The 55580-nt window shown below is 65.4% G+C and carries 60 protein-coding genes (2 of these 60 only partly in view); 31 read left to right on the plus strand and 29 right to left on the minus strand.

Going from position 1 to position 55580, the window contains the following annotated elements; all coding sequences use genetic code 11:
• A protein-coding gene (locus AB0362_RS17665) for a MarR family transcriptional regulator (protein WP_094669507.1) crosses the window boundary here: on the minus strand, nt 1–291 show its 5' portion. It extends 162 nt beyond the left edge of the window; 291 of the gene's 453 nt are visible here — the first part of the coding sequence; it begins with the start codon at nt 289–291; the stop codon falls past the left edge of the window.
• Nucleotides 292–377: 86 nt separating this feature from the next.
• Here AB0362_RS17665 and AB0362_RS17670 point away from each other — a divergent pair, with 86 nt between their 5' ends.
• Entirely contained in the window at nt 378–869 is a 492-nt protein-coding gene (locus tag AB0362_RS17670; RefSeq protein WP_366236005.1) for a VOC family protein, read from the plus strand.
• A gap of 31 nt (nt 870–900) precedes the next feature.
• A complete protein-coding gene (locus AB0362_RS17675) occupies nt 901–1683 on the plus strand; it encodes a pirin family protein (protein WP_366236006.1) in 783 nt (260 codons plus the stop codon).
• Here the strand turns inward: AB0362_RS17675 and AB0362_RS17680 are convergent.
• Together AB0362_RS17680 and AB0362_RS17685 are read right to left on the minus strand one after the other, a co-directional pair.
• On the minus strand, nt 1680–3245 hold the full coding sequence (locus tag AB0362_RS17680) for a Na+/H+ antiporter (protein WP_366236007.1): 1566 nt from the start codon (nt 3243–3245) through the stop codon (nt 1680–1682). The two genes, AB0362_RS17675 and AB0362_RS17680, sit on opposite strands and share 4 nt — an antisense overlap.
• A 58-nt stretch (nt 3246–3303) precedes the next feature.
• On the minus strand, nt 3304–4107 hold the full coding sequence (locus AB0362_RS17685; RefSeq protein WP_366236008.1) for an SDR family oxidoreductase: 804 nt from the start codon (nt 4105–4107) through the stop codon (nt 3304–3306).
• 113 nt (nt 4108–4220) lie between these two features.
• On the opposite strand from AB0362_RS17685, the gene AB0362_RS17690 reads away from it, so the two are divergent.
• Nucleotides 4221–4943 carry an ABC transporter ATP-binding protein gene (locus tag AB0362_RS17690; RefSeq protein WP_052049937.1) on the plus strand — a complete coding sequence of 241 codons (723 nt, stop codon included), beginning with the start codon at nt 4221–4223 and terminating at the stop codon, nt 4941–4943.
• A 26-nt stretch (nt 4944–4969) separates the two neighbouring features.
• The gene (locus AB0362_RS17695; protein WP_366236009.1) at nt 4970–6523 is read left to right on the plus strand and encodes an ABC transporter permease; all 1554 of its coding nucleotides are present in this window, start codon (nt 4970–4972) and stop codon (nt 6521–6523) included.
• Here the strand turns inward: AB0362_RS17695 and AB0362_RS17700 are convergent.
• Both AB0362_RS17700 and AB0362_RS17705 read right to left on the minus strand, forming a co-directional pair.
• Nucleotides 6515–7075, minus strand: coding sequence for a sugar O-acetyltransferase (locus AB0362_RS17700; RefSeq protein ID WP_366236010.1), 561 nt, complete (start codon nt 7073–7075; stop codon nt 6515–6517). The genes AB0362_RS17695 and AB0362_RS17700 overlap by 9 nt on opposite strands.
• A 10-nt stretch (nt 7076–7085) precedes the next feature.
• Nucleotides 7086–7592, minus strand: coding sequence for a GNAT family N-acetyltransferase (locus AB0362_RS17705; RefSeq protein ID WP_269596164.1), 507 nt, complete (start codon nt 7590–7592; stop codon nt 7086–7088).
• An 80-nt stretch (nt 7593–7672) separates the two neighbouring features.
• Between AB0362_RS17705 and AB0362_RS17710 the strand changes: the two genes are divergently transcribed.
• Together AB0362_RS17710 and AB0362_RS17715 are read left to right on the plus strand one after the other, a co-directional pair.
• Nucleotides 7673–8575, plus strand: a complete 903-nt coding sequence (locus AB0362_RS17710; protein ID WP_366236011.1) for a D-2-hydroxyacid dehydrogenase — start codon at nt 7673–7675, stop codon at nt 8573–8575.
• 53 nt (nt 8576–8628) lie between these two features.
• The gene (locus AB0362_RS17715) at nt 8629–9072 is read left to right on the plus strand and encodes an SRPBCC family protein (protein ID WP_366236012.1); all 444 of its coding nucleotides are present in this window, start codon (nt 8629–8631) and stop codon (nt 9070–9072) included.
• Here the strand turns inward: AB0362_RS17715 and AB0362_RS17720 are convergent.
• Nucleotides 9069–10319, minus strand: coding sequence for an Nramp family divalent metal transporter (locus AB0362_RS17720; RefSeq protein WP_300514765.1), 1251 nt, complete (start codon nt 10317–10319; stop codon nt 9069–9071). The genes AB0362_RS17715 and AB0362_RS17720 overlap by 4 nt on opposite strands.
• Nucleotides 10320–10416: 97 nt before the next feature.
• Here AB0362_RS17720 and AB0362_RS17725 point away from each other — a divergent pair, with 97 nt between their 5' ends.
• The gene (locus AB0362_RS17725) at nt 10417–11178 is read left to right on the plus strand and encodes a class I SAM-dependent methyltransferase (protein WP_366236013.1); all 762 of its coding nucleotides are present in this window, start codon (nt 10417–10419) and stop codon (nt 11176–11178) included.
• On the opposite strand, the gene AB0362_RS17730 is transcribed toward AB0362_RS17725, so the two are convergent.
• Nucleotides 11175–11801: a hypothetical protein gene (locus AB0362_RS17730; protein ID WP_317809061.1), complete on the minus strand. Its 627-nt coding sequence runs from the start codon at nt 11799–11801 to the stop codon at nt 11175–11177. The two genes, AB0362_RS17725 and AB0362_RS17730, sit on opposite strands and share 4 nt — an antisense overlap.
• A 61-nt stretch (nt 11802–11862) precedes the next feature.
• On the minus strand, nt 11863–13107 hold the full coding sequence (locus tag AB0362_RS17735) for a molybdopterin-dependent oxidoreductase (protein ID WP_317809298.1): 1245 nt from the start codon (nt 13105–13107) through the stop codon (nt 11863–11865).
• A gap of 236 nt (nt 13108–13343) precedes the next feature.
• Between AB0362_RS17735 and AB0362_RS17740 the strand changes: the two genes are divergently transcribed.
• From AB0362_RS17740 to AB0362_RS17750, 3 genes are read left to right on the plus strand one after another with little or no spacing between them, the layout of a single operon-like run.
• Nucleotides 13344–14627 carry an HNH endonuclease gene (locus AB0362_RS17740; protein ID WP_317809060.1) on the plus strand — a complete coding sequence of 428 codons (1284 nt, stop codon included), beginning with the start codon at nt 13344–13346 and terminating at the stop codon, nt 14625–14627.
• Between the two features lie 60 nt (nt 14628–14687).
• The gene (locus tag AB0362_RS17745; RefSeq protein WP_149406775.1) at nt 14688–15986 is read left to right on the plus strand and encodes a lipase family protein; all 1299 of its coding nucleotides are present in this window, start codon (nt 14688–14690) and stop codon (nt 15984–15986) included.
• Between the two features lie 14 nt (nt 15987–16000).
• Nucleotides 16001–16972, plus strand: a complete 972-nt coding sequence (locus AB0362_RS17750; protein ID WP_317809058.1) for an endonuclease/exonuclease/phosphatase family protein — start codon at nt 16001–16003, stop codon at nt 16970–16972.
• Nucleotides 16973–16987: 15 nt separating this feature from the next.
• Here AB0362_RS17750 and AB0362_RS17755 read toward each other — a convergent pair whose 3' ends face one another.
• From AB0362_RS17755 to AB0362_RS17785, 7 genes are read right to left on the minus strand one after another with little or no spacing between them, the layout of a single operon-like run.
• A complete protein-coding gene (locus tag AB0362_RS17755; protein ID WP_094638315.1) occupies nt 16988–17566 on the minus strand; it encodes a hypothetical protein in 579 nt (192 codons plus the stop codon).
• Nucleotides 17563–18105, minus strand: a complete 543-nt coding sequence (locus tag AB0362_RS17760) for a DUF6286 domain-containing protein (RefSeq protein WP_366236014.1) — start codon at nt 18103–18105, stop codon at nt 17563–17565. The genes AB0362_RS17755 and AB0362_RS17760 overlap by 4 nt, the downstream gene beginning before the upstream one ends.
• Nucleotides 18102–18482, minus strand: coding sequence for an Asp23/Gls24 family envelope stress response protein (locus AB0362_RS17765; protein ID WP_317533048.1), 381 nt, complete (start codon nt 18480–18482; stop codon nt 18102–18104). The genes AB0362_RS17760 and AB0362_RS17765 overlap by 4 nt, the downstream gene beginning before the upstream one ends.
• Nucleotides 18475–18654, minus strand: a complete 180-nt coding sequence (locus AB0362_RS17770) for a hypothetical protein (protein WP_027495126.1) — start codon at nt 18652–18654, stop codon at nt 18475–18477. Before AB0362_RS17770 ends, AB0362_RS17765 begins: the two co-directional genes overlap by 8 nt.
• Before the next feature lie 15 nt (nt 18655–18669).
• Entirely contained in the window at nt 18670–18954 is a 285-nt protein-coding gene (locus AB0362_RS17775; RefSeq protein WP_068049442.1) for a hypothetical protein, read from the minus strand.
• Nucleotides 18955–18958: 4 nt separating this feature from the next.
• Nucleotides 18959–19234 carry an Asp23/Gls24 family envelope stress response protein gene (locus tag AB0362_RS17780; RefSeq protein WP_068049455.1) on the minus strand — a complete coding sequence of 92 codons (276 nt, stop codon included), beginning with the start codon at nt 19232–19234 and terminating at the stop codon, nt 18959–18961.
• An 11-nt stretch (nt 19235–19245) separates the two neighbouring features.
• A complete protein-coding gene (locus AB0362_RS17785) occupies nt 19246–19737 on the minus strand; it encodes an Asp23/Gls24 family envelope stress response protein (protein WP_068049443.1) in 492 nt (163 codons plus the stop codon).
• Nucleotides 19738–19886: 149 nt separating this feature from the next.
• On the opposite strand from AB0362_RS17785, the gene AB0362_RS17790 reads away from it, so the two are divergent.
• From AB0362_RS17790 to AB0362_RS17825, 8 genes are all read left to right on the plus strand, one after another.
• Entirely contained in the window at nt 19887–20474 is a 588-nt protein-coding gene (locus tag AB0362_RS17790; RefSeq protein ID WP_082898669.1) for a sigma-70 family RNA polymerase sigma factor, read from the plus strand.
• Nucleotides 20459–20917, plus strand: a complete 459-nt coding sequence (locus tag AB0362_RS17795; protein ID WP_149406779.1) for a hypothetical protein — start codon at nt 20459–20461, stop codon at nt 20915–20917. The genes AB0362_RS17790 and AB0362_RS17795 overlap by 16 nt, the downstream gene beginning before the upstream one ends.
• 89 nt (nt 20918–21006) lie before the next feature.
• Nucleotides 21007–21090, plus strand: coding sequence for a potassium-transporting ATPase subunit F (locus AB0362_RS17800; protein WP_082898670.1), 84 nt, complete (start codon nt 21007–21009; stop codon nt 21088–21090).
• Between the two features lie 7 nt (nt 21091–21097).
• The gene (gene kdpA / locus AB0362_RS17805; RefSeq protein WP_317809055.1) at nt 21098–22762 is read left to right on the plus strand and encodes a potassium-transporting ATPase subunit KdpA; all 1665 of its coding nucleotides are present in this window, start codon (nt 21098–21100) and stop codon (nt 22760–22762) included.
• Complete coding sequence (gene kdpB, locus AB0362_RS17810) at nt 22759–24759, plus strand: potassium-transporting ATPase subunit KdpB (RefSeq protein WP_094670695.1); 2001 nt, start codon at nt 22759–22761, stop codon at nt 24757–24759. Before kdpA ends, kdpB begins: the two co-directional genes overlap by 4 nt.
• Nucleotides 24760–24761: 2 nt before the next feature.
• Nucleotides 24762–25418: a potassium-transporting ATPase subunit C gene (locus AB0362_RS17815; protein WP_149406782.1), complete on the plus strand. Its 657-nt coding sequence runs from the start codon at nt 24762–24764 to the stop codon at nt 25416–25418.
• On the plus strand, nt 25402–27855 hold the full coding sequence (locus AB0362_RS17820) for a sensor histidine kinase KdpD (protein WP_317809054.1): 2454 nt from the start codon (nt 25402–25404) through the stop codon (nt 27853–27855). Before AB0362_RS17815 ends, AB0362_RS17820 begins: the two co-directional genes overlap by 17 nt.
• Nucleotides 27852–28529, plus strand: a complete 678-nt coding sequence (locus AB0362_RS17825) for a response regulator (protein ID WP_094638309.1) — start codon at nt 27852–27854, stop codon at nt 28527–28529. The genes AB0362_RS17820 and AB0362_RS17825 overlap by 4 nt, the downstream gene beginning before the upstream one ends.
• Here AB0362_RS17825 and ggt read toward each other — a convergent pair.
• From ggt to AB0362_RS17840, 3 genes are all read right to left on the minus strand, one after another.
• Nucleotides 28526–30457: a gamma-glutamyltransferase gene (ggt, locus tag AB0362_RS17830; protein ID WP_317809053.1), complete on the minus strand. Its 1932-nt coding sequence runs from the start codon at nt 30455–30457 to the stop codon at nt 28526–28528. The genes AB0362_RS17825 and ggt overlap by 4 nt on opposite strands.
• A 21-nt stretch (nt 30458–30478) precedes the next feature.
• Nucleotides 30479–32710, minus strand: a complete 2232-nt coding sequence (locus tag AB0362_RS17835) for an EAL domain-containing protein (RefSeq protein WP_317809051.1) — start codon at nt 32708–32710, stop codon at nt 30479–30481.
• Nucleotides 32711–32876: 166 nt separating this feature from the next.
• Nucleotides 32877–33851 (minus strand): NAD(P)/FAD-dependent oxidoreductase, encoded by a 975-nt coding sequence (locus AB0362_RS17840; protein WP_317809050.1) that lies wholly within the window; start codon nt 33849–33851, stop codon nt 32877–32879.
• Nucleotides 33852–34088: 237 nt separating this feature from the next.
• On the opposite strand from AB0362_RS17840, the gene AB0362_RS17845 reads away from it, so the two are divergent.
• Complete coding sequence (locus tag AB0362_RS17845; protein ID WP_255183204.1) at nt 34089–34331, plus strand: hypothetical protein; 243 nt, start codon at nt 34089–34091, stop codon at nt 34329–34331.
• On the opposite strand, the gene AB0362_RS17850 is transcribed toward AB0362_RS17845, so the two are convergent.
• On the minus strand, nt 34328–34483 hold the full coding sequence (locus tag AB0362_RS17850; protein WP_188078726.1) for a hypothetical protein: 156 nt from the start codon (nt 34481–34483) through the stop codon (nt 34328–34330). The two genes, AB0362_RS17845 and AB0362_RS17850, sit on opposite strands and share 4 nt — an antisense overlap.
• 254 nt (nt 34484–34737) lie before the next feature.
• On the opposite strand from AB0362_RS17850, the gene AB0362_RS17855 reads away from it, so the two are divergent.
• On the plus strand, nt 34738–35631 hold the full coding sequence (locus AB0362_RS17855) for an SGNH/GDSL hydrolase family protein (RefSeq protein ID WP_317809048.1): 894 nt from the start codon (nt 34738–34740) through the stop codon (nt 35629–35631).
• 63 nt (nt 35632–35694) lie between these two features.
• A complete protein-coding gene (locus AB0362_RS17860) occupies nt 35695–36336 on the plus strand; it encodes a LysE family translocator (protein ID WP_317809047.1) in 642 nt (213 codons plus the stop codon).
• Here the strand turns inward: AB0362_RS17860 and atzF are convergent.
• Genes atzF through AB0362_RS17885 form a run of 5 tightly spaced genes read right to left on the minus strand, consistent with a single transcriptional unit; the run spans nt 36261 to nt 42991 of the window.
• Nucleotides 36261–38021, minus strand: a complete 1761-nt coding sequence (gene atzF, locus AB0362_RS17865; protein ID WP_317809046.1) for an allophanate hydrolase — start codon at nt 38019–38021, stop codon at nt 36261–36263. The two genes, AB0362_RS17860 and atzF, sit on opposite strands and share 76 nt — an antisense overlap.
• The gene (locus AB0362_RS17870) at nt 38011–40023 is read right to left on the minus strand and encodes a 5-oxoprolinase/urea amidolyase family protein (RefSeq protein WP_317809045.1); all 2013 of its coding nucleotides are present in this window, start codon (nt 40021–40023) and stop codon (nt 38011–38013) included. Before AB0362_RS17870 ends, atzF begins: the two co-directional genes overlap by 11 nt.
• Entirely contained in the window at nt 40020–40661 is a 642-nt protein-coding gene (locus tag AB0362_RS17875; RefSeq protein ID WP_317809043.1) for an urea amidolyase associated protein UAAP2, read from the minus strand. The genes AB0362_RS17870 and AB0362_RS17875 overlap by 4 nt, the downstream gene beginning before the upstream one ends.
• Nucleotides 40658–41440: an urea amidolyase associated protein UAAP1 gene (locus AB0362_RS17880; RefSeq protein ID WP_317809041.1), complete on the minus strand. Its 783-nt coding sequence runs from the start codon at nt 41438–41440 to the stop codon at nt 40658–40660. The genes AB0362_RS17875 and AB0362_RS17880 overlap by 4 nt, the downstream gene beginning before the upstream one ends.
• A gap of 3 nt (nt 41441–41443) precedes the next feature.
• Nucleotides 41444–42991, minus strand: coding sequence for an amino acid permease (locus tag AB0362_RS17885; RefSeq protein WP_068049473.1), 1548 nt, complete (start codon nt 42989–42991; stop codon nt 41444–41446).
• A 188-nt stretch (nt 42992–43179) separates the two neighbouring features.
• Between AB0362_RS17885 and AB0362_RS17890 the strand changes: the two genes are divergently transcribed.
• From AB0362_RS17890 to AB0362_RS17905, 4 genes are read left to right on the plus strand one after another with little or no spacing between them, the layout of a single operon-like run.
• On the plus strand, nt 43180–43881 hold the full coding sequence (locus AB0362_RS17890; protein WP_149406793.1) for a TetR/AcrR family transcriptional regulator: 702 nt from the start codon (nt 43180–43182) through the stop codon (nt 43879–43881).
• Complete coding sequence (locus AB0362_RS17895; RefSeq protein WP_317809040.1) at nt 43878–44543, plus strand: SDR family NAD(P)-dependent oxidoreductase; 666 nt, start codon at nt 43878–43880, stop codon at nt 44541–44543. The genes AB0362_RS17890 and AB0362_RS17895 overlap by 4 nt, the downstream gene beginning before the upstream one ends.
• A gap of 10 nt (nt 44544–44553) precedes the next feature.
• Nucleotides 44554–44994 carry a cupin domain-containing protein gene (locus tag AB0362_RS17900; RefSeq protein WP_317809038.1) on the plus strand — a complete coding sequence of 147 codons (441 nt, stop codon included), beginning with the start codon at nt 44554–44556 and terminating at the stop codon, nt 44992–44994.
• A complete protein-coding gene (locus AB0362_RS17905) occupies nt 44987–45811 on the plus strand; it encodes a fused MFS/spermidine synthase (RefSeq protein WP_317809036.1) in 825 nt (274 codons plus the stop codon). Before AB0362_RS17900 ends, AB0362_RS17905 begins: the two co-directional genes overlap by 8 nt.
• A gap of 12 nt (nt 45812–45823) precedes the next feature.
• Here the strand turns inward: AB0362_RS17905 and AB0362_RS17910 are convergent, their stop codons facing one another.
• The 5 genes from AB0362_RS17910 to uraD are packed head-to-tail and all read right to left on the minus strand — an operon-like array spanning nt 45824 to nt 49955.
• Nucleotides 45824–46585 carry an IclR family transcriptional regulator gene (locus AB0362_RS17910; RefSeq protein WP_317809034.1) on the minus strand — a complete coding sequence of 254 codons (762 nt, stop codon included), beginning with the start codon at nt 46583–46585 and terminating at the stop codon, nt 45824–45826.
• 46 nt (nt 46586–46631) lie between these two features.
• Nucleotides 46632–48032: a nucleobase:cation symporter-2 family protein gene (locus tag AB0362_RS17915; RefSeq protein WP_283347184.1), complete on the minus strand. Its 1401-nt coding sequence runs from the start codon at nt 48030–48032 to the stop codon at nt 46632–46634.
• 12 nt (nt 48033–48044) lie between these two features.
• The gene (gene pucL, locus AB0362_RS17920) at nt 48045–48935 is read right to left on the minus strand and encodes a factor-independent urate hydroxylase (RefSeq protein ID WP_317809032.1); all 891 of its coding nucleotides are present in this window, start codon (nt 48933–48935) and stop codon (nt 48045–48047) included.
• A 5-nt stretch (nt 48936–48940) separates the two neighbouring features.
• Nucleotides 48941–49279, minus strand: coding sequence for a hydroxyisourate hydrolase (gene uraH, locus AB0362_RS17925; RefSeq protein WP_317809030.1), 339 nt, complete (start codon nt 49277–49279; stop codon nt 48941–48943).
• A complete protein-coding gene (gene uraD / locus AB0362_RS17930) occupies nt 49272–49955 on the minus strand; it encodes a 2-oxo-4-hydroxy-4-carboxy-5-ureidoimidazoline decarboxylase (RefSeq protein ID WP_366236015.1) in 684 nt (227 codons plus the stop codon). Before uraD ends, uraH begins: the two co-directional genes overlap by 8 nt.
• Nucleotides 49956–50033: 78 nt before the next feature.
• On the opposite strand from uraD, the gene AB0362_RS17935 reads away from it, so the two are divergent.
• The 6 genes in view from AB0362_RS17935 to alc are tightly spaced (at most 12 nt apart) and all read left to right on the plus strand, a layout consistent with a single transcriptional unit that may run on beyond the window.
• Nucleotides 50034–50429 (plus strand): gamma-glutamylcyclotransferase, encoded by a 396-nt coding sequence (locus AB0362_RS17935; protein WP_032385160.1) that lies wholly within the window; start codon nt 50034–50036, stop codon nt 50427–50429.
• 12 nt (nt 50430–50441) lie between these two features.
• Nucleotides 50442–51266 (plus strand): TIM barrel protein, encoded by an 825-nt coding sequence (locus AB0362_RS17940; RefSeq protein WP_317809027.1) that lies wholly within the window; start codon nt 50442–50444, stop codon nt 51264–51266.
• A gap of 9 nt (nt 51267–51275) precedes the next feature.
• Nucleotides 51276–52172 carry a 2-hydroxy-3-oxopropionate reductase gene (locus AB0362_RS17945; RefSeq protein ID WP_317809026.1) on the plus strand — a complete coding sequence of 299 codons (897 nt, stop codon included), beginning with the start codon at nt 51276–51278 and terminating at the stop codon, nt 52170–52172.
• Between the two features lies 1 nt (nt 52173).
• Nucleotides 52174–53973, plus strand: a complete 1800-nt coding sequence (gene gcl / locus AB0362_RS17950; protein WP_317809025.1) for a glyoxylate carboligase — start codon at nt 52174–52176, stop codon at nt 53971–53973.
• A 2-nt stretch (nt 53974–53975) separates the two neighbouring features.
• On the plus strand, nt 53976–55109 hold the full coding sequence (locus AB0362_RS17955) for a glycerate kinase (RefSeq protein WP_317809024.1): 1134 nt from the start codon (nt 53976–53978) through the stop codon (nt 55107–55109).
• Nucleotides 55106–55580, plus strand: the 5' portion of a protein-coding gene (gene alc, locus AB0362_RS17960; RefSeq protein ID WP_317809023.1) for an allantoicase. The gene runs 569 nt beyond the window's last position; 475 of the gene's 1044 nt are visible here — the first part of the coding sequence; its start codon is at nt 55106–55108; the stop codon falls past the right edge of the window. The genes AB0362_RS17955 and alc overlap by 4 nt, the downstream gene beginning before the upstream one ends.

Here is a 55580-nt window from a genome sequence, read left to right on the forward strand (position 1 = left end):
CCGCTTGTCGTCGTCGCATTTGACTCGTCGAACCCAACCGCACTCGACCAACCGGCTGATGGCCCTCGTCACGCCGCTTCGAGTGGTGGTGACGGCGTCGGCGAGTTCGCTCATGCGGCGTCGGCGATCGGGCGCTTCGGAAAGCACCACCAGCAACTCGAAGTCGGTGAACGAGATACCGGAGTCGCGAGTGAGCTGGTTGTCGAGATCGCGAAGCAGCAGCCGAGTCGCGTCGAGGTATGCGCGCCAGGCCGACTGTTCGTCCTGGCTGAGCCACCGTGGGGATTCCATGGGTTCATATTAGTTGACAACGCAACTACTCGGTGTACTGTTCGTAGTAGTTGACGAAGCAACTACTTGACCCGAAGGGTAGAGCGATGACCGAGACAGATCAGCACACCATCGAGCGTGACCGCATCCGTGCCCAGCACATGAAGCCGGCAGGCGAGCGGCCCGCGTCGTCGGCCCGGGGACTGCATCACACCGCCTTGGTCAGCAGCGACGTCGAAACCACTGTTCGCTTCTACCAGGATCTCCTCGAGTTCCCGCTCACCGAACTCATCGAGAACCGTGACTACCCGGGCTCCTCGCACTTCTTCTTCGATATCGGCAACAGCAACCTGCTGGCGTTCTTCGACTTTCCCGGACTCGACGTCGGACCGTATGCAGAAGTGCTCGGCGGCCTCCACCACGTGGCGATCAGCGTCGAGCCGACCAGGTGGGAACACCTGCGTACCAAGCTGATCGACGCCGGAGTGGAACTGATCGAGCACAGCGATGTCTCGCTGTACTTCCGCGACCCCGACGGTGCGCGTCTCGAACTGATCGCCGATCCACTCGGTGAGATGTACGGCTCGCACGTTCTCTGACCCCCCATACTTCGAGATTCGAGGCAATGACATGACCTCTGCAGCAACCACACTCGACGTCCGACGGGCCGACGACCGATTCAAGACCAAGATCGGCTGGCTCGACTCCAAGCACTCCTTCTCCTTCGGCAATCACTTCGATCGTGGCAACACCCACCACGGTGTCTTGATGGTCAACAACGACGACATCGTCACCCCCGGGCAGGGATTCGACACCCACCCACACCGTGACATGGAGATCGTGACCTGGGTACTGCAAGGATCGCTGGTGCACCAGGATTCGATGGGCCACTCCGGCGTCATATATCCCGGCCTCGCGCAGCGCATGAGTGCAGGCACAGGAATTCTGCACTCGGAGAAGAACGACTCGTGGCGACTCGGTGAAACCGCCGGCTCGTACTCGGGCAAGCACGGCGATCCCGTTCGATTCGTCCAGATGTGGGTTGTGCCCGACGAACAGGGCATCACCCCGGGCTACGAGCAGCTCGAGATCGACAGCGAATTGCTCAGTGGCGGGCTGGTTCCGGTGGCGTCAGGGATGGCCCGTCACGCCGATCACGCGGCGATCCGAATCAAGAACAAGTACGCCGCGATGCACGCTGCACGTCTGCAGCCAGGACAAGCCCCGGTCGACGTTCCCGACGCGCCGTTCGTGCACATCTTCGTAGCCGAGGGTGAAGCGATGCTCGAGGGTGTCGGCGTACTCGCCGAGGGCGACGCCGTGCGGATCTCCGGAGGCGGCGGGCAGAAACTGACCACCGCAACCGGAGCCGAAGTGATCGTGTGGGAAATGCACGCGGCGATCGCCGGTTAGTCGGTTTCTCGGTGCGGGCGGAAGGAGTGCTCCTCGTGGTCGAGTTCGTGTTCGAGGCTGCGCATGCTGTTGTCCGGTAACCGGCCGGCGTCTCGCCAGCACAGCAACTCCTCACGCTCGACGGCCAGGATGCGTCGCCGGGTACTCATCGCGGCGATCTGCTCCGGTGAAATTACCGAATCGCCCACTTCGGATTCGTCGAGGTGATCGAGCCGGCGGTGGTAGCGGTCGATGCGGTGTTCCAACTCGTGCCGCAATATCTCCCGACCCTCGTCGTCCAGGTTCTCCTCGTCGGCTATTCGATCCAACTGTGACAGAGCAGCTTTCGTCGAACCCTCGCGCGCTTCGTTCCGTAGTCGCGCCTCCTCTGCGGGATAGGCCACGACGTTCAACCTGCGTACCAGTGGCGCGAATGTCAGCCCCTGACCTATCACCGTCACCAGCACGACGAGAAATGCGCAGAACAGCAGCAGATCTCGGCTCTCGAACGGCTCGCCCGAGTCGATGGTGAGCGGCAACGTGAAGACGGCGGCGACGGTGATGACTCCGCGAGTGCCTGCCCAACTCATCACCACCGCCTCGCGGGCGGACAGCCCCGTGGTCAGCAACCACAGCGGCCGCAGCAGGAGGACGCCGGCGAGCGTGACCGTGACTGCCAGGGCGATGGTCGTCCCCGAGTAGGCCGACAGGCCGCCCACCACGGTGGGCAACTGCTCGCCGATCAACAGGAACACAAAGCCTTCCAGCAGAAGATCGATCAATCGCCACACCGCGCTGGTCTGTAGGCGGCTGGCTCCGGAGATGGCGTGACGGGTGTGGTGACCGATCACCAATGCTGCAACGACGACCGCCAACACCCCGGACGCATGCACTTCTTCGGCCGCGAGGTACGCGACGAACGGCGTCGACAGCGACACGATGTTGAGCAGTAGCGAATCGTGAACGAACCTCTGCACCAATCGAATCAGTAGTGCAACGATAAGGCCCACGACGATGCCGCCTGCTGCGGCGAGCACGAACAATCCCCCGGCATGGGCGGCTGTCATGTCCTGACTCGAGATCGCGGCGATCGCCACGGTCAGCATCGTCAGCGCGGTCGCATCGTTCAGCAGTCCCTCGCCTTCGATGAGCGTCACCAGCTTCGGTGGGATGCCCGCGCGTCGACCCACCGCGAGCGCCGCCACCGGGTCCGGTGGTGCCACGGCAGCACCCAGCGCCATACCGGCCGCCAACGTGATGCCGGGCACGAGCAGCCAAAGGCCCACTCCCACCAGTGCGGCCGTGGCCACCACCAAGGCCACGGACAAGCTCAGAATCGTCCATACGTTGCGGCGGATGGCGATCAGTGAAGAGTTCAGCGCAGCGCTGTAGAGCAGCGGCGGAATCACCAGGGTCAGAACGACCTCGGGGTCGAGAACGATGTCGGGCAGCGCCGATGCGGAGACCGCCAGGCCGGCGAGGGTCAACAACGCGGCCGCGGGCAGCGTCGTCTTCTTCGAGATCACCTGTGCGGCGACGATCAGACCCGTGGCGGCCAGAACCAAGCCGAGAGTTTCTATCACGGTAAGTCGAGAGGGAAATAGTTCACCCGGCTGTATTCCACCAGGTCAGAGGTTCAAACTATCTCTTCAGCCCGAACATCTTCGCGATTGTCTTCTCCATGAAGGTCGCCGGGAGCAATCGCCGCGCCATGAACACGACCGGCGCGTTGCTTCCTCTGGCGTACAACGGTTTCGGCTTGTCGGCTTCGATGGCCTTCAACACCACCTCCGCGACTTGCTCGGCGGAGATGCCGGTTCCCTCCTTGCGGTCCAGGGACGAGATCGCGGTGTGGAAGTCGTCTCGGTGGACCGAATCCGGTGCGATGTACTTGGTCCGACGCTCACTGATTCCGGTGTTGATCGAGCCCGGCTCGACGGTGGTCATCCACACCCCGAAGGGCGAGAGTTCCAGGCGCGCGGCATCGGAGAAGCCCTTGATGGCGGCCTTCGTCGACGCGTAGGACGAGCGGTAGGCGAGCGGGAAGCTCGCCAGCATCGATCCGATCATCACGATGCGGCCGTAGCCACGCTCGCGCATACCGGGAATGACGGCCTGGGACAGCGTCACTGCACCGAAGACGTTCAACTGGAACAGTCGCTCGATGGCATCGGTCGGGAGCTCCTCGAACGGCCCGGACTGACTCTCACCGGCGTTGTTGACCAACACGTCGACGACACCGAGATCGGCGACGAAGTTCCGGATCGACCAGGCATCGGTGAGGTCGAGAGCGCGATACTCGACGCCGGTGGCCCGTTGCGCGTCGGTCATCGAGTCCGGATTGCGCGAGGTGCCGATCACTCGGTACCCCCGGGCGAGGAGCGCCTGCGCAACCGCGCGTCCGATACCCGACGAAGCTCCGGTGACCACTGCCGTGCGATTCATGCCCAGATGGTACCGGGACGGCTGATCGGTACCGGATGACGAACCGTCCCATACCGGTTAGTCTGTTACCCGTGCAAACGAATTCTGCTGCCCTGCTGATCGAGCACCTCTGTATGGCTTTCGGCCCTAAAGTTGCAGTCGACGACCTGTCGCTGATGGTTCCACCAGGTTCGATGTTCGGACTCGTCGGCCCCAACGGCGCAGGCAAGACGACGTGTCTGTCCATGGCGGTCGGTCTGCTCAGGCCACAGTACGGCCGAAGTCTGGTGTTCGGAAGAGACGTCTGGGCCGATCCCATCGCCGCGAAGGAGCTACTCGGAGTACTGCCCGACGGGCTCGCTCTGCCGTCCCAGTTCACCGGCCACGAGCTCTTGACGTACTTCGGACGACTGCGCGCGATGCCGGAGGACGTGATCGCACAGCGTCGGGACGAGCTGTTGGACGCGTTGGATCTCGCCGACGCCGGGGGAACCGTCATCGCCGACTACTCGGCGGGTATGACCAAGAAGATCGGGCTGGCCTCGGCGCTGCTGCACGGCCCCCGGCTGTTGGTGCTGGACGAGCCCTTCGAGGCGGTCGACCCCATCTCCTCCACCACCATTCGCACCATTCTGGTCCAGTTCGTCCGGTCCGGCGGATCGGTGATCCTGTCGAGTCACGTGATGGCACTCGTCGAGCAGCTCTGTACCCACGTCGGCGTCATCACCGGTGGCCGAGTCGTGGCTGCGGGCACGGTGGACGAGGTCCGCGCCGGCGGAAGTCTGGACGACGCCTTCGTTCGCCTGGTCGGTACCCGCGAACAGAACCCCGACGGCCTGTCCTGGATGCGCTCGTGACGTCTCTCGGTCGAACCGTCTTGCAGATGCGAATCACGCTCTACCGCAGGCAATTCAGGGGCGGCCAAGCAGTGGTGAAAAGCGTGTTCGGGTTGCTGGGGCTGGTCTTCGCGGTATTGGCGAGTGTGTTGTCTGCGCGCAGTGGAGCCTCGCAGGTGTTGGTCGGCGGCACCGTGAGCCTCGGGCTGACACTGATCGGTCTGAGCTGGGTGCTGTTCCCGGTGCTCTCGGGTATCTCCGACGACAACATCCAGCCCCGCCACTTCCAGATGCTGTCGGTGAAACCCTCACGCCTGGCGCGTGCCCTGTTGGCCACCTCGGCGTACGGGATGCTGGTGCCGTTGACGGCCATCGCGACCGCGTCGATCCCGATCTATGCCGTGTCCCGTTCTCTCGCAGCACTTCCGCTTGCCCTGGTGGCCTGGCCTGCGACCGTCGTACTCTTCGTGACGCTGTCCAGGGTGGTCACCGTGGCGATGTCTCAGCTACTGAAGAGTCGGCGTAGTCGAGAGTTCGCTCTGCTGGCGTTCGGTGCGGTGTTCGGCGGCCTGTACTTCCTGCAGTTCCCCATCACCCAGAACTTCTCTCGGGTGCTGTCGGGCGAAGTGACATGGCCTCTGACGCTGGCACATTCGATTCCGTTCAGCTGGGGCATCACCGGAGTCGACGCTGCGCTCGACGGCAACTGGCCTCTCGCGATCGGCGCAGTGGCAGGACTGCTGCTGCTCGACGTCGCAGTGGTGTGGGCGTGGCAGCGACTCGTGCTGCGGCTCTTCGAGGGGCGGGTGTCCGCCTCGTACGGCGCGTCGCGGAAGCAGACGGCAACGAACGGCCGCAACGGTGACACCGGCTGGCGCGCCACCCGTGTCGGCGCGGTGGTGATGCGGGAGTTGTCCCTGTGGGGCGGCGATATGCGTCGTCGAAGCCAGTTGCTGTCGGTGCTGATCTTCACGGTGCTCGGAGGCGTCGGTCCGTTGCTGACCGATTCGATTCCGTTCACCGCAGAGTGGGGTGCGTGGATGGTGATCTACATGGCGATGGGCGCGGGATCGAATCTGTACGGCCTCGACGGCGGTTCGATGTGGCATCTGGTGATGATTCCGCAGGCTCTGCGCGACGACGTCCGTGGTCGGCAGATCGCGTGGCTGATGGTTGCGGCACCGTTCGCTATCGTGTCGACGACGGTGGTCCGAGTGTTCGGTGACCTCGGGCTCGACCGGTTGGCGGTCCCCATTTCGGTGACGCTGTCGATGCTCGGCGTCAGTGCAGGGCTCATCGTCGTGATCTCGGTCCGTGCCGCCTACCCGGTCCCCGAACCCACCAAGGCCTTTTCGCTGAACACCCGAGGGTCGTTCAACGGAGGTTCGTTCGCATTGATCTTGCTGTCGATGGTCGTACTCGGAGTGTCGGTGGTGCCCGGTCTGCTGCTGGCACTGCTCCTGCCCGGTGCGTTCGCGTACCTGTCCGTTCCCGTGGCCGCGGCTATCGGGTGGCTGGGCATCTGGTGGGGCGCCCGGATGGCCGTCGACACGCTCGTCGGTGACTGCGACAAGATCTTGCACGAGGTGATCTCACGGTAGGGCGCGAATGGTCCGACACGGGTTGCCGGCAGCGAAGGTGTGCGACGGCACGTCCCGGGTGACGACGCTGCCTGCACCGATCACCGAGTTGTCGCCGATCGTGACGCCCGGGCACACGATGACTCCGCCGCCCAGCCAGACGTTGTTCCCTATCGTGATGGGAAGAGCACTCTCCCAGCGTGTTCGGCGCGCCTCGTGATCTTCCATGGGGTGCAGCGGCGTCAGCAGTTGTGCCCGTGGTCCGATCGACACATCGTCACCGATGGTGATGGGCGCGCAGTCCAACAGGATCGCGTCGTAGTTGAGGAAACTGTTCGATCCGATGGAAATGTTTGTGCCGTAATCACATTGGAACCTGGGCATGATCCACGAATCGTCTCCGAAGGATCCGAGCAATTCGCCGAGAATCTCCCGACGCTCTTCGTTCCGGTCTGCGTCGGTTGCGTTGAATCGGTCCAATAGCCTGCCGCACGCCACCCGAGACGCCACCAGTTCGGGATCGTTGTCTCGGTACAGTTCTCCGCGCAGCATACGATCCCGGTTCTCGCCCATGGACGAGACACTACCGATCGGTCGGCTTCTCGAAAAGGGCAACGCTGAACCATGCACTGCCCTCGGCGAACTCGCGGCGGCCGACGTAGCGGAACCCCTGATCGAGGTAGTAGCTGCGCAACGCACCGTTGGTCTCGGCGCAGTCCAGACGCAGCAGCGAGCGTCCTTCCCGGCGAGTCTGCTCCGACGCCCACTCGAGCAGCGACGCGCCGAGCCCGGTACCGGCCTCGCTTCTGTCGATCACCAATCCGTGTACGTAGCAGGCCAGTTCGTCGTGCTCGGGCCAGATGGTCGGGTCGGATCCGATCAAGCGCAGTGCTCCGACTATCGGGCCGCCGGGATCGCGTCGGGCGACGTAGAACTCTCCTGCCTCGATCTGCGCGGCGACGGTGCCGAGTGGCACCTCGCGTGGCGTCCACTGATCGATTCCGCGATCCGAGAGCCAGTCCTCGGCCGCGTGCCGGAGGCCGAGTATCGTTGCCGCGTCGGCGGCAGTTGCGGGTTCCACGGTGAGCACGGTGCCATGGTACGGAGGTGGCGAGTTCTGTGGTGAACGTGCTTGTGGTCGAGAACGGTTCGGACCGGAGGTCCTTCCCCGTGATCGATGGAGTCGAGTTCCGAAGCTGCCTGATGGACGAACTCGCCGACGCGGTGTCGTGGGCCGAGGTGCTGCTGTTTCGGACCTTCGAGACTGCCGATCTGCGTGGCGTGTGGCCCGGTGCCGAGAATCTTCGCTGGATCCACGCGTCGAGTGCCGGAGTCGATCGACTGCTGGATCCGGTTCTGCGCGAGAGCCCGTGGATGCTGACCAATTCCGGTGGCATCCTCGACCGGGCCATCGCCGAGTACGTCGCAGCCGGCATCCTGGCGTCGGTCAAGAAGCTGCCCCGGGCGCTTGCTCGGCAGCGCGAGCGGGTGTGGGAGCACAGAGTTGCCGGCGGAATTCACGGTCGCGCCGCCCTCGTCGTCGGTCCCGGTTCGATCGGACGCGAGATCGGCCGCGTACTCGGCGCGCTCGGTATGCGCGTCGAGGCGGCGGCAACGTCCGAGCGACCGGGCGATTCGGAGTTCTCGCGGATCCGAAACTTTCGAGAATTGCCCTCGTATGCAGGCGAATACGACGTGATCGTGTTGGCGACACCGCTGACCGATGCCTCGCGCGGACTCGTCGACGCGGCGGTGCTGGCGGCGATGCGTTCCGATGCAGGCCTGGTCAACATCGCCCGCGGTCCCGTCGTCGATGAGCGGGCCCTGTGCGATGCCCTGGGATCCGGAGGGATCGGGTGGGCCGTGTTGGACGTGTTCGAGGTCGAACCATTGCCGGACACGAGCCCGCTGTGGGACATGGACAACGTCATCCTGACCGCGCATCTGGCGGGCGACTCCGAGGATTTCGCAGAGCGTCTGTGGGCGCTGTTCGAGGACAACCTGCAGCGGTACGTCCGCGGTTCGGCATTGGTCAACGTGGTGGATATGCAGGCGGGATACGTACGCCGCTGAAACGGACCGCCAAAGTATGCGTAACACGCCGTAGCATGTACTAGGGTGCACGAGTGCGTGAAATCAATCGTTCGGCCGTGGCATCGACCAATCGCGATGCGGCATTCGCCTACATGGACGACTTCAGAAACGTCCCGCAGTGGATGTTCGGCATCACCCGGTTCGAGCCGAAGAGCGACATCCTGTCCGGTCTCGGAGCCACGTACGACGCGACGATGCAGATCGGTCCGAAGGCTCTCACCTCCGTTGTGCACGTGACCGAATGGGTCCACAACGAGAGGCTGACGCTCGAATCGGTCGAGGGCCTGTCCAACTCGTCCACGTGGTCGTTCTCCGACACGGCAGACGGCGGTACCCGTCTGGATGTGGTGTTCCGCTACAGCCTTCCCGGCGGAATTGCAGGCAAGGTGCTCGGCGCTGTGGTCGAACCCGTTGTGGGTCAGGCGATCAAGCACACGGAGTCGACGCTGCGCGCCCGCCTGGAGGCGGCCGACTAGTACACGTACTTGTCGAGTGCGTCCAAGACCTGGTCGACGGCGAGCCACGCGAACAGGAATGCGCAGACACCCAGCGTCAGGTTGGTGAACCAGCCGTTGCGCCACTGCTGTGGCACCCGATCGCTGTTGAGCAGAATCAACAGCGTCACCGCCAGGAACGGCATGAAGACCGCCCCGAGGACGCCGTATGCGAGCACGAGTCCGATCGGTTGGTCCAGCCAGAGCAGCGCCATCGGCGGGAACGTCAACCATGCGACGTACCAGCGGAAGTACTTACCGCCCACACGTGTTTCGGGGTGGCCCTGTTCGAGCCCCTTCAGATTGCCGACGAAGTCCGCGAACATCAGGCTCACTCCGTTCCACACCCCGATCAGGGATGAGAACGACGCCGACCAGAATCCGATGAGGAACACGTACCCGAACACCGTGCCGTAGCGCTCGGCGAGCACGTCGGAGAGTTGAATCAGGCCCTGATCGCCGGTGGAGATCGCGATCTGCGACGAGTACAGCAGTTCGGCACCGACGATGAGCATGGCGAGGACGAAGATGCCGGAGATGACGTAGGCCATCGAATTGTCGATGCGCATGACGCGCATGAATTTCGGTGTGATCCAGCCTTTCTCGCGCAGCCAGTAGCCGTATGCGGCGAGCGTGATGGTGCCGCCGACGCCACCTGCGAGGCCGAGGACGTACACGATGGAGCCGTCGGGAATGGTGGGGACGATGCCTTTGACGATGGCGGGAACGTTCGGAACCGCCACTACCGCAGCGCCGATCACGGTCACGAACATGATGCCCACGAAGACGGTGATGATCTTCTCGAAGAACCCGTAGCTACCGAGCCAGATCAACGCGAACCCGAGGAGCCCGGACGCGATGGCGACAACCTTCAGATCCAAGGCTGGGAACAGCGCGACGATCGGCAACGCGCTCGACGACATCGCCGCAGCACCGTAGACGAATCCCCAGATCACGATGTACGGCGCGAAATAGACCGTCGTCCACTTACCCAGCGAACGCCAGCCCTGAAAGATCGTGTTGCCCGACGCCAACGTGTAGCGGCCGGCACCCTCCACCAGAACGACTTTCATGACGACGCCGACGATGATGACCCAGAGCAGTGCGTAGCCGTAGCGCGAGCCGGCCACCAGAGTCGCGACGAGGTCGGCAGCCCCGATGCCGGTTGCGGCGACCACGAGTCCGGGGCCGACCACCTTCCATTTCGGAGGTGCAGTGGTCTCGGTCATCGATCCTCCTCGTGCGCCGGGGGTTGCTCAGTGACCTGTCTCACTCTTTACGAAACGTACGGTTCCTGGCAAGTCAGCGCTCGGTACCGTCGATACGGTGACCGACGGACAGCAGTCATCGCGTGCACTGAGCTTCGGCAAGGTTGCCGAGAATTACGACCGGGCCCGTCCCGGCTACCCCGCCGAGTTGTACGCGGACATCATGACCGGGGACGGGCTGCGAGCGCTCGAGGCGGGAGCAGGTACCGGTAAAGCCACCGTCGCCTTGGCCGAACTCGGTGCGTCCGTCGTTGCGGTGGAACCGGATCCGGCTATGGCAGAGCTGGTTCAGCGGCGCACCGAGAACCGCGACGTCGAAGTGCAGGTGTCACGGTTCGAGGATTGTGCAGTCCCGGCGGCGTCGTTCGATGTAGTCGTTGCCGCCCAATCCTGGCATTGGGTGAACCACGAGCAAGGAGCTGCAGTAGCGGCCCGCGCGTTGGTCCCCGGCGGCGTCCTTCGGTTGTGGTGGAACATGCCGGGCGACCTCGAGGGCCCGGCATGGGAAGCGGTCAGGGCGGCCTACGACGCAACCGAGCCGGCAGCGGCACCACTGTTGGCGCACTCTCTCGGTGCGCAACCGGAGTCGAACGTGCCCCGCGCTGCCGGCTTCGGTCCGTGGACGACCTCGACATACGAATGGGTTCAGCGCTATTCCGCAGATGAATTCTGCGCCATGGCCGCCACGTACTCGAGCCATCTAGCCCTGGACGACGTGCGCCGCGGCGAGGTCCTGGGCGCAGTACACGCGGCCATCGCCCGCCACAGCTACGTGGACTACCGCTACGTCACGCAGATGGTGACGGCGCAGCTCGACTAGGAGATCGTCGTGGTGCAGACGACGAATTGCCTTGAATCGTAGGCGAATCCACCCTCGGGGCATTCGTTGGGATCGGCGGTACCGGTCTTGATCTCGGTGACCTGTTCGACGTCGGTCGCGGTGGGGTCGTTGCAGTCGACTCGTGAGGGCTCGTCCATACCGACGGTGGGCACGCTCATGCAGCCGTCGACGACCCAGTCGACGTCGAGGCACAGTGCCCCCTGCTCCACGCCGTCGAGTGTCTCGTAGTAGGTCTGATTCACGTCGGTGGGGCACTGCTCGTTCTGCTCGGCCTTGGCGATGACCTTGTAGTTCGATTCCATGCTGCCGCATTCGGCGTTCTCGATGGTGGCGGCCGTCATCGTTCCGCCGAGTTGGACGCATTGACCGATCTCGACATCGATGTCGGTGGAGCCGCCGGCGTCGATGCCTTCCTGGCCGGAGACGTCATCGGTGGTGCCGGCCGCGGCGGACGTGGCGGACGAGGTGGTGGTGTCTGCGGCAACGGCAGTGCCCGATTCGGACGACGAGCATCCTGCGGCGAACAGCAGCGTGAGCGCTGCACCTGCGGCGAGGAGGCCTCTGGAGAAAGCAAGCATCGTGGCATGACCTTCGGAACTCATCGAGGCGAGAGAACACGCCCTCGTCGGCCGCCCCACGAGTTGAAAAGCGCACAGCCGGAAGTCACGAACGGAACACGATGGTGGCAACCCATTTGGTGTTGTGGACGCCCGGAAGAGCGGGAACGATCACGCGCGCGGGAAATCCGTGATCGAGCGAGAGATCCACGCCGTTGACTTGCAACGCGAGCAACGAATCCGGATGGCTCGCTTGATTTCCCTGTAGTACCGCGCGCGTGAATGCACCGTTCTGCTCGAGCGAAGTGACCTCGGCCGATCGCGGTGCGGGTACGCCTGCGAGCGCGGCGAGTTCGGCCAACGGGACGCCGGTCCACGTCTGCGTGGTCGACCATCCTTCTACGCACGCGATCGGAAGTTCGGCAGTGCGCTGCGGCATCGACAGCAGCCTGCCCCGAGACAGCACCACCGGGACGGCGTCGTCGGCTGCGCTGCTGATCGTCAGTTGCCAGTCGGGCCCGGTCTGCGCCTCGGTGATCCCCGCAGCTTCGGCGGTTCGGTTGATCTGGAAGTCGTTGGGGCCGTCACCGTACGAGCGTCCGCGAGGCAGCAGAATCGCGGCCTTGCGCAGCACTCCTCCGAGCGTCTGGCCGACGGTCAACACCGCGACGAAACCCATTCCGGCAGCGACCAATCCGATGGCACCGCGTCGACTCATGGTCGACGAGGGGCTGTCGTCGCTCTGCTGGTCCGGAGCTTCGTTGCGGGCCCGCAACACGTCCATCAATGACTCGGACCTCAGGGTGCGCCACATCAGCGGAACCTTGAGGCCGAGGTGCACGATAAATCCGGAGATGAACACCCAGGCACCGAAGTAGTGAGCGGCGTAGAAGTCGAAACCGAACACGTAGTCGTACTGGATGTTGAGGACGCCGGTGACGATCTCGAACAGCAAACCACCGACCAGTGCCAACAGTGACAGTCGTTCGAGCGCATGTGCCGGCGATCGGACCGGTGGTAGCTCGACGAGCTTGGGCATCACCGACCACAGTTTGGCGATGACGAGCGGCACGATGATCAGGCCCAACCCCACGTGCAGGCCCTGGGTGAGTTGGTACAACCAGGCCGGGTCGGTGGGCCAGTCGAAGTACGGCAACCGCAGCCACCCGACGGCTCCGGGTCTGGCCTGGCCGAACTGCGGTCCGTAGGCGCTGTACGAGAGCAGCCCCGTCACCGTGATGATCGGCAGCGCGACGAGCAGCACCGCACCGAACAGCGACGTCAACCACGTGCTGCGCAGCGGACTGCGAAAGCGCGCGAGAGGATTGCGGACGTCGGCCATGTAGGGCATTCGCTGCCCAGTCGATGCCGGATGCCTCGTGGCCTGCTCGGGTACCGGCGGGTCGTCGCTCACGTGCGCCTACCGCCCTCCGCTCGGAACCAGCATCCGGTGTCAGTATCGGGCCGGACAGCGAGAAAGCAAGCCCGGAACGTCCCCGCGGGGACGTGCCGGACCTCGTCGAGAAGTTCTTGTCGGTATCCCGTCGTACGCTTTGTCGAACATGCATTCGATGAATGGGGGCGTTCATGAGCGACATGCAAGAGGCTGGATCCGAGGCGGGACGGATCGAGACGAGAGAAATCGAGACCGAGATCTGCGCTCTGGCCGGTCAGATCGCTGCGGCGTCGGCGCAGTATCTGATTCTGGTGGGTGAGTTCGATGCTCGACGCGGATGGGCGGGATGGGAAGTGCGGTCCTGTGCGCACTGGTTGTCGTGGCGTGCGGGAGTCGACCTGCACACGGCCCGTGAGCAGGTACGGGTGGCCAAGGCGATGCGGGAGTTGCCGCTGATCACCTCGGCGTACCTGAGCGGCACGGTTTCCTACTCGAAGGTCCGGGCGATGACGAGGGTGGCCACGGTCGACAACGAGGCGTCGCTGCTGCAGAAGGCGCTCGATGCACCTGCTGCCCACATCGAGCGTCTGTGCCGTGGCCTGAAGAAAGCGATGCGTCCGACAAGGGGTAACGGAGTCGATGCCGATCCGTCCGTGGGGCGGTGGCGCTGGGACGAGGACGACGGCTCGCTCGTGCTGACGGCGCGTTTTCGGCCCGAGGACGGCAAGCGGTTTCTGGCTGCATTGACCAGGGCGGAGTACGAGCGCACCCGCATCGAGGGTGAATCCGAGGGTGACCGAGCGGCTCCGGCACCGTCCAACCCGGTGCCGGCGATGATTGCCATGGCCGAGATGGTCTGTGCCGGAATGGATTCGCCGGTTGTCTCACCGGCGGCGGAAGTGTTGGTCCACCTCGGCGGCATCGAGGAGGCGGGTCACGATCATGCCCATTTCGACGACGGCCCGGGTCTGGACGACGAAACGTTGGCTCAGGTGCTGTGTTCTGCGGTCATGCGGACGGTCGGCCACGGCCGCCTCGGCAAGACTGTGCGGTGGAGTTCGACTGCCAAAGCGCCGAGCCGAACCCAATTGCGGCAGTTGATCATTCGGGATCGATGCTGCACGGTGCCCGGGTGTGGGCGCACTCGATTTCTGCATGCCCATCACGTCACCTACCGCTCACGGGGAGGCAAGACCACGCTCGACAACCTGGTCCTGCTGTGCGGCGAACACCATCGAGCGCTGCACGACGGCTACTTCTTCATCGAAGCCCTCGACGATCAACGCTTCTCGTTTCACCATCCTTCGGGAATAGAGATGATTCACGCGCCGACGATGTCCGGCGACGCGGACGAACTCCGGCGGCGACACGATTGCATCGCGCCCGACGCCATCGTCCCGAACTGGGGTGGGGAGGGCCTCGACCTCAGCTACGCGACCGACGTCCTGATCACCAATTGGCAGCAGGCTGCATGAAATGGAGTCGTTGAGGGCAAGTTAGTGTGACGGCGAGACTCGGACAAGAAGCGGTGGGACATGAGCGTCGACAGATCGATAGAGGACGAACAGCCCTGGCCGGTGGAACGAGCACCGAGCCGGAGTGACGCGACCAGGCCGGAGGACGACGCCTTCTACGCCGCGCCCGATGGGTACGAAGCGGCTCCACCGGGGACGATTCTCAAGGTGCGTCCGGTCGAGGTCGCGATGTTCGGTCGTGTGCGCCAGCGAGTCGACGCGTGGCAGCTGCTCTATCGCACCGCTGATCTCGGCGGGTATCCCCAGGCCAGCGTCACGACGGTGCTGCGCCCGCGGGACGCGGAGCCGGTACTTCTGTCTTATCAGTGTGCGATCGACGGCGTCGCGTCCTCGTGCTTCCCGTCCTACGCGCTTCGGCGTGGCTCGCGGGCGTTCGGCGCAGTTCCACAGTTCGAGTTCCTGCTGGTACTGCACGCCTTGCGACGAGGGTGGACCATCTCGATCCCGGATCACGAGGGACCCGACGGCCACTGGGGTTCGCCGCAGGAACCCGGGTTCTGCACGCTCGACGCCATCCGCGCGGCGTTGTCGTTCGAGCCGCTCGAATTGAACGACAGCACGCCGGTCGCGCTGTGGGGCTACTCGGGCGGCGGGCTCGCCACATCCTGGGCGGCGGAGATGGCACCGGAATACGCACCGGAGATCGAGCTGGTCGGTGCCGCCCTCGGCTCCCCCGTCGGAGATCCGGGTTCGGCGTTCACCCGGCTCAATGCGACGCTGCACGCAGCATTGCCGACACTGGTGGTGGCCGGCCTGCGGCGGACCTACCCCGAGCTCGATCGGGTCATCCGTCAGCACGTCAACGAGGACGGAATGCGCATTCTCGATTCCGTGGAGTCGATGACGACAGTGCGCGCCGTGACCAAACTGGCCAGGCACGACCTGGACCACTACATCGACGTTCCGCTGGCCGATCTGTTGGCACTGCCCGAGATCGTGCAGGTGTTCCTGGATATTCAGCCCGGGCGCACCGCCCCGACGGCACCGCTGCTGGTCATTCAGTCGGTGCACGATCAGATCATCGCCGTCGACGACGTAGACGGGCAGGTGGATCGGTACATCGAGGCCGGAGCCCACGTGACCTATCTGCGGGATCGGCTGAGCGAGCACCTGTCGCTGCACCCGATCGGTGCGCCGCTGACCTTGGACTGGTTGTCCGATCGATTCGCCGGAGTGCCGGTCGAAGAACCGTCGACACGAACGGTGTGGTCCATTGCGTTCTCGTTCGCGGCGGTTCGCGGTTTGTTGTCGATGACCTGGACGACCATCCGAGCGTTGGTCGGCGGCGTGCGAGCGTAGCTACTCTAGGGCGGATGCAGCGAACCTGGATACGAATACTCACCGGCACGATCGCCATTCTGGGCATCGCCACCGGGCTCGTGGCACTGGGCGTCTACTACACCGACACCCGGGTCAACGTCCTGATCGCGCTCGCGTCGTTCGTTCCGCTGATGTTCATCGCCGTGGTGGTCGGTGCCCTGGTGGCGTTGATCGGTAGGCGCTGGGTTCTGGCGGGAGTCTCCGCACTGGTTCTCGCTGCAGGCGCAGTGGCCTACGCACCGCTCTACGTGGCGGACGCGGCACCGGAGGACGCGACGGGCAGCGAGGGCGTGCGGTTGCGCGTCATGCAGGCGAATCTGATGATCGGGCTGGCCGATCCCATTGCTGTGGTCGGTCAGGCCCGCGACAGTGCCGTCGATGTCGTCACGATCCAGGAACTGACCGACGCGTCGGTGGTCGGTCTCCGTGACGCCGGTATGGACGAACTCTTTCCCTACAGCTACCTCGAGCCGCACGTGACCGGCGGCGGCGGAGCCGGAATCTACAGCCGATTCCCGATCTCGGACAACCGGCAGCTCAACGGATACGGCCCGGTCAATCTCGCCACCGAGGTCGAGGTCCCCGGTTCCGAGCCGGTCACGCTGCTGGCCGTGCATCCCGGTCCCGCCTACATCACCCCGGCGGACATCTGGACCGCTGAATTGGACACGCTCCGAAACGATTTGGAGGCGGTGGCAGGCACCGGCCGGGTGATCGTCAGCGGGGACTTCAACACCACGTACTCGCACAAGAAGTTCCGCAACCTGCTCGACGTCGGATACTCGGACGCCGCAGCACAATTGGGCAAGGGCCTGATCCCGACCTATCCCACGGACAAGGGCACGCCCGCTGTCGTCGGGATCGACCACATCCTCACCAACTCCGGCCATGCGCGGTCGCTGGAAAGAATCGATCTCCCCGGATCGGACCATCACGGCCTGATCGGGGAGATCGAATTCTCCTGAGCGTGCGAGCGGAAGTCAGCTCACGCGAACGGACTGCTTTCGAGACTTTCCGCACTGCAACAGGATTCGCACTGCGGCGGGAGTGCCGTCCAGTGACGTCACGATGTCGTTGCGCGTCTGTGCCGCCACCGCGGAGACCTTGTCGAGTGTCGTCACGGCCGGGTCGATGGTCGCGGTGATCTCGACGACCCGCTGACCGCGGTCCGACACCGATCGGCCGTGTGCCGACACGACGCCCTCGTGAGCTGCCAGGGACTTGGCAGCACTCTTGGCGGCGGTGGTCAGATCGACACTGAGCCTGCCGTCGACATCCGAGTCTGCAGTGGACGAGAACGCGACGGTGCCGACCGAACGGCGGGGCAGGTGCGCGAGCAGCCACCAGAGTCCGAGAAGTACGAGAACGATCGCGGCTGCTCCGAGAGCCCAGGGCCACCAGCCGGCGTCGACGGTGGTGTCGACGAACGCGGCATCGATGCGCTCGCGGCCCGGGAACTGGCCACGTTCCCACGCGATTGCTCCGCCGCCGAGGGCGATCAGTGCGAGTCCGACGACCGCTGTACTGGTTCGGTCGACCGAGGCAGTTGCGCGTTTCACGATGGTTGTCCTGTCGTTCGCACTCGCGTGCGGACTTTCGGTGCCGGCGCAAGTGGGCGGAGAGCGTCGTCGACGGAGGTGGCGATCGACGATTTCAGCGCTGCGGTGTCGGTGCCCGTCACGGTCGACGCGGCGACGGTGACCTTCTTGTTGCCGGCCTTGGCCGTCGCGGAGTCGACACCGGCGTTGTCGAGAGCGGCAGTGCGAGCAACAGCGGCGACGTCACCCTTGCGGAGCCAGACGTCCTGCTCGGTGAGGGCGCGGTGAGTCCGCCGGCGAGGCTTGACGGCGAGCAGGACGAGGATGAATCCGATGACGACGGCGACGATCCCGCCCGGCAACATCCAACTCTGCGCGGTGAGCCCGTCCAGGCTCGTGGCAGCGGGGCCGACCCACTCGGGGCCGTCGATGGCACCCAGGTTCAGCAACGCTTCTCGGCCGAGGACCACACCGGCTCCGATGAGGACGAGTGCGAACAGGATTGCGGGTACGGCTGCGGCGGGGTTGGCTACCGGCTTCTTCGTCGCTTTCGCGGTCATTGCACTCTCCCTTCTTCGACGGTGGCTTCGGCGGGTACGCATTGGACGGTGACGTCGACTCGATCGACGGTGTAGATGCCCAGCTCGGACAGATCCCGGGCCACGGCGGCACGAACTTCAGCGGCCACCTTCGCCAGCGGCGATGGCCAGGTGACCGCCACCGCGACCTGGGCGCGAACGCGCGAGCCGTTGATCGTCACGTCGGCTTTGGGTAGGTCACGCCCACCGAGGACGCGCAGGCCCGGCTGAGGATCGGCAACGGCGTCGGTGCTGCGGGCAGCGAGTACTGCCAGGCGCTCGACGGCCTTGTGCTTGATCTCCAGTGATCCGCGTTCGCCGGCGTCCTCGGGGGTGTCGGTCGCAGCTGTCTCAGTCACGACCGCGACCACGCATGATCGAGTTCAGGTCCAGTTCGCCGTCGATGTAGCGGCCGACGAAGAATCCGAGGCCACCGAGAACGATGGCGATGAGGAAGCCGGTGAAGCCGCCTGCCGCTGCGGCGATGGCCAGCAGAAGTCCCACGAACAAACCGATGGTTGCAGTGGTCATGGTCTTGATCTCCACTCAGAGTTCGAAGTAGTTGCGCCTGGTGACGCGTTTGCGGATACGAGCGATCCGCTTGGGAAGTGTGCGTAGCGGGGACGGAATCGAGGACGCACGGAATGCCGTCGGTGTGCTCGCTGCGTTGACAGGGGCCGAGGGCAGCACCGCGAATCTTCGGTCGACATCGGCGAGTGCGGCCATGTACCGGGCCGGGTCGCCGCCGATGTCGGGGTGGTGTTCGCGTGCCACAGCGCGCCGAGCCGCCTTGTATTCGGCGGCTCGGTCGTGCGCTGCGTGCTGGTTCACCTGGTCAGACTCGCACAATGTCCTCGACGGTGACGTGCACGGGCCCGTCGACCATCGTCGCCACTGTGCGTCGCACTGCATCGGCCGTCTCGCGGACTGCGACTCCGAACTCCAGCGATACGTGGACCTCGGTCCCGTCCTCACCGATTCGGATGCCGGCGATACGACGCCCGGGCAGATACGTAGCGGCCTCACCGAACATGCCGCCGTGCAGCCCGACGACACCGTCGATCGCCAGTACGGCGTCGGCGATGTCCTCGGACCTGTCACGTTCCGTCATGTGCGGGTCGGTCACTGCACTCGGGTGGTGGCGGGCTCGCTGGTGGTGTCTTCGTCGTCCGAGCCGTCGTCGAGGTAGATGTCGTGAACGACGATGTTGACCTCGGTGACCTCGAGGCCGGTCATGCGCTCGACGGCGTTGATGACGTTGCGACGGATGCCCGCTGCGAGGTCTGCGATGGAGACGCCGTAGTCGGCGACGATGTCGATGTCGACCGCTGCCTGACGCTCGCCGACCTCGACCGACACGCCCTGCGACTGGTTGACGCGGGCACCGGGGATGCGCTCGCGGAGAGCGCCGATTGCGCGGCTGGCTCCGCCGCCGACGGCGTGCACTCCCTGGACCTCACGGGTGGCGATGCCGGCGATCTTGGAGACGACGGTATCGGCAATGGTGGTGCGGCCCTGCGAGCTGACGAGCACGGAGTCCGACTTGGTGGTGATGTCGGTCTTTCCTTCGCCTGCTGCGGATACGGTTGCCTTGGTGTCCGTCGTGGAGCTCATGAATGCCTCTCTTCGTTGTGTGTCTTCGGTGCAGAGTGTGTGACAGGAGTTGGTCGTAGCTCGATCGGTGAAACGCACGTCCGGATAAAGTGACCTACGTCATAGATTACGTCTACTGGTAAACCGGTACCGAAAGACTTGCGTGATCGATGACCACGATGAAGCGAACTGGGGGCCCGATGGAGTGGGTTGACGCGTCGGACCGCGTTCTCGTCGGCGCTGCGGCGCTGGGCGAGACCGATGCGTTCGAGGAGATCGTCCGGCGCTACGGCCCGGAGATGTTCCGCTATGCGCGCAACATGCTGTCCGATCAAGGTGCCGCCGAGGAGGTGGTGCAGGACGCATTTGTGGCAGCGTGGAAGGGCCTCGACAATTTCCGTGGGGACTCGGCTCTGCGAACATGGTTGTTCTCGTTGGTCTCGCACAAGGTGATCGACCATCGCCGCAAGCGCAGCGTTCCACCCGCCGAAGATTGGTTGTTCGAGCGCAAGAGCACCGGCGCGGGCAGTAATCCGGAGGCCGATGTCGAGGCCGACAGCTTCATGACCGAGCTGGGCGTCGCGCTGTCGGAGCTGCCCTACCGCCAGCGGGCCTGTTGGTTGCTTCGCGAGGTCGAGGGCCTGACGCATCCCGAGATCGGCGCGATCATGACGTTGTCCGCAGGCGCAGTACGTGGTCAGTTGACCAGAGCACGAGCAACATTGAGCGAAAGGTTGGCAACATGGCGAACCCAGTAGAGCCGGATTCGGTTCTCGCGCGTGCTGCCACCGAACTTCGGGACGCACCGCAGGAACCGAATTGGGTGGACATCAGCGCGTCCATCCTCACGAAAGTACGCAACACCACCAGGCGTACGTGGCCCATCGACAGCGCGTATCCGCTCGGCTCCACGGCAGGATCGGCGGACTCGCTGCGCATCAGCGATCACATCGTCAAGACGACGCTCCGGCGTGCACTCGCAGGTGTACGCGGCGCGCAGCCGACCGAGATCGACCTGGACCTCGACGACCATGCCTGTATCGGCCTGTTCGTCGCGGTGATCGGCGTGTACGGCGACGACCTGCAGGCCGCGGGAGACGAGCTGGCGACCATCGCGATCGACACCGTGTCGGATCTGCTGGGCACCACCCTCGGACGCGATGTCGTGGAGATCCGCGTCGACGACATCGAGGAGCGCTGACGTAAAAACTGCGTCATGACCGCTGGTCGACGGCGTAAGAAAGCGTAAGGAACGCGGCTCGGCTCGGTAGCGGGATTCAGGATCGAGCAATGACCGAATTGCTCTGTCTCGTGGTTGCCGCATGTGTTGCGGTGTACCTGTTCGTCGCTCTCCTCGATCCGGAGAGGTTCTGACGCCGCCATGAATCCTGCTCTTGTCGCGGGCCTGCAGATCGCGGTGGTTATCGTCGTGCTGGCTGCGGCGTACGTACCGCTCGGCGACTACATGGCCCGAGTGTTCGACTCCTCCCACGACACGCGCGTCGAGCGCCTGCTCTATCGGGTGGCTCGGGTGAACTCCGCCTCCGAGCAGACGTGGGTGGGTTATTCCACCAGTCTGCTGGGGTTCTCGTTCGCCGGCGTCGTGTTCCTGTTCGTACTGCAGCGAATTCAGGGTGTGCTGCCGCTGAACGGGGGCCTGTCCGGGGTCAGCCCGGCGATGGCGTTCAACACCGCCGCGTCGTTCGTCACCAACACCAACTGGCAGTCGTACGTCCCCGAGACCACGCTGTCGAACCTGACGCAGCCGCTGGGCCTCGCGGTGCAGAACTTCGTTTCCGCCGCAGTAGGTCTCGCGGTTGCGATCGCCGTCATCCGTGGCTTCGTGCGTGTCTCCACCGGCGGTGAGCTCGGCAACTTCTGGGTCGACCTCACTCGCGGGACACTGCGCATTCTGTTGCCGCTGGCGCTGCTGGTGGCCGTGATCATGCTGACTCAGGGCACCATCATGTCGTTCTCGACCGGATTCACCTCCACCGGACTGGACGGGCAGACGGTCACCAATGCGCTTGCGCCCGTTGCCTCTCAGGAGGCGATCAAGGAGATCGGCACCAACGGCGGTGGCATCCTCGCAGCCAACTCCGCGCATCCGTTCGAGAACCCGACCCCGCTGACCAACATCGTCCAGATCATCTCGCTGCTGTTGATCCCGGTCGCGCTCACCCGCACGTTCGGCACCATGATCGGCAACCGCAAGCAGGGCCTGACGCTGCTGGCGGTCATGGCGACGCTCTGGGCCACGCTGCTCGCGGTCACGCTGTTCGCCGAGTCCGGAACCCGGGGCGTCGCAGCAAGCGCCGCGGGCGCGATGATGGAAGGCAAGGAAGTCCGCTTCGGCATTCCGGCGTCGGCGTTGTTCGCCGTGTCCACCACCGGAACATCCACCGGCGCAGTCAATTCCGCCCACGACAGTATGTCTGCACTCGGCGGCGGAACAGTACTGCTGAACATGCTGTTCGGCGAGATCGCGCCAGGCGGCGTCGGCACCGGCCTGTACGGATTGCTCGTGCTCGCGGTCATCGCCGTGTTCGTCGGTGGCCTGCTCGTCGGCCGCACTCCGGAATTCCTCGGCAAGAAGCTGGGTCGACGCGCCATCACGATGGCCGCGCTGTCGGTACTGGTGATGCCGATCCTCGTGCTCGTCGGCACGTCCATCACCGTGATTCTCGAATCGACGACGAGCTATCAGGGCAATCCCGGTATCCACGGCTTCACCGAGGTGCTCTACGCCTACGCGTCGGCCTCCAACAACAACGGCAGCGCCTTCGGTGGACTGACAGTGACCAGCGACTGGTTCCAGATCTCCCTCGGTGTCGCGATGCTGCTCGGCCGCTTCCTGCCGATCGTCTTCGTGCTGGCACTGGCCGGATCGCTGGCGACCACCAAACGCAGCGCACCCAACGCAGGCACGCTCCCCACCGACGGGCCGCTGTTCGGCACATTGCTGATCGGCACCGCGATTCTCGTCGCCGCCCTCACGTTCTTCCCCGCACTTGCTCTCGGACCCATAGCAGAGGCCATGCAATGAACCTGTCACTGAGAACGGCCGTCCCCGGCGCGTTCCGCAAACTCGACCCGAGGCACCTGGCCCGCAACCCGGTCATGTTCGTCGTCTTCCTCGGCTCCATCGTCACCACCATCCTCTCGATCGCCCAGCCGTCGGTGTTCGCCTGGTTCGTCACCGGATGGCTGTGGTTCACGGTGCTGTTCGCCAACCTCGCCGAATCCGTTGCCGAGGGCCGCGGCAAGGCCCAGGCCGCCAGCCTGCGAAAGGTCAAGCAGGACACTGTTGCCCGACGTCGCACCGCATCCGGAGTGGAAGAGGTCGCCGGTGCCGAATTGCTAGTCGGCGACGAGGTGATCGTCTCGGCAGGTGAGGTCATACCCGGTGACGGCGACGTCATCGAGGGCATCGCCACCGTCGACGAGTCGGCGATCACCGGAGAATCGGCTCCCGTGGTGCGCGAGTCCGGCGGCGACCGATCGGCGGTGACCGGCGGAACCATCGTGCTCTCGGACGAGATCGTCGTGAAAATCACTGCAGCGCAGGGTGAGACGTTCGTCGATCGAATGATCGCACTCGTCGAGGGCGCGGCTCGGCAGAAGACGCCGAACGAGATCGCCCTGAACATCCTGCTCGCGTCCCTGACGATCGTCTTCCTCTTCGCCGTCGTCGCCATCGGTCCGATGTCGAACTACGCAGGGCAGCAGCAGGATCCGATCCAGCTGATCGCACTGTTGGTCTGTCTGATCCCCACCACGATCGGCGCGCTGCTTTCGGCGATCGGCATCGCGGGCATGGACCGACTGGTGCAACGCAACGTGCTCGCGATGTCCGGACGCGCAGTGGAGGCGGCAGGCGACATCGACACGTTGCTGATGGACAAGACCGGCACCATCACGTTCGGTAATCGCCGTGCGACCGGACTGCACCCGGCCACAGGCGTCGACGCCGTCGAACTGGCTCGGGCAGCCCGACTGTCCTCACTCGCCGACGGCACCCCCGAGGGCCGCAGCATCGTCGAACTGGTCGAGCGTGACTTCGAATCTTCGATGGCAGAGGGCGAATCCGAGCGCGGCGAGTTCGTGGCCTTCACGGCGCAAACTCGGATGAGTGGACTTGACCTACCGGGCATGGAGATTCGCAAGGGTGCAGCGGATTCGGTCTACAGCTGGATTCGTGAGGGCGGCGGCACGGCAGATCTCGACGCCACCGTGCACGACATCGCCCAGAATGGCGGTACGCCGCTGGTGGTGGCGGTACGCGAAACCGGTTCTGCTGCTCGTGCTCTCGGTGTCGTGGAGCTCTCCGACGTGGTCAAGCCGGGAATCGCCGAGCGGTTCGCACAGCTGCGCGCCATGGGAATTCGGACGGTCATGGTGACCGGCGACAATCCGCTCACCGCCAAGGCCATCGCCGCCGAGGCCGGGGTCGACGACTACCTCGCCGAGGCGACGCCCGAGGACAAGCTCACGCTGATCCGGCAGGAACAGGAGGGCGGCAGGCTGGTCGCGATGACCGGCGACGGGACCAACGACGCCCCGGCTCTCGCCCAGGCCGACGTCGGTGTCGCGATGAACACCGGCACGTCCGCCGCCAAGGAAGCCGGCAACATGGTCGATCTCGATTCCGACCCGACGAAGTTGATCGAGATCGTCGAGATCGGCAAGCAGCTCCTCATCACCCGCGGCGCGCTGACGACGTTCTCGCTGGCCAACGATCTGGCGAAGTACTTCGCGATTCTGCCGGCGATGTTCTCCACCGTCTATCCGCAGCTCGGTGGGCTCAACATCATGCGTCTGGCGACGCCGGAATCGGCGATCCTGTCTGCGGTGATCTTCAATGCGTTGGTGATCGTCGCGCTGATCCCGTTGGCGCTCAAAGGTGTTCGCTACACCCCGGCGTCGGCGGCAGCATTGCTGCGCCGGAACCTGCTGGTGTACGGCGTCGGCGGCGTCATCAGCCCGTTCGTCGGCATCTGGCTCATCGACCTCCTCGTTCGACACATTCCAGGGATTGGCTGATCATGCGCTTCGTACAGGGATTTCTTCGCCAGGTCGTGGCCGGCTTCGCAGTGCTGCTGGCATTGACGGTCGTTCTCGGCATCGGCTACCCGGCCGTGGTCTGGGGCATCAGCCGTATCGGGACCGACTCCGCCGAGGGTTCGCCGCTGCGCGACGCCCGGGGCTGCGTCGTCGGAAGCTCGTTGATCGGCGTCGACCCGCAGGTGGCTCCGGGAGAGCCGGATCCGTTCTTCCACACCCGCGTCACCGGGTCGGTGTCCGACGACGACGCGTTCGCTCCGGGGGATCCGGCGGCGGCGCTGCCGACCAACCAGGGGCCGTCGAGCGAGGTGCTGGCGTCGTTCGTCGAGCAGCGCCGCGCTGCCATCGCCGCTCGGGAGAACGTCGATCCTGCTGCGGTACCCGCCGATGCCGTCACCGGGTCCGGTTCGGGGATCGATCCCGACATCAGCCCCGCCTACGCGGCCATCCAGATCGCGCGAGTGGCTCAGGCCAACGGGGCGTCGGTGAGCGACGTCGAGGCTCTGGTCGCGGAGTACACGCACGGGCCGCAGTACGGTGTACTCGGTGCCGAAGCGGTGAACGTTCCGGAGTTGAACCTGGCACTACGGGACACATACCGGCCGGGTGAGGAGACAGGCTGTGGCGGACAGGGGTGAGCTGCGGATCTACCTCGGCGCAGCGCCCGGCGTCGGCAAGACCTTCGCCATGCTCGGCGAGGCGCATCGACTGCGCAGCCGGGGCTGCGACGTCGTGGCGGCGGTCGTCGAGACACACGGCCGAGCGCGAACGATCGACGCGCTCGACGGCATCGAAGTGTTGCCGATGGCGACCGTCGAGTACCGCGGGTCCTCGGCGCAGGAACTCGATCTCGACGCCGTCCTGGCCCGAAAGCCGCAAGTGGTGCTCGTCGACGAACTGGCGCACACCAACACCCCGGGCAGCGTGCACGGCAAGCGGTGGCAGGACGTCGAAGTGCTGCTCGACGCAGGCATCGACGTCATCTCCACCCTCAACGTCCAGCATCTCGAATCGCTCAACGACGTGGTGCAGCAGATCACCGGGGTGCCGCAGCGAGAGACCGTGCCCGACAGCGTCGTTCGAGCCGCTGACGAGGTCGAGTTGGTCGACATCACCCCCGAGGCGCTGCGCAGCAGATTGCGGCACGGCAACGTCTACGCCGCCGAGAAGGTCGACGCCGCACTGAGCAACTATTTCCGCGGCGGTAACCTCACCGCCCTGCGCGAGCTCGCGCTGCTGTGGATCGCCGATCAGGTCGACGCGGCACTGGTGAAGTACCGCAAGGACAATCGCATCACCGACACGTGGGAGGCCCGCGAGCGCGTGGTGGTGGCGGTGACCGGTGGCCCGGAATCGGAAACGTTGCTGCGCCGCGCCAGTCGCATCGCCTCGAAGTCCAGTGCCGAGCTGATGGTGCTGCACATCGTCCGCGGCGACGGGCTCATGGGTGTCTCGGCACCGCAGATGGGTTCGGTGCGCAAGCTGGCCGCCGGGCTGGGTGCCAGCGTGCACAGCGTCGTCGGCGACGACGTGCCGACGACGCTGCTCGACTTCGCCCGCGGGGTGAATGCGACGCAGCTGGTGATCGGCACCTCGAGACGGTCACGTGCCGCCCGCATCCTCGACGAGGGCATCGGCGCTGCGGTGGTGCAGAACTCGGGAAAGATCGACGTACACATGGTCACCCACGCCGAGCAGGCCACCCGCAGGGGCATGCAGGTCGATTCGGGTCGTCGACGGATCATCGCGTGGGTCGCCGCCGTCCTGGTGCCGTGCCTGGCCGCGGCCGTACTGAGCACGGTCGGACCGGACTTCGACTCCAGCGGTGAGAGCGCCCTGTTCTTCATGGTGGTGCTCTGTGTCGCGCTGCTGGGAGGGGTTGCGCCGGCGGCACTCTCGGCGTTGATCGCGGGCTTCCTGCTCAACTACTTCTTCACCACACCCCGGTACAGCCTGACGATCGCCGAGCCCGACAACTTCGTCGTCACCGTCGTGCTGCTCCTCGTCGCCGTTGCCGTCGCCGCCCTCGTCGACGCCGCCGCCCGGCGGACGCGTCAGGCACGCCGGGCCACCCAGGAAGCCGAGCTGCTGACGCTGTTCGCCGGATCGGTACTCCGCGGAGCGGATCTGACCGCACTCCTCGAACGCGCCCGTGAGACCTATCGGCAGACGGGCGTTGCGCTGTGGGACAACCAGTCCGGATCCATCGTGGGCAGCGCCGGTGCGCAGGCTCCTGTCGACCGTGCCGCAGCCGACACCGAGGTCGACGCGGGCGACTTCACGCTGCTGCTCGTCGGCGAACGCACACACGCGCACGATCGGCGGGTACTCGCGGCGGTGGCCAATCAGGCGGCCGGCATGGTCCGTCAGGCGCGTCTTGCCGAGGAAGCCAGCCGAGCCAACGCGCTCGCCGAGGCCGACGCGTTGCGTCGAGCATTGCTCTCCGCCGTCAGCCACGATCTGCGGACGCCACTGTCGGCGGTCAAAGCGGCGTCCTCGTCTCTGCGCAGCACCGACGTTCAGTTCTCGCCCGAGGACACCGACGAATTGCTCGCCACCATCGACGAATCGGCCGATCAGCTGACCGCACTGGTGAGCAATCTGCTCGACTCTTCTCGGTTGCAAGCCGGTGTGGTGCAACCGAGTCTGCGACCCGTTTACGTCGACGACGTGTTGGCCGGCGCATTGATCGGAGCCGACGATCGGGTTCGTGTGGACGTGGGCGATGTCGAAGTGCTGGCGGACCCGGGACTGCTCGAGCGGGTGCTGGCGAACCTGGTGAACAACAGTGCCCGCTACGCACCCACCGGCGACATCACGGTCAGAGCCGCGGTGCACGACGAGTGGGCGAGTATCTCCGTCGCCGACCACGGCCCCGGCATCACCGAGGGAGCCGAGGAGACGATGTTCGACGCGTTCCAACGCCTCGGGGATCGCGACAACTCGGTGGGTGTCGGGCTCGGGTTGTCGGTGGTGCGAGGATTCGTCCGGGCGATGGGCGGTACCGTCACGGCATCGAACACCGTGGGCGGCGGGCTGACGATGACGGTCGAGTTGAAGGCGGCGAGTAGGTGAAGGTGCGGGTGCTCGTCGTCGACGACGAGCCGCAGATCGTGCGGGCACTGCGGATCAATCTCAATGTCCGTGGGTTCGAGGTGGTCAGCGCGGCGAGCGGCGGCGAGGCGCTGCGGGTGGCCGCGAACTTCCACCCGGACATCGTGATTCTCGACCTCGGGCTGCCCGACATCGACGGAATCGACGTCATCGCCGGTCTGCGCGGCTGGACCGACGTACCGATTCTGGTGCTCTCGGCGCGCACCGATTCCGCCGATACCGTCGAGGCACTCGACGCCGGTGCCGACGACTTCGTCACCAAGCCCTTCGGCATGGACGAGTTGCTGGCCCGATTGCGCGCCGCCCTGCGCCGTGGACCGCACTCCGTCGCCGACCCCGTTGTCGTCACCGAGGACTTCACCGTCGACCTCGCTACAAAAACCGTTGTGCGAGATGGGGTGAGCGTGCACCTGACCCGCACCGAATGGGGGGTTCTCGAACTGCTGGTGCGCAACGAGGGCAAGTTGGTGTCGCAGAAGGACATACTGCGTACCGTGTGGGGACCCGGGCACGAGCGTGAAACACATTATCTGCGAATCTATCTCGGCCAACTGCGGCAGAAGCTCGAACGAGATCCGGCCTCCCCGGTGCATCTGATCACCGAAACCGGTATGGGTTACCGATTCGTGAGTTAACCGCCCAGTACCTCACCCTCGCGGCGTGGGTCCGCTCCCCCGATCCAACCGCCGTCGGTCCGCTGCAGCGCACTCAGTCCGCTGGACTGGTCGGCGACCGACACCTGGTGGCCCATCTCGCGGAGCTGGACGACCACCGGATCGTTCTCGCCCATCACGTTCGGGTGCTCACCGCCGTAGTTGGTCGACGGGGTGTTGGCCGCACCGAAGTCGACCATCGACACCGCCTGCTGCGGATCCATACCCCAATCGAGCAGTCCCACCAGTGTTTTGACGACGAACTGGATGATCACCGAACCGCCGGGAGAGCCGGCGACGATCGCCAGATCTCCGCGCGTGCCGTCGTCGTTTCGGTCGAAGACCAGGGTCGGGGCCATCGAACTGCGCGGACGCTTCCCCGGCTCGACGCGATTGGCCACCGGCGTACCGTCCTCGGCCACCGGTGACGCCGAGAAGTCGGTGAGCTGATTGTTGAGCAGGAAGCCGTCGACCATGTGGAACGAGCCGAAGGCCGACTCGACGGTCGTCGTCATCGAGGCTGCATTGCCCTGGCTGTCGACGACGGAAATGTGGCTGGTGCCGAACTCGGGGTCGGTGGACGAGGCGAATTGCACCGGGCCGAAGTCGCCGGGCTGCGCTGTGCCCATGGATCTGCCCTCGTCGATCAGTCCCGCGCGCTCACTGAGGTATTCGGGATCGAGCAGCGCATCGGGGGATCCGCCGGGCAGTGGTACGAAGTCCGGATCGGCGACGTACTTGTCGCGGTCGGCGTAGGCCAGGCGCTCGGCCTCGGCGATCAGGTGCACGCCCTCGGCCGTCGGGGTTCCGCCGTTGGCGTCCATTCCCGTCGGGGCGTACTGCGCGAGATCGAAATTCGACAGAATCCCCATCGCCGACGCCACCGCGATACCGCCCGAGGACGGGCCGGGCATACCGCAGATGTCGTGGTCGCGATACTCGGTGCAGACGGCCGTGCGGGTCTTGGGCTCGTACGCGGCGAGATCCTCCAGCGTGATCTGTCCGGGGGTACGGCCGGCGGCGGTGTCCGCGGTCGCGTCGACGATGGCCTGTGCGATGTCACCGGTGTAGAAGGCGTCCGCACCGTCGGTTGCGATGGCGGACAGCGTCTTCGACATCGCCGGGTTGTTCAGCACCGTCCCGGCCGGCTTGCCGGTGCCGTCCGGCTGCAGGAAGTAGTCCTTGGACGCGGGGTCGAGGGCGAGCTTCGGTGCCGAGTCGGCAATGGACGATGCCATGCGCGGGCTGATCTCGATTCCGTTGTCGGCGAGACCGATTGCGGGTTCGAACAGCTCACCCCACTGCTTGGTGCCGTGATCGTCGTGGGCTTGCTCGAGCATCCGCAGCACCCCGGGGACGCCGATCGATCGGCCGCTCGAACGGGCATCGGGTTGCGGCAGAGTGCGATCGACGTCGTCGATGTACCGCAGGTAGTCGCCGGTCGCACTCATCGGGGCGGTCTCGCGGCCGTCGTAGCTCTGTACTTCACCGGTGGCCGCGTCGTAGTACATCAGGAACGCCCCGCCGCCGATGCCGGAGGACTGCGGCTCGACGAGGCCGAGCACCGTCTGCGCCACGATCAGCGCGTCGGCCGCGGTGCCACCGTCACGCAGGACCGCGCACGCGGCCTCGGTGGAGACCGGGTTGGCCGTCGAGACGGAATACGAGGCCGTCTCCACCGGAGCCATGTCGGATCGATACCCGGTCGCCACTTCGGGATTGGTGGAGATGTCACCCGAACTCGCACTCGGCGTCCCCTCTACCGGGGTGCCGCCGCTGGCACCGAGAACACAGCTGTTCTCGGACGCGGGGTCGGGATCGGTGCTCTCGCTGCTACTGCACGCGGCGAGCGGCACCAGCAGTAGGGCACACGCAAGGACAGTCGAGCGGTGCACTCCGATTACAGACACCGCCCGACGCTAACACCCGGCTCACCTGCCGGCACGGGTCTCGGCAGATTCGAGAAGCCAATGCGCGACGGGCGCCGGTCTCCCGAACAGAAAGCCCTGCGCGAAGCGGCATTCGAGAGCCTCGATGATCGCGGCCTGCTCCTCGGTCTCGACGCCCTCGGCCACCGTGGCCACCGGCAGCGCCGACGCCATGGCGACGATCGCGCGAATCAGCTGCGTGTCGGATTCCGAAGTGCCGATCTGGTGGACGAACGACTTGTCGATCTTGAGCAGTGCGATCGGCATCGCGCGCAGCCTGCTCAACGAGGAGTAGCCGATACCGAAGTCGTCGAGAACGATGAGCACACCCATCGCGGCGAGTCGGTCGAGAACGCTTTTCGCCGTACCCATGTCGTCGATCAGCACGCTCTCGGTGATCTCGAGGGCCAGATCTGCTCCGTCGAGGCCGTACGTGTCGAGCAGTCGCGCGACGATCACCGGCAACGAATCGTCACGCAACTGCATCGGGGACACGTTCACCGACATGGTGACGTCCTGCCCGTTGGAACGCAGTGTCACCAGATCCGACATCGCGGTGCGCAGTACCCATTCGCCGATTTCCTTGATGAGATTGGTGGATTCGGCGATCGGGATGAATTCGTTGGGGGTACGCACTCGCCCCTGCCAGTTCCAGCGCAGGAGTGCCTCGTAGACGACGGTGGTGCGCGAGGTGGTCTCGACGATCGGCTGGTAGTACACCTCGAGCTCGCCGCGTCTGATCGCGCCGCGCAGCGCGGTGGCGGTCTCGATCGCGGATGTCGCTCGGGCCCGCAGAGATTCGTCGAAGAACGCGTAGCGCGCCGCGCCGAGAGATTTCGCGTGATACATCGCGGTGTCGGCTTCGCGGATGGCGTCGTGCAGTCGGTCCGCGTCTGCGATTCCCACCGAGGCCGTGACGTATGCCGTTGCGGCGCTCAGAGGGAACGGCTCGTTGGTCCGATCGATGATGCGGCGGGCCAATGCTTCTGCTCCGCCGCGATCGCGGCGGGTCAACACGACGAACTCGTCACCGGCATACCTGACCACGGTGTCGGCGGCACCGACGGCGGCGCGGATGCGTCGCGCTGCGGCCACGATGAGTTCGTCACCGACGCGGTGACCGTACGAGTCGTTGACCATCTTGAAGTTGTCGAGGTCGACGAACAGGACGCACGTGCGCCCCGGAGTCTGGGTGCGCTCGAGCCGGGTGAATTCCTCGTCGAGCATCGTGCGGTTCGGTAGACCGGTCAACAGGTCGTGAGCGGCCAGGTACTTCGCGTGCTCCTCGCCTACCTGCACTCGGGTCAGCGCGCGTTCGCCGCGCAGGAAGGCCCCCACCAGGATCGAGGCGAGCAACAAGGACCGCACGATCAGATCTCCGGTGGACACGGCCGAGCCCAGCAGCGGGACCGTGGCGCAGACGACCAGCAGCGTCACCACGAACACGACGCGGCGGCTGCTGTGCGCCGGTGCAGGAGTCTGCCGCTGGGAGACGGTGCGCATCGACGGATCCAGGGCGGCCATCGCCAGGGCGAGATATGCGAACAGGTAGATGCCGTCGAGCAATCCCGAGGACGGCGCGTCGTCGGTGGTGGCCGCGAAGGCGTACGAGATGTCGCCGACGAGTGTCGCGACGAGTGCTATCAGAGCCCACTGCAGCGCTGGGGTACGGGGTTTGGACGAGAACAGCAGGTAGGTGGTCAAGGTGATCAGTGCCGCGTCGATCGCCGGATACAGCCCGTTGAGCACCGTCGATGCCGACGAACGGGGAGATCCGAGGGCCGGAGAGATGAACAGCAACCACGACAGGAACAGGGTGCCGAGGAAGATCAGGCCGGCGTCGACGAGCGGAGTGATGTCGTCGATCGACCGGCGATCTCGAATCCACCGAGACAGTGCGTACCCGACGAGTGCGTACCCGGTCAGGGTGAACAGATCCGGCAGCAGCGGGAACGAATGGTTCAGAGCGGTGGGATCGCTGCGGAGCGAGACCCCGAACATGAACAGCACCGAGGCACCGAACAGTGCCCACCAGCATCGAGAGTCGTCGGGACGGTATCTACGGATCGCGGCGCTGATGGCCAGTACCGATCCGACTGCGACGGTGGCCAGCACACCGGCCCGCACTCCGGCGTCGCCGAGAACGAAGACGGTGCCCGCGACGACGACCACGGCACCCAGACCGACGGTTCGTACGGTGTGCATGGCGAAGGGCGCAGCGACCTTCGTATTCATCGAAGGACCTACTTCCTTCTCGCTCGTAGCGTTCGCGTGCCTGTTCGCGGCGCCTCCATGGGTGAATATACGTCTTTGCGCAGCGCACACGGGGCCGAAGACGACCCGGAGGCCGGAGAAGCTCAACAGATGTTGTGACAGCGCACAGGTGCCAGTCTCCGGGCATTCAGGAGGCGATGGCCTTCGCCTGTTCGACGGCGAGGCGAACCTCCTCCTCGATCAGGTCACCGTTGATCGCCGCGCCTGCCTTGACTCCGGCCGCGGACGCCGCCACGACGGTGTCCATCGGTGCAGACACGTTGCCCGCAACCCACACGCCGGGCACGGATGTGGCACCGACGGGGTCGGCCTCGACGTACGTGCCGAGAACATGGTCGTTCATGACCATCTCGGTCGTGGCCAGCCCCAGCGACAACAGGACGTCTGCGCGGGAGGTGAAGCTGGGTCCGACGACCAACGCGTCGAGCCGGATCTGTATGCCGCTCGCGAGTGTCACTCCGACGATCGCGTCGCCCTCGACATCGACCCGAGCGATCTCCCCGTCGACGACCTCGATGCCACGTGCGGCGAGTCGTTCGAGGTCCTCTTCGACCAAATTCGGTGCCGTGTGCGCGAACACCGTGACGTGCTCGGTGAGCTGACGCCACATCTGTGCCTGATGTCCGACCATGTCGCTGCCGATGATGCCGATCCTGCGATCGCGTACCTCCCAGCCGTGGCAGTACGGGCAGTGCAGTACGTCGCGCCCCCACCGATCGGCGAGGCCGGGGATGTCGGGCAGTACATCGGTGAGGCCGGTGGTGACCAGGAGGCGGCGGCCGCGGACGACGGAACCGTCGGCGAGAGTCACCTCGAACCCGGCTTCGGTTCGACTCGCGGACGTCGCGACACCCTCGACGATGCGTGCGCCGTAGTGGAGCGCCTCGTCTCGGCCGAGGCGAACCAGCTCGAGAGGCGACTCGCCGTCGCGGGTGAGGTAGTTGTGTGAATGCGCTGCCGGAGCGTTGCGGGGATCGCCCGCGTCGATGATCGCGACGGATCGTCGGGAACGGCCGAGGGCCACGGCGGCGCTGAGTCCGGCGACTCCGCCGCCGACGATGATCGCGTCGACCGGAGTGTGTCGATCGGTGTTTGTAGTCATGGGAAGAGTGTCCGACACGGACCGGAAGTTGGCAATAAATATTGCCAGGACAGCAAATGATAGAAGCGGAGAATACCCCAGCACGGCGTTGGTGGTCGTAAATGGGCGAATTACCGAATTGTGATCGTGCCGACTGGCACCGAGGCTGTCAGCGGACGAAGTAAGCGCGGATCTACCGCTTGAACAGGGCGTTCACTCGAGGTCTACTGGTCGGTAAGAATCGAGCCGGGGGGGCGTATGGGGCATTTCGAGATCGGCGAGACCGTAATCACGGTACGCAATCTGGGGCAACTGCGGTGGCGCAGCGGGATACCGAAGGGCACCGTGGGAATCGTCGTGGGAGTCGACTGGCTCGGTGACGCTCGCGTGAGGTTCACCGTCGGCGATTCGACGCGCACCCGAGGTGAGACTGTGGAGCACATCGTCGCCGACGGCGACGTCCGCACGCTGCGGGCCGCTCCCCGCCGTCTGATCGGTTAGTTGCTGTCGGTTCGCTCGTCGTCGGTCGCGGGACCGGTTTCGATCGCTCCGCCTTCGCTCGACCAATCGTTGTCTTCTGCAGCCGCGGCCGGATCGGACGTCACGTCCTTCTCGGCGTCGGGGGTCTTCGAGTCGTTGTTGTCGGTAGTCATGATGCCGGACTACCCGCGCGGCGGAAGAAGCAATCGTCGGCCACCGCGCGGGTGAGTGTGCGGTGGTCTCTACAGCCCGAAGGGCAGCGTTCCCGGTGCCAGCTCGAAGCCACTGCTGCCAGCGGAGATGGAGCCGAAGCCGCTGAGGATCTGGTTGATGAACGCGGTGATCATGAAAATTCCTCTGTTCGATGCGATGGACGTCTGTCCTGGACAACCCGGTCGAGATTACCGGCATCTGTAGCGTCGAAGCTGTGAGGAGCCAGGGAATTCTCGTCGGTCTTGCTGTGTCCGCCTGCGTACTGGCGGGCTGTTCTTCGGACTCTTCGGTGCCGGAAGCGCCTGCTGGGCCGTCGGAGGACGCGTCCGTTCCACTGAATTACGTCGCGCTGGGTGACTCGGCCGCATCGGGCCCGCGGATCCCCGATCAGGTCGGCGCCCCGGGATGCCAGCAGTCCGATTCCAACTATCCGCACGTACTCGCCGAGGATCTGGCTGTCGGCTCGTTCGTCGACGTCACCTGCTCGGGTGCGGTCACCGAGAACATCGTCTCCACTGCGCAGGGAACATCCAGCGGTGAGGTGCCCGTGCAACTCGATGCGCTGACCCCCGAGACCGATCTGGTGACCGTCACGATCGGCGGCAACGACATCGGCCTGGTGTCGACGGCCGTGGGCTGCCTGACCTTCACGGCGTCGTCGACCACCAACGTCTGCAAGGACCGTCTCACCGCGGGGGGCGTCGACTCCATGGCCGCGGCCATCGAGGACGCTGCACCGAGCTGGGGAGCGATGCTCGACGCGGTGGCCGAACGTGCGCCCGACGCGCGGATTCTGGTGGTCGGCTACGGCACCTATCTGCCCGACGGTGGCTGCTTCCCCACCCAGCCGATGCTGCCGGAGGACGCCGACTACATCCAGGGCAGCATCACCGCCATGAACGAGGCACTGAAGCAGCAGGCGGACGAGCACGGTGCCGAGTTCGTCGACACCGAGCCGTTGAGTGTCGGCCACGACGTGTGCGTGGCTGCCGATCAGCGGTACTTCGAGGGGGTCGTCCCGCAGAATCCTGCGGCACCCCTGCATCCGACGGCGGCGGGAATGGCGGCGATCGGTGCCGCGGTGGCCTCGGCAGTGCGTGCCGGATAAGGGAACCACGACACCGTAACTGGCTCTTCTCCTGCAGGCCGGTCGACGTGAAGTCTTGACCGCATGGTCTCGTACTCCGCAGTTCTCGGTGTGTTCGCAGTGGCTCTCGCGTTGGTTCTGACGCCGGGGCCGAACATGATCTACCTTGTCTCGCGCAGCATTTCGCAGGGCCGACGGGCGGGACTGGTATCGCTGGCCGGCGTCGCGATCGGATTCCTGATCTATCTGACGGCCACCAATCTCGGCCTGGCCGCGGTGTTCACGGCCGTGCCCGCCCTGTACACGGCGGTCAAGCTCGCCGGCGCGGCCTACCTCGCCTGGTTGGCGGTGCAGGCCGTGCGCGGGACGGTGTCGGCATTCGAACCGACCGAGCTGCAACAGGATTCGAACCGCCGGTTGTTCACGATGGGCTTGGTGACCAACCTGCTGAACCCGAAGATCGCGATCATGTACATCTCGGTCATCCCGCAATTCGTCGACCCTGCAGCGGGACACATTCTGCTGCAGGGATTCACGCTCGGCGGGGTACAGATCGTCGTGGCCGTAGCGGTCAACCTGGCAATCGTGGTGCTCGCCGGATCGATCGCGCAGTTCCTCGCCGTTCGCCCGACATGGCTGCGGGTGCAGCGCTACGTCATGGGCACGGTGCTCGGGCTGCTCGCGGTGCGAGTGGCGACCGATGGGGGCAAACCGGTCCCGGCGTGAGCTCTGTACGCGCGCCAGCCGCCGAGTTCGGTGATGTCGGTTCCCGCCTCGGCCGCGTCGTGCGCACAGCAGAATCCGGTGACCCAGCGACCGTCGGACAATTCGACCGGACCCAGGCCCATCGGTGACGGGAGCCCGGCGAGGAAGGTCCCGAGCGCCGCAGCGGACATGCGATAGAGCTCTCCGGAGATGGGAGCGCCGTCGCCTGCCCGCCGTATCAGGCCGGGTTTGGGCGGGGTGGTGTGCAGATCCACCAGCCGGTAGTCCGCAGTGGTCGTCACCTCGCCGCTGAATCGCGCACCGCGATCGGTCAACTGGTGATGCACCGGAAAACCGCGCAGATGTGCGCCGACGGCCAGTACCTCGATTCCGTCGTCGATCAACGACGGTGACTCGATTCCGCTCAACTGTGCGGCCAGGTCGATTGCGATCTGATCCTCGAACGCGGGTACGACGACCATGACCCCGAACGGAGTGCCGTCCGCCGTCGGAGCTCCGGGAACGGCGACTGCGGCCATGTCGAGCAGGTTGCAGAAGTTGGTGAACGTACCCAGTCGCCGGTTGATGCTCATCGGATCCGACTGCACGGCTGCAATAGTGGGATGTTCGGTGGTGGTGGGTAACAGTAGGCCGTCGAACTCGCTGAGGAGTGTGCGGGCTGCTGTCTTCGCTCGCGCAAGGGTGTCGAGATCGTCCACGTATCGATGCGCGGACGGCCCTGCGGCCGAGCGGACGATCGCGGCCACCGTGGGATCGGCACCGGCAGGCGCGGTGTCGAGGAACTCCCCCACGGCCGAATAGCGCTGCGCCACAATCGCTCCGTCGTACAGCAGTGTCGCCGCGTCGAGCAGCGCCGAGATGTCGACCTCGGCGTAGGACATTCCCTTGTCGGCCAGGCCGGCGACCGTCTCCCCGAATGCCCGACGATACGCCGGGCTGAGCGACGTCAGATCCTCACCTCGTGGGACGGCGACACGCGGCTGCGGGGCTGCGGCCAGTCGGACGTCGGCGGGCCAGGCCCGGCTGCGGGGATCGGTGGCAGTCGGACCGGCCATGACTTTCATGGCCGCAGTGGCACTGTCGAGATCACGGGCGAGAACGGTGACGCAGTCGTAGTCGGCGCAGGCGGGAACGACACCGGTGTTCGGCACGATGCCCAGTGAGGTCTTGATGCCCACGATTCCGTGGAAGGCTGCGGGTACTCGACCCGATCCTGCTGTGTCGGTGCCGATTCCGATGTCCGCGATGCCCAGTGCCACCGCGACGGCGGACCCGGAACTCGAGCCTCCCGAGACCAGCGTTGGATCCCAGGCGCACCGCACCGCGCCGTAGGGGCTGCGAGTGCCGACCAATCCGGTGGCGAACTGGTCGAGGTTGGTCTTGCCCAGCACCAGTGCGCCCTGGCTGGTCAGTCGCTCGATGGCGACAGCAGATACCGAAGCGGTGTAGGCGAACTCGGGGCAGGCGGCGGTGGTGGGCAGACCGGCCACGTCGATGTTGTCCTTGACCGCGACCAGTGTGCCGGCGAGCGGTAGATCGGCACCGGCCGCGAGTGCCTCCTCGAGGGCGACTGCCTCGGCCAGCACGTCGTTCTCGTCACGCAGGGTGATCCAGACCTCGGGCCGATCCACCTCGGCGATCCGCTTGTAGGCCTGCAGAACTCGCTCTCGCACCTCAGGCTGCATCGGTCTTGCCCTTCGTCGTATCGAATTCGCCTGCTGCCGACCACGCATCGCGCTCGGCACCGAAGGCAACGGCTTGCGTCGCGCGGAACTCGGCGATGGAGTCCGCGTTGGTCTCGAGGAAGTTCTCGTGCTCGGCCAGCGAGAATTCACCGTCGGTGATGTCCACTCCGCCGCCGCGGCCGGCCGCCAGATCTGCGCGCAGATCCATCAGTTCCTCGGGTTCGACCGAGTACCAGGAGATTCGGTCGAAGAACCGGAGCAACCACGGGGTGCCCTCCTCGAACGGGCCGTCACTGTAGGCGGCGCTGTGGTTCCACACCTGCGTGGTTCGACCCACGAACTGGTATCCGCCTGGACCCTCCATGCCGTAGATGCACAGGTATGCCCCACCGATGCCGACGGCGTTCTCCGGCGTCCAGGTTCGCGCCGGGTTGTACTTGGTTGTCACCAGGCGGTGTCGCGGATCGAGTGGTGTCGCCACCGGAGCGCCCAGATACACGTCACCGAGTCCGAGCACCATGTAGTCGGCGGCGAAGACGGTGTCGAACACGTCTGCCACCGAGTCGAGTCCGTTCATGCGCCGAATGAACTCGATGTTCCAGGGGCACCACGGAGCGTCGGCGCGCACACCGTGCATGTACCGCTGGATCGCCTCGCGGGTCGAGGGGTCGTCCCACGAGAGCGGGAGCCGAACCCGGCGGCTGGGAACCACGAGCTCCGAGGCCGCGGGAAGATCGTCCTCGACCTCGGACAGCAGACCCATCAACGAATCGATCGACAGCACATCGGGATTCACCTTCACCTGCAACGAGCGGATGCCCGGGGTCAGGTCCACCAACCCGCGCGGGGCGAGTGCCTCGACGCGCTGGTGCAGGGCGTGGACTCGGGCACGCAGGGCCAGGTCGAGTTTCATGTCGCCGTACTCGACGAGGACGTTGTCGTCTCCCGAGCGCCGGTAGGTGACGCACGTGTCGGCGTCGCGTCGGGCGAGGACGCCGTCGTCCCCGTCGCCGCCTGCGGAGAACACTGCAGGCAGAGAAGCGCGCCGAGCGAGTCCGAGTGATCCCAACGGCGCGGTGGCCGCGGCTCGCACCGGTACGAAGCGGATGGTGTCCCCGGGGCGGAGCTGGCCGAGCTTCCACCGCTCGGCGGCGACAACGGTGACGGGGCAGACGAATCCGCCCAGACTCGGGCCGTCCGGTCCGAGCAGGATCGGGGTGTCGCCGGTGAAGTCCAGTGCGCCGACGCTGTAGGCGTTGTCGTGAATGTTGGACGGGTGCAGTCCGGCCTCGCCACCGTCGGTCCTGGCCCACTGCGGCTTCGGCCCGATGAGCCGGACCCCGGTGCGATCGGAGTTGAAGTGCACCTCGTAGCGGGTGGCGTAGAGGGTGTCGATGTCCTCGCGGGTGAAGAACTCCGGTGCGCCGTGGGGGCCCTCGGTGACGGCGATGTCCCAGTTCGACGTCAGCACCGGCAGGTGTTCCATCGGTATCGGACCGAGAATCTCGGAATTGTCCGAGCGTCCGGCCAGGCCGATGACGTCGCCCTCGCCGAGGGTGCCGCCACGATGTCCGCCGAACTTACCGAGAGTGAACGTTGCTGCGCTGCCGAGATAGTCGTCGACCTCGAGGCTGCCCTGGATCAGAACGTAGACCCGTAGCCCGTGCCCGGTGGTGGTGCCGACATCGAGGGTGGCGCCGGCGGGAACCAGCACCGGCTTCCACTGCGCGGCCGATCGGCCGTCGATGCGCACCGGTACCGCTGCGCCGGTGACGCAGACGTAGGTGTCGGCGTCGAACGTCAATGCCGGCCCGGCCATGGTGGATTCGAGACCCGGGGCACCCTCGGGATTGCCGAGCGCGACGTTGCCGAGCCGGAACGACAGGTCGTCCATCGGCCCCGACGGCGGTACGCCCACCTTCCAGTACCCGATGCGACCCGGCCAGTCCTGCACGGTGGTGATCATGCCGGGACGCTGCACGGTCATCTTGGTCGCGTTCATGCTCGACCGCCCGGATCTCGCGTCACGATCATCCGCACCGCGGTGGGGTCGAATCCGTTGCAGGGGTTGTTGATCTGCGGGCAGTTGGACACCAGGACCAGCGTGTCGATCTCGGCACGCAACGACAGCTTCTTTCCGGGAGCCGACAGACCGTCGACGATGCCGAGCGTGCCGTCGGCGTCGACGGGGACGTTCATGAAGAAGTTGATGTTGGGCACCAGGTCCCGTTTGCCGAGTCCCCACTTGGATCCCTCGATGAGGAAGTTCTCGACGCACGCGTGCTGATGCTGGGTGTGGTGGCCGTAGCGCAGGGTGTTCGATTCCTTGGAGCACGCACCGCCGACGGTGTCGTGGTTGCCGACCTCGTCGTCGACGATCGTCATGATCGGAGTCGAATCATCGCTGCGCAGAACGGTTCCGGTGGTCAGGAACAGGTTCTGCTGAGCGGTGACGGTGGCGGGGGCGGAGTAACGGATCGAGTGATCGTGCGCGCCGTACATCAGGGTGTCGACGGCTTGATTGCCGTGCAGATCGACGATCGTCAGTACGTCACCGGCTTCGACGACGGCGGACCACGGGCCGAATGCGGGGGCGATCTCGTCACGAACGATCGTGGTCTCGAGGGTGCTGGCGGTCATTGCGCTGCCTTCCATGCGTTCTCGGTGTTCTGTACTGCGCGCTGGTATTCCGGTTCGGTGTTGTCGAGGGTGAGTAGTTCCTCGGGTGCTCGCCACGCCAGCACGTCGAGGGCCGTCGTAGGGAACTCGGACCTCGGGTCGAGCGGGTGAGCGGTGTTGGCCAGCAACGCGATCACCGGCAGGTGGATCAGCAGATCCACCGACTTCCCCGCTCCCGCCGAGCCGGTGCCGACCAGAGCCCCGTCGGCGTCGACTCTCACGCCGTGAAAGAAGGACAGGGACGGTGCGACGTCGCGTGGTTCCAGTCCATGCTTCGCCGCGGCCAGCGTGAACAGTTCGCGGCCTGCGGGAGCGGACGAATGTGGTCCGCTGACTCCGTATTTCGCGGTGTTGGTAGCGGTGGAGGTGGTGCCGCACAGGGCGTCGTGGTGGCCGGAGGTGTCGTCGACGATGGTCGCCAGAACGCGCCCCTGATCCGAGAGCAGAGGATGGCCGGCACTCAGATACGCCTGCCACGGCACCTTGACGGTGTCGGCGGTGTTGAGTCGCTCCCACGGGGCGTCGGCGCGGTAGAGCAGCAGATTGGCGCAGGCATCACCGTCGACGTCGACGAGGCGTAGCCGGGTTCCGCGAGCGAGGACCTTGGTGGTGTAGCTGCCGCCGGGAACCGATGCTGCCCAAGTGAGCTCCGAGATGCCCTCCGGTGCTGTGGGTGCCGGCGCGACGGTCGCTTGGGATCGTGCATGTTCCTTGGCGGAATACGTTGTTGCGGTGCTCATGGTTCAGGCTCCGATCGTGACGGGCTTGGGGTGGGCTTTGCCGCGGGGTAGGCAGGCGATACCTACGACGATCACGGCCAGGACGGTCAGGGGTGCGGCCCAGCGCAGCAGTGGGAATTCGCCGGTGGGGTCGAAGATCTCGGCCCGCGGCCACGACAGGTTGACCACCATCAGGCCGCCGTAGAGAACTGCGGCGATGTTGACCGGCAGGCCGAGGCGTCCGAGGGTGAAGAGCTTCTGGCCGTCGGAGTCGTGCTGCACGCCGCCGTGCGGCCAGCCCTTGAGTCGCTGGATCAGCAGCGGGACGGTGACCATCATGTACGCGAGGTAGATCAGCACGATGCAGACGCTGGAGAGCGTGGTGAAGATCGCGGAGTTGCCGACGTTGACGGCCAGGATCGCCACGCAGGCCAGACCGATCAGGACCGAGGGTGCGATGGGAGTTCCGGTGCGCGAGTTGACCTTCGCGAGAGCCGTCGAGGCAGGCAGGCGTCCGTCGCGGGCCATGGAGAACATCAGCCGCGATGCCGCGGTCTGGATGGCGAGGGTGCAGATGAACACCGCGATGGCGACGTCGACCAGCAGTACCTTGCCCCACGGTGAGGTGAGGATCGAGTCGATGACGTACGGAAGCCCCTGCGTTGCGAGCTGACCGTCGGTGAGGCTCGGTGCGGCCATCAGTGCGCCGACGATCATCAGGCCACCGCCCAGTGCCGATGCGGAGAGAGCCAGACGGATGGTGCGCGGCGCGACGCGTCGGGGATTGCGGGTCTCCTCGGCGAGTTCGCCTGCCGAGCCGAAGCCGACCATGACGTAGGCCGCCATCAGGCCCGAGACGATCCAGGCACCGATGTAGCCGGGATCGGCTCCGGCACTTCCGGTATCGAACACCACCTGTGGTCCCCGCTCGGCGTGCGTGAAGAACACCAGCACCAGCGCGATGACGCCGACGATCTCGCAGGTGACGCCGATGCTGTTGATGCGCGACATCCAGTTCACGCCGATGCAGTTGATCGTGGTGGTGAGCACCAGCAGAATCGAGCCCAGCACAACGGCATTCGCGGCTCCGCTCGGTGAGGTGAGCGCGGTGTCCTCGCCGATCAGCTGGAATCCGCCCCAGATGCTGGGGAGGACGACCTGCAGTGCGATCGCGGCGGCGGAGGCGGTGACGATCTGCGCGATGATCATGAACCAGCCGGCGAACCATCCGACCAGCTCACCGCCCATACGCCTGGACCAGTGGTAGATCGCGCCCGAGATGGGATAGCGGGCAGCGAGTTCGGCGAAGTTCAGGGCCACCATGAACTGCCCGAGAAACACGAGCGGCCAGGTGAGGAAGAAGGCCGGGCCACCGAAGCTGAAGCCGAGTCCGAAGAGCTGGAAGATGGTGGTGAGAATCGAGACGAACGAGAACCCGGCGGCGAAGGACGCGTACTTGCCGAGGCTGCGGTGCAGCTGCTGGTCGTAGCCGAGGGAAGCCAGATCGGAATGGTCGGTGGTGGGCGAGGGTTCCGAACCCGAGCCCGGGGCCGGCAGTGTTGTCGAGCTCATGGAAGTCTCCTACGGGCGAGGTGGGTGGTGAGTGACCGCCCGCTGCATCGCCGAGGCGGGTTTCTGTCAGTTGATAGTTTTCGGCACCGCCGTTCCCTGGCGGTGTCCGTCGTGAAACAACCTCGTTTCGTCTATTTCGATCAGATGACAGAAATCTCACCGTCACGTCGACCTGACAAGATGCAGTCATGACCGGAGCAGGCAGGCCAAGGCTGAGCACGAAGAAGCGGCCGGGCGACACCGCTCGCGAGGAAATTCTCGACGCCTCGGCCGAGCTCTTCACCACTCGCGGATTCACAAATACCTCCACCCGCGTCATAGCCGACGCCGTCGGTTTGCGTCAGGCCTCGCTCTATCACCACTTCGCCACCAAGGACGACATACTCGACGCGCTGCTGAGCGGCACGGTCGATGCGCCACTGGCCGTCGCGCTGCGCATTCGGCAGTCGGGAGCCGAGGCGGCGACCCAGATGTACGCACTGGCCTACTTCGACGCCGGACAGCTCGGTGCGTCCACCTGGAATCTCGGCGCGCTCTATCTACTGCCCGAACTGCGCAGCGAGCGCTTCGAAACCTTCCGCGACCATCGGTACACGCTGATGAGCCTGTATGCGGACATTGCGTCGGATACGTTGGTCCAGCTCGATTCCGAGCGCAGGCCGGGTACCGAGGACCTGCCGTTTCGCCTGGTGGAGACCGTGGTGAACGCGCGAGCCGATCGGGAGAACGGCCGCCGGGACGCGACGGCGGACGCGGCCGGAATCGCCGAGGCCGCTCTGCGGGTACTCGGCTGGACCGGTGATGTCACCGCGTTGCATCGGACTGCGGAGGCCCTGCTCGAGACGGTCGTCGGAATAGTCTTCGAGCCTCGGTCCTTGCATTCGACATGACATCGATAGCAATAGTCGGAGCAGGTGCAGGTCTCGGAGCAGCAGTCGCGCGCAAGTTCGGCGCGCAGGGCTTCTCGGTCGGCCTCATCTCTCGTAATCAGTCCCGTGTCGACGCGCTCGCCGATCAGCTCGCTGCCGACGGTATCTCCGCGAAGGGATTCGTCGCCGATGTGCGCGACCCGGCCTCGATCGCGTCGGCGTTGGAGCAGGTCACCGAAACACTCGGACCCATCGAGGTGCTGCAGTACAGCCCGCTGCCGCAGAAGGACTTCATGCGGCCCGTGCTCGAGACCACCCCGGCCGACATGGTCGGGCCGGTCGAGTTCTCCATCTACGGACCGATCGCCGCCGTCCACCAGGTGTTGCCGGGCATGCGGTTCCTCGGCGAGAACAAGGGCACGATTCTGTTCGTCAACGGCGGCTCTGCGGTGAAGCCCGGGCGTACGGTCACCGGCACCTCCATCGCGTTCGCAGGCCAGGCCGCATACGCGCAGCTGCTCAACGAGGAGTTGGCGGGCGAAGGAATCCAGTTGTCGCAGTTGATCATCGGTGGTGCCATCGACGGCAAGGATCCGAAGAAGAGCCCCGAGGCTCTCGCCGAGCAGCTCTGGAGCCTGCACACCGAACGCGACAGGTTCCGGGTTCAGGTCTCGACTGACTAGGGTTGCGTACATGACGTCGCTGCCCGACTGGGCTCAGGCCCTCGACCTCGCACCCCACCCCGAGGGTGGTTGGTTCCGGGAGACCTGGCGCAGCGAGGTCACGATTCCACAGACATCTCTGCCCGACGGTTATCCCGGCCCGCGCGCTGCAGGCACGGCAATCCTGTTCCTGCTCATGCCCGGTCAGCAGTCGGCGTGGCATACCGTCCGCGGCACCGAGATGTGGCTGTACCACCGGGGTAGTCCGGTGCAACTCGACCTCGGTGGCGCAGGGGACGAGCCGGGGGCGGTGTCGGCGCTGCTGGTCGGGCCGGAATCTCCGCAGCAGATCGTGCCGCCGTCCGTGTGGCAGCGGGCGCGTCCGGTGGGCAAGGAACCGAGTCTGGTCAGCTGCACCGTCACCCCGGGATTCGACTTCGAGGACTTCAGACTCGAGGGCCAACGTGGGTAGGAAGCGGGCCTCGGCACCGGCCGGCTCCCTGCAACCCGGAGTGTTCGAAATCGATTCGGGCACCTGTGAATTGGTCCGTGACGCGTTCTCGGACGACGGGTGGGTCGTCAACGTCAACGACGTCCCGAGTTCGCACATCGACATGAACGACCCCACGGTGCTCGAGTTCGAGTACATGCGCTGGATCTCGGGCCTCGTTCGCGCGCAGTGGGATTCGAGCTTTCCGCTGCGGGCGCTGCACCTCGGGGGCGGGGCGTGCACCCTGGCGCGCTCGTTCACCGCGGAATATCCCGGGGCGCGTCAGGTGGTGGTGGAGCTCGACGGCAAGCTTTCAGAGCTGGTGCGCGAATGGTTCGACCTGCCACGAGCACCGCTGCTGCGCATCCGCGTCGGCGAAGCTCGGGCGGTCACCGAGACGCTCAGCGAGAACAGTCGCGACCTCATCGTGCGAGATGTGTTCGCGGGAGCAACAACTCCGGCCCCGCTGCTCACGGCCGAGTTCACCGAGCATGTTCGACGCGTCCTCTCCCCCGGCGGAATGTACGTCGTCAATTGCGGTGACCGCCGGGATCTGTCGCTCGCGAAGCAGGAGGCGTCGACCCTTCGCAGTGTCTTTCCGCACCTCGCGATCGTCGCGGATCCGGCGATGCTCAAGGGCAGGCGCTACGGCAACATCATCATTGCGGGCAGCGATGTGCCGATCGGGGATTCGCCGTCTCTGGCTCGGGAGCTTCTCGGTGGCGCTGTTCCGGCGCACGTGTGGTTGACGGAGGAAGTGCAGACCTTCGCGCGTGATGCGAAAGTGTTGCGGGATTAAGACGCTGCAACATCAAGACGCTGGGGTGTTGCTCGCGAGGTCTTTCGCCAGTCGCTCGGCGGCCGAGATCAGCAGCGGCACGAACTGCTCGGCCGATTCGAGGGTGACGCGCGCTGTGGGTCCGGCGATCGACATCGCCGTGAGGGTCGGGGCACCGAGTACCGGTACGGCGAAGCAGCGGACGCCCACTTCCTGCTCACCGTCGTCGATGGCATAGCCGCGTTCGCGGATCACCGCGAGGTCCTCGAGCAACGCGTCGAGCGTGGTGATGGTGTTGACGGTGCGGGGAGCCATGCCGAGGCGGCCGACGATCGCGCGGACAGCGTCGTCGTCCAACTGCGAGAGCAGCGCCTTGCCGACGCCGGTGGAATGCGGCAACACGCGCTGACCCACCTCGTTGAACATCCGCATCGCGTGTTCGGACGGGACCTGCGCGACGTACACCGCCATGTCGTCCTCGAGAAACGCCATGTTCGACGTCTCGTGCGTGATCCGGACCAGTTCCGCCAGATACGGCTTGGCCCATCCTCCGATCAACTTCGAGGCGCTGTCGCCCAGACGAATGAGCTTGGTGCCCAGTGCGTATCGGCGGGACGGCAGCCGGCGGACGTAGCCGAGCGAGACGAGGGTTCCGATCAGACGGTGCACCGTCGGCATCGGCAGATCGGTACCCTCGGCCAGTTCGCTGATCCCGATGGATCCGCCCGAGGCAGCCATGATGTCGAGCAACTCGAACGCACGCTCCACGGACTGCACCCCGCCACCTGCCGCCACAGTCCCACCTCGCATGTTCGTAGCTTCTACCGATCTCGATAGAACACTACTGGTGATGCCGCGTCGCCACCGGCGGTGCAGCGGTGACCACCGAGGGCGAGGGTTTCTGACCCATGGTGATGACGTTGAACAGGATGTTCAGCACGACGGCGACGATGCTCGCGGCGCTGATGCCGGAGTCGAGCACCACGTGGACCCAGTCCGGGAATGCCGCGTAGAAGCCCGGCACCGCGATGGGGATGACGCCGAAGCCGATGGCCACCGCCACGATGACGAGGTTCAGGTTGCCGTCGAATTCCACCTTGGACAGCGTCCGGATGCCGCTGGCCGCCACCGAGCCGAACAGCACGATGCCCGCACCGCCGAGTACCGGCAGCGGCACCGAGGCGACCACCAGTCCGAGGACGGGGAAGAGCCCGAGGAACAGCAGTACCGAGCCGCCGGCCGCGACGACGTAGCGGCTCTTGATTCCGGTGACGGCCACGAGACCGACGTTCTGGGCGAACGCGCTGGCCGGGAAGGTGCCGAACACGGGAGCGATGGTGGTGGCGACCATGTCCGCTCGCAGTCCGTCGCCGACGCGTCGAGCATCGACATCGGTGCCGACGATCTCGCCGACGGCCAGGATGTCCGCGGTGGTCTCGGTCATGATGACGAGGATGACCACCACCATCGACAGGATCGCCGCGATCTGGAAGGTCGGGGCTCCGAACGCGAACGGCTCGGGGAGGCTGAAGATGGCACCGTCGCCCACTCCGGAGAAATCGGCCTTGCCGACGAGGACGGCGAACAGCGTGCCGACGATGATGCCGATCAGGATCGACAAGCGCGAGAGCGTGCCTTGCACCAGCCTGCTCACCAGCAGCACCACCACGAGGCTGAAGGCCGCGAGCCCGATGTTGGACATCGAGCCCCAGTCGGCGGCCTGCTGATCACCGCCCATCGCCCACCGAACCGCAACGGGCAGTAGCGATATACCGATGACGGTGATGATCGTGCCGGTCACCACCGGTGGGAAGAATCGCACGATCTTGCTGAAGAACGGGGTGATGAGGATCCCGATGGCACCGGCAGCGATGATGGCACCGAACACCGAGTTCAAGCCACCCGGCCCGCTCGCGATGGCCACCATCGTCGACACCGACGCGAACGAAATACCCTGCACCAGCGGCAACTTCGCCCCGAAATAAGGCACTCCAAGGGTTTGCAGCAAGGTGGCCGCTCCGCTGACGAACAACGCGGCCGAGACCAGCAGCGCGATCTCGGTTCCGGTCAGTCCCGCTGCGCCGCCCACGATCAGGGGCGGTGCGATGACTCCGCCGTACATCGTCAGGATGTGCTGCAATCCATAGACGTACGACCTGCCGATCGACAAACGCTCGTCCTCGGGACGGGCGGGGTCATGCGGCGCACGGTTGTTGTTCGGCTTGCGCTTCGTCAGCTTCATGTTGCCTCGCTCCTAGCAGAATCCGGGCACGGTATCCCAGGCGCGGCCCGCGTCCGGGGCATCGTCGCGTTCCACCGTGGCCTCGATCAGGCCGTAGGGACGATCCGCGACGTAGAAGACCTCACCGGGGTTGTCGAGTCCGAACGGCTCGAGGTCGACGAGGAAGTGATGGATGTTGGGCATGGAGAACTTGATCTCACCGATCTCAGGGTGGGCTTCGAGAACCTGCTTACCCATCTGGAACAGGCTCTGCTGCAACGCAAGAGAGTGAGTGGACGCGAAGGCGTCGAGCATGATGGAACGGACGTCGTCGAAGGTCTTGTCGAAGTCCAGCTCCGTGGTGAGGTACCGCCAGCGGGCGCTGACCGACGTGGCCAGGATGCGGTCCGTGGTCTCCTTCAGTGTGGTGTACCGGTCCTTCGGGTAGCCCCAGAACTCCGACGCCGTCGAATTGAGAACCACGAGATCGCTGATTCCGGAGACGATGGAGATGTCTTCTCCGTCGATCGTGACGATCGTGTTCCGCTTCTCGTCGCCGGCCTTGACGAACGAGTGGTCGTAGCCGTCTTCACCGTTTGTGATACGCGACCACTGGTACTGCTCGATCTCCCAGCGTCCACCGGCGATCCAGTCGAAATTGCCGGTGAAGTGCTTCCCGAGCCGGAGCGCGAAGTTCTCGATCGCGCCGATGCCGTCCCGTGCGAACGCGTACACGGTGTTCTTCTGGGTGTCGGTCGCGACGACGTGGGCGTTGTCGCCCTCGGTGTGGACGGCCTCGAGGTCGCCGCGCAGCTGCGAGGTGACGCTGACGTCGGTGATGCGGTGGCGAGGAGTCTCGCGGTCGATCCGGACGAGTCTGCATTCGGCTTTGCCGTACTGGTTTGCTCCGAGCACGATGGTCATGGGTTCTAGCTCCCTCGATAGGTGGTGAAAGCGAACGGGCTCAACAGAAGTGGGATGTGGTAGTGCTGATCGGGTGCGGTGATCTCGAAGGTGACGACGACCTCCGGGTGGAAGCATTCGGTGTGTCGGGACGCGAAGTACGCACCGGTTGCGAAGGTGAGGCGGTAGATGCCCGGTTCGAGTTCGGTGGGACCGAGCGACGAGACACGGCCCTGCTCATCGGTGATTGCATCGGCGACCGGGGTGCCGTGGTGATCGGCAAGCACGATCGAGACCCCCTGCGCGGGAGCTCCTCTCGCCGCATCGAGCACGTGAGCGGTCACCTGACTCCTCGGGTCAGACATCGCCGAGACTTCCTGTTGCGCGAATCTCGGCGATCTCCCGCAGCTCGTGCTCGACGACAACGGCCTCGGTCTCGGGGTCGTTGCCGAGCCTGCTGTGCAGAGCATCGAGAACTGCGTGGGCATCCCGGCCGGCGGCCCTGATCAGAAACACCTGCCCGAACTGGTTCTCGTAGGCCAGATTTCCTGCTCTCAGCCGCTGTTCGACGGTCGCGTCGGAGATGTCGACGCCGGATTGCTCGTTACTCGCGTGCCGAGCGCCGGCGTCGTCTCCGTCGCGTTTCTCGCCGATGCGTGGATGCACGGCGAGTGCGCGGTGTACTTCCTCGGCTGTCAATGGCCCGGCAGCGTGATGGATGGCGTGACGTAGGGCCTGCACGTCGGTGAACGGCCGGGCGCTCAGAACTCCCTCGACCCAGCGAGGTACGTCGAGGCACAGCGAGAGTGTGCGTGCCGCGTCGGCCTCGGAGGCCGTGTTCAAGTCGGCGACTGTATCCGATTCCGCAATACGAAATGTTGATTCCACCAAATGAGCGTGACACCGATCACATGCAGTGTCAAGGGTCGATCTCGAGGCGTCCACGTCGATCCGTTCGGCGTTGCTGCACTGAGGTATTGGGCACTTCGGTCGTGCGGACCGTGCACCCGGGTCTTGACAGATCCACGTGGCGCACGCCACACTCGGTCCATCGAACGGAATATTAATTCCACAATACGGACTTTAGTCCTGCCCTTCGAGCCCGAGAGGAACGACTTCATGACGGAGCTTTTCTGCAACGGTGGTGCGATGCGTGGCGGCAGCCTGCACCACAACGTCTCGTCCCACCCGTTCGTGGGGACGGTGCGCACCACCCCGAATTACCGCTTCTTCTCGGTACGGGACGAATTCCCGGCGCTGTTGCTCGATCACACAGCCGGTGCGGCCATCGAAGGCGAGCTGTACGACATTCCGCTCGACGACATCCGGACGGCCTTCCTGCCGGACGAACCGCCGGAGCTCGAGCTCACCGTGGTGGCGCTCGAGGACGGGCGGTCGGTCCTGGGCGTCGGCCTGCGGCCAGGGGTGCTCGATGCGCAACCGGACGAGTTGACCGACATCACCTATGCCGGCAGTTGGCGTCGCTACCGCGGACTACCGCAACCTCAGAACTGAAAGGCACCGTGCATGAACACTTTCGCTGACTCTCGGCTCCACTACACCGTCAACTGTTCCATTCTCTTCACCGATGTTCCGTTGCTCGACCGACCGCAGCGAGCCCGAGATGCCGGCTTCGATGCCGTCGAATTCTGGTGGCCGTTCTCGAATCCGGTGCCGTCCGACGCCGATGTCACCGCGTTCGTGTCTTCCGTCCGTGATGCCGGGGTGCAGCTGACTGGACTGAACTTCGCCGCCGGCGACATGCCCTCAGGCGATCGCGGGATTCTGTCCGATCCAGCGCAGAAGCAGGCGTTCCGCGACAACATCGACGCCACCGTCGGTATCGGCGAACAACTCGGCACCACAGCGTTCAACGCCCTCTACGGAAATCGCATCGACGGCGTCGACCCGCTGGACCAGGACGAGGTCGCGATCGAGAACCTGGCGGCAGCAGGGAAGGCCGCAGCGAGGATCGGTGCCGTCGTGCTGGTGGAACCTGTCAGCGGCGCGCCCGCCTACCCGATCAAGTCTGCTGCCGGAGCCGTCGCCACCATCCGCCGCGTCGCGCGTGAGCAGGACGTACACAACCTGCGTCTGCTTGCAGACCTGTACCACCTCGCCGTCAACGGAGACGACGTGCCTGCGGCGCTCGATGCCCACCACGATCTGATCGGGCACGTGCAGATCGCCGACTCACCGGGCCGCGGAGAACCGGGTACCGGCTCGCTCGACCTCGGTGGACAACTCGCCGGCCTCGCCGCACGGGGTTACGACGGTTACGTCGGACTCGAATACAAAGCCACCCAACCGGACCCGTTCGCGTGGCTCGAACTGGCCACCACTACCAAGTAGGGATTTCTCATGAGCACCATTGCATTCATCGGCCTCGGAATCATGGGCAGTCCCATGTCCGTTCATCTCGCCAAGGCGGGCCATCAGGTGGTCGGCTACAACCTGACCCCCGATCGCACAGGTCCTTTGGTCGAGGCGGGCGGCACCGCAGCCGATTCCATCGCCAAGGCCGTTCATGACGCGGACGTCATCGCGATCATGGTCCCCGATTCTCCGGATGTGCAGGAGGTTCTCGCCGGTGAGGGCGGGGTGTTCGACAATGCTCGACGCGACGCGCTGATCATCGACTTCTCCAGCATCCGTCCCGACGTCACCGCCACGTTGGCTGCCGACGCGATCTCGCGCGGCTTCCGTATCCTCGATGCCCCGGTCTCCGGCGGCCAGGCCGGTGCCGAGAACGCGACATTGTCGATCATGGTCGGTGGCAGCGCGGACGACTTCGCCACGGCCAAGCCGATTCTCGACGTCGTGGGCAAGACCGTCGCGCACGTGGGCCCCAGTGGCTCCGGGCAGACGGTGAAGGCAGCCAACCAGCTGATCGTGGCCGGCAACATTCAGGTGCTGGCCGAGGCGATCGCCTTCCTCGAGGCCTACGGCGTCGATCTGGCAGCGTCGGTCGAGGTTCTCGGTGGAGGCCTCGCCGGTTCGGCCGTGCTCAACCAGAAGGCGCAGAAGATGCTGGACCGCTCGTTCGAGCCCGGCTTTCGTATCGACCTGCACCACAAGGATCTGGGCATCGTCACCTCCGCAGCACGTGAAGCGGGCGTCGTGATCCCCATGGGAGCCGTGTTGGCGCAGCTGATGGCCTCCGCTCGCGCCAACGGCGATGGTGGACTGGATCATTCGGCAATGTACCGCGGTGTCGCTCGGCTCTCGGGCTCCCCGATCTCGAGCAAGGACAACTGACATGGCCAAGATGCGCGCGGCCGATGCCGCGGTGAAGATTCTCGAACTCGAAGGTGCAACAACGGCATTCGGTCTGCCCGGTGCCGCGATCAACCCGTTCTACGCGGCGATGCGCAACCACGGGGGCATCCGCCACGTGCTGGCCCGCCACGTCGAAGGTGCCTCGCACATGGCCGAGGGATTCACCCGGGCTGCTCCGGGCAACATCGGCATCTGTATCGGAACCTCCGGCCCGGCCGGCACCGACATGATCACCGGGCTGTATTCGGCCATGGCCGACTCGATTCCGATCCTCGCCATCACCGGCCAGGCCCCGGTCGCGAGGCTGCACAAGGAAGACTTCCAGGCCGTCGACATCGCGTCGATCGCCGCACCGGTGACCAAGATGGCGATGACGGTGCTCGAACCGGCCCAGGTTCCCGGTGCCTTCGCGCAGGCGTTCCACCTGATGCGCTCAGGACGGCCCGGCCCGGTGCTGATCGATCTGCCCATCGACGTGCAGCTGGCCGAGATCGACTTCGATCCCGACACCTACCAGTCGCTGCCCGTGCACAAGCCCGTTGCCTCGCGCGCTCAGGCCGAGAAGGCCATCGACATGCTCCTGGCTGCGGAGCGCCCGTTGATCGTGGCCGGCGGCGGAATCATCAACGCCGACGCCTCCGACCTGCTCGTCCAGCTCGCTGAGATCCTCGACGTTCCGGTCATCCCGACCCTGATGGGCTGGGGCACCATCCCCGACGATCACCGTCTCGCGGCGGGCATGGTCGGCTTGCAGACCGCGCACCGGTACGGCAACGCGACGATGTTGGCCTCGGACTTCGTCCTCGGCATCGGAAACCGTTGGGCCAACCGGCATACCGGCGGGTTGGAGACCTACCGCAAGGGACGCAAGTTCGTCCACGTCGACATCGAGCCGACCCAGATCGGACGTGTCTTCGCGCCGGACTACGGCATCATCTCCGACGCCAAGGCCGCACTCGAGCAGTTCGTCGCCGTCGCCGAGGAGCGCCGTGCCGCAGGTACCCTCCGCGATCTCTCGGGTTGGGTGGAGGACTGTGCGACGCGCAAGCGCACGATGCATCGTCGCACTCACTTCGATAACGTGCCGATCAAGCCGCAGCGTGTGTACGAGGAAATGAACAAGGTCTTCGATCGCGACACCCGCTACATCAGCACCATCGGGCTCTCCCAGATCGCGGGCGGTCAGTTCCTGCACGTCTACTCCCCGCGCAACTGGATCAACTGCGGGCAGGCCGGCCCACTCGGCTGGACCATTCCCGCGGCGCTCGGGGCGGTCGCTGCCGATCCCAAGGCGAATGTCGTTGCACTGTCCGGAGATTACGACTTCCAGTTCATGATCGAAGAGCTGGCCGTCGGCGCGCAGTTCAATCTGCCGTACGTGCATGTGGTGGTGAACAACTCGTACCTCGGGCTGATCCGTCAGGCGCAGCGCGCGTTCGACATGGACTTCTGCGTGCAGCTGGGATTCGACAACATCAACCATCAGGAGACCTTGGACGCGCAGCCCGGTATCCCCAAGGGCTACGGCGTCGACCATGTGCAGGTGGCAGAAGGGCTGGGCTGCAAAGCGCTTCGAGTCACCGAGCCGGACCTCATCGGCGAGACGTTGGTGCGGGCCAGGGCGCTGGCGAACGAGCACAAGGTTCCCGTCGTGGTGGAGATCATCCTCGAGCGGGTCACCAATATCTCGATGGGGACCGAGATCGACAACGTCGGCGAGTTCGAGGAACTGGCCAACACGTCGGCCGACGCCCCCACTGCGCTGCTCCTGCTGGACTAGAGATGACGCGGATTCTGCTCGCTCCCGACAAGTTCAAGGGCTCGCTGTCGGCAGCGGAGGTCGCGCAGGCGCTGGCCGAGGGAATGCTCTCGGTCGACTCGTCGCTCGAGACGGTATGCCTACCCGTCGCCGATGGCGGTGACGGCACCGTCGATGCTGCCGTCACCGCCGGGTGGGATCGAGTGGCAGTGACCTGCTCGGGACCGACCGGTGAGCCGGTGCAGACGTCATACGCTCGTCAGGGTGAGGTTGCGGTCGTCGAACTGGCGTCGGCGGTCGGGCTCGAGCTTCTTCCCGATGGACAGCCGGATGCGCTGGGAGCCAGTACGTTCGGTCTCGGTACCGTCATCGGGCACGCTCTGGAGGCAGGTGCGCAGCGTCTCGTCGTCGGACTCGGGGGCAGCGCATCCACCGACGGCGGCGCAGGAATGCTCAGCGCGCTGGGTGCCCGCATCCTCGATGCCGACGGCAACGACGTTGCGCTCGGCGGTGGTCCGCTGCGGGGCGCAGTCCACCTCGACCTGAGCGGCCTGTTGCCGTCGGCTCGGGATGCGGTGTTCGAGCTGGCTTGCGACGTCGACAATCCGTTGCTCGGTGTCACCGGAGCCGCGGCTGTCTACGGCCCACAGAAGGGTGCAGGGCCGCAGGAGTTGCTGTATCTGGAACACGGGATGCGGCAGTGGGCGCATTTGGTGCGCAACGCAATCGGCCGTGACCTCAGCGGCCTGGCGGGCACCGGGGCAGCCGGCGGAACCGCCTTCGGTGCCATGGCCGTACTCGGTGCTGCGGCCAAGCCGGGGATCGAGACCGTGCTCGAGCTGATCGACTTCGGCAGCGCTCTGGCGTCGGCCGATCTGGTCGTCACCGGCGAGGGCTCGCTGGACGAGCAGAGCCTGCACGGCAAGGCACCGATCGGAGTCGCTCATGCAGCGCGCGCGGCGGGGGTCCCGGTGATCACCGTGGCGGGACGCAGCGTCGTCGGCTTGGATCGATTGCGCCCCTACGGAATCACCGCCTCCTATGCGCTGACCGACCTGGAGCCGGACCCGCAGATCTCCATGCGAGACGCGGTTCGGTTGTTGCACGAGGTAGGTCGAACGTTGGCCACCACACACATTTTGGAAGGAACTTCATGACCGGAACCGATTTCACCACGCTGACCGACCTTGCTTCTCGGGCGCTCGGCGGCAGCGTCTCCGCAGCGAACGACGAGCTGTTCGCCCAGCGCGAGAACTTGATCAAGCCGGACGCTCCGCTGTTCGATCCCGCGGACTTCGGGCACAAGGGAAAGGTGTACGACGGCTGGGAGACTCGGCGTCGCCGCGACGAAGGCGGTCACGACTGGGCGATCGTGCGACTGGGTGCACCGGGCATCGTGCACGGCGTCGTGGTCGACACCGCACACTTCACCGGCAACTACCCGCCGTTCGTCTCCGTCGAAGCGGCGTCGATCGAGGGCTACCCGTCCATCGAGGACGTACAGAATGCGGAATGGCACAGCATCGTCGACAAGTCCTCTGCAGTCGGTGACACTGCGAACATGTATGCGGTGGCCGATCGGCACCGGTGGACGCATGTGCGTCTGTCCATCTACCCCGACGGTGGTG

The organism is Rhodococcus sp. NPDC079359, assembly GCF_040702585.1.
In the GTDB taxonomy this organism is placed as follows: Bacteria; Actinomycetota; Actinomycetes; order Mycobacteriales; family Mycobacteriaceae; genus Rhodococcoides.

What these genes read in the sequence shown, in the direction of transcription:
- AB0362_RS17670 (WP_366236005.1), top strand. Translation starts at nt 378, where the DNA reads ATGACCGAGACAGATCAGCACACCATCGAGCGTGACCGCATCCGTGCC.
- AB0362_RS17675 (WP_366236006.1), top strand. Translation starts at nt 901, where the DNA reads ATGACCTCTGCAGCAACCACACTCGACGTCCGACGGGCCGACGACCGA.
- AB0362_RS17685 (WP_366236008.1), bottom strand. Translation starts at nt 4,107, where the DNA reads ATGAATCGCACGGCAGTGGTCACCGGAGCTTCGTCGGGTATCGGACGC.
- AB0362_RS17690 (WP_052049937.1), top strand. Translation starts at nt 4,221, where the DNA reads ATGGCTTTCGGCCCTAAAGTTGCAGTCGACGACCTGTCGCTGATGGTT.
- AB0362_RS17695 (WP_366236009.1), top strand. Translation starts at nt 4,970, where the DNA reads ATGCGAATCACGCTCTACCGCAGGCAATTCAGGGGCGGCCAAGCAGTG.
- AB0362_RS17700 (WP_366236010.1), bottom strand. Translation starts at nt 7,075, where the DNA reads ATGGGCGAGAACCGGGATCGTATGCTGCGCGGAGAACTGTACCGAGAC.
- AB0362_RS17720 (WP_300514765.1), bottom strand. Translation starts at nt 10,319, where the DNA reads ATGACCGAGACCACTGCACCTCCGAAATGGAAGGTGGTCGGCCCCGGA.
- AB0362_RS17730 (WP_317809061.1), bottom strand. Translation starts at nt 11,801, where the DNA reads ATGAGTTCCGAAGGTCATGCCACGATGCTTGCTTTCTCCAGAGGCCTC.
- AB0362_RS17735 (WP_317809298.1), bottom strand. Translation starts at nt 13,107, where the DNA reads ATGCCCTACATGGCCGACGTCCGCAATCCTCTCGCGCGCTTTCGCAGT.
- AB0362_RS17740 (WP_317809060.1), top strand. Translation starts at nt 13,344, where the DNA reads ATGAGCGACATGCAAGAGGCTGGATCCGAGGCGGGACGGATCGAGACG.
- AB0362_RS17745 (WP_149406775.1), top strand. Translation starts at nt 14,688, where the DNA reads ATGAGCGTCGACAGATCGATAGAGGACGAACAGCCCTGGCCGGTGGAA.
- AB0362_RS17750 (WP_317809058.1), top strand. Translation starts at nt 16,001, where the DNA reads ATGCAGCGAACCTGGATACGAATACTCACCGGCACGATCGCCATTCTG.
- AB0362_RS17760 (WP_366236014.1), bottom strand. Translation starts at nt 18,105, where the DNA reads ATGACCGCGAAAGCGACGAAGAAGCCGGTAGCCAACCCCGCCGCAGCC.
- AB0362_RS17770 (WP_027495126.1), bottom strand. Translation starts at nt 18,654, where the DNA reads ATGACCACTGCAACCATCGGTTTGTTCGTGGGACTTCTGCTGGCCATC.
- AB0362_RS17780 (WP_068049455.1), bottom strand. Translation starts at nt 19,234, where the DNA reads ATGACGGAACGTGACAGGTCCGAGGACATCGCCGACGCCGTACTGGCG.
- AB0362_RS17785 (WP_068049443.1), bottom strand. Translation starts at nt 19,737, where the DNA reads ATGAGCTCCACGACGGACACCAAGGCAACCGTATCCGCAGCAGGCGAA.
- AB0362_RS17790 (WP_082898669.1), top strand. Translation starts at nt 19,887, where the DNA reads ATGACCACGATGAAGCGAACTGGGGGCCCGATGGAGTGGGTTGACGCG.
- AB0362_RS17795 (WP_149406779.1), top strand. Translation starts at nt 20,459, where the DNA reads ATGGCGAACCCAGTAGAGCCGGATTCGGTTCTCGCGCGTGCTGCCACC.
- AB0362_RS17800 (WP_082898670.1), top strand. Translation starts at nt 21,007, where the DNA reads ATGACCGAATTGCTCTGTCTCGTGGTTGCCGCATGTGTTGCGGTGTAC.
- kdpA (WP_317809055.1), top strand. Translation starts at nt 21,098, where the DNA reads ATGAATCCTGCTCTTGTCGCGGGCCTGCAGATCGCGGTGGTTATCGTC.
- kdpB (WP_094670695.1), top strand. Translation starts at nt 22,759, where the DNA reads ATGAACCTGTCACTGAGAACGGCCGTCCCCGGCGCGTTCCGCAAACTC.
- AB0362_RS17815 (WP_149406782.1), top strand. Translation starts at nt 24,762, where the DNA reads ATGCGCTTCGTACAGGGATTTCTTCGCCAGGTCGTGGCCGGCTTCGCA.
- AB0362_RS17835 (WP_317809051.1), bottom strand. Translation starts at nt 32,710, where the DNA reads ATGAATACGAAGGTCGCTGCGCCCTTCGCCATGCACACCGTACGAACC.
- AB0362_RS17840 (WP_317809050.1), bottom strand. Translation starts at nt 33,851, where the DNA reads ATGACTACAAACACCGATCGACACACTCCGGTCGACGCGATCATCGTC.
- AB0362_RS17845 (WP_255183204.1), top strand. Translation starts at nt 34,089, where the DNA reads ATGGGGCATTTCGAGATCGGCGAGACCGTAATCACGGTACGCAATCTG.
- AB0362_RS17850 (WP_188078726.1), bottom strand. Translation starts at nt 34,483, where the DNA reads ATGACTACCGACAACAACGACTCGAAGACCCCCGACGCCGAGAAGGAC.
- AB0362_RS17860 (WP_317809047.1), top strand. Translation starts at nt 35,695, where the DNA reads ATGGTCTCGTACTCCGCAGTTCTCGGTGTGTTCGCAGTGGCTCTCGCG.
- atzF (WP_317809046.1), bottom strand. Translation starts at nt 38,021, where the DNA reads ATGCAGCCTGAGGTGCGAGAGCGAGTTCTGCAGGCCTACAAGCGGATC.
- AB0362_RS17870 (WP_317809045.1), bottom strand. Translation starts at nt 40,023, where the DNA reads ATGAACGCGACCAAGATGACCGTGCAGCGTCCCGGCATGATCACCACC.
- AB0362_RS17875 (WP_317809043.1), bottom strand. Translation starts at nt 40,661, where the DNA reads ATGACCGCCAGCACCCTCGAGACCACGATCGTTCGTGACGAGATCGCC.
- AB0362_RS17880 (WP_317809041.1), bottom strand. Translation starts at nt 41,440, where the DNA reads ATGAGCACCGCAACAACGTATTCCGCCAAGGAACATGCACGATCCCAA.
- AB0362_RS17885 (WP_068049473.1), bottom strand. Translation starts at nt 42,991, where the DNA reads ATGAGCTCGACAACACTGCCGGCCCCGGGCTCGGGTTCGGAACCCTCG.
- AB0362_RS17890 (WP_149406793.1), top strand. Translation starts at nt 43,180, where the DNA reads ATGACCGGAGCAGGCAGGCCAAGGCTGAGCACGAAGAAGCGGCCGGGC.
- AB0362_RS17895 (WP_317809040.1), top strand. Translation starts at nt 43,878, where the DNA reads ATGACATCGATAGCAATAGTCGGAGCAGGTGCAGGTCTCGGAGCAGCA.
- AB0362_RS17900 (WP_317809038.1), top strand. Translation starts at nt 44,554, where the DNA reads ATGACGTCGCTGCCCGACTGGGCTCAGGCCCTCGACCTCGCACCCCAC.
- AB0362_RS17915 (WP_283347184.1), bottom strand. Translation starts at nt 48,032, where the DNA reads ATGAAGCTGACGAAGCGCAAGCCGAACAACAACCGTGCGCCGCATGAC.
- pucL (WP_317809032.1), bottom strand. Translation starts at nt 48,935, where the DNA reads ATGACCATCGTGCTCGGAGCAAACCAGTACGGCAAAGCCGAATGCAGA.
- uraH (WP_317809030.1), bottom strand. Translation starts at nt 49,279, where the DNA reads ATGTCTGACCCGAGGAGTCAGGTGACCGCTCACGTGCTCGATGCGGCG.
- AB0362_RS17935 (WP_032385160.1), top strand. Translation starts at nt 50,034, where the DNA reads ATGACGGAGCTTTTCTGCAACGGTGGTGCGATGCGTGGCGGCAGCCTG.
- AB0362_RS17940 (WP_317809027.1), top strand. Translation starts at nt 50,442, where the DNA reads ATGAACACTTTCGCTGACTCTCGGCTCCACTACACCGTCAACTGTTCC.
- AB0362_RS17945 (WP_317809026.1), top strand. Translation starts at nt 51,276, where the DNA reads ATGAGCACCATTGCATTCATCGGCCTCGGAATCATGGGCAGTCCCATG.
- gcl (WP_317809025.1), top strand. Translation starts at nt 52,174, where the DNA reads ATGGCCAAGATGCGCGCGGCCGATGCCGCGGTGAAGATTCTCGAACTC.
- AB0362_RS17955 (WP_317809024.1), top strand. Translation starts at nt 53,976, where the DNA reads ATGACGCGGATTCTGCTCGCTCCCGACAAGTTCAAGGGCTCGCTGTCG.